This is a genomic window from Fibrella aquatilis, assembly GCF_017353255.1.
GTDB lineage: Bacteria > Bacteroidota > Bacteroidia > Cytophagales > Spirosomataceae > Fibrella > Fibrella aquatilis.
The window spans coordinates 57672-115342 of the sequence record NZ_JAFMYU010000018.1 but is presented as its reverse complement, the minus strand read 5'-3'; the positions used below and the strand labels follow the sequence as shown (position 1 = coordinate 115342).

Annotated in this window: 45 protein-coding genes, 1 tRNA gene and 1 pseudogene (2 of these 47 cut by a window edge); 22 read left to right on the top strand and 25 right to left on the bottom strand. The window is 57.5% G+C overall.

What is annotated here, in order from left to right:
* The 5 genes and pseudogenes from J2I48_RS19930 to J2I48_RS19910 form a co-directional block, all read right to left on the bottom strand.
* On the bottom strand, positions 1-598 hold the 5' portion of the coding sequence (locus J2I48_RS19930) for a phosphoadenosine phosphosulfate reductase family protein (protein WP_207337247.1). 521 nt of this gene lie to the left of the window's left edge; 598 of the gene's 1119 nt are visible here — the first part of the coding sequence; it begins with the start codon at positions 596-598; its stop codon lies beyond the left edge, outside the window.
* A complete protein-coding gene (locus J2I48_RS19925) occupies positions 595-3882 on the bottom strand; it encodes a hypothetical protein (protein WP_207337246.1) in 3288 nt (1095 codons plus the stop codon). The genes J2I48_RS19930 and J2I48_RS19925 overlap by 4 nt, the downstream gene beginning before the upstream one ends.
* Entirely contained in the window at positions 3872-4765 is an 894-nt protein-coding gene (locus J2I48_RS19920) for a DUF4007 family protein (protein ID WP_207337245.1), read from the bottom strand. The genes J2I48_RS19925 and J2I48_RS19920 overlap by 11 nt, the downstream gene beginning before the upstream one ends.
* 349 nt (positions 4766-5114) lie before the next feature.
* Positions 5115-5657: a transposase gene (locus tag J2I48_RS19915; RefSeq protein WP_207337244.1), complete on the bottom strand. Its 543-nt coding sequence runs from the start codon at positions 5655-5657 to the stop codon at positions 5115-5117.
* Positions 5658-5668: 11 nt separating this feature from the next.
* Positions 5669-6879 (bottom strand): annotated as a pseudogene (locus J2I48_RS19910) (alpha-L-fucosidase).
* A 64-nt stretch (positions 6880-6943) separates the two neighbouring features.
* Here J2I48_RS19910 and J2I48_RS19905 point away from each other — a divergent pair.
* On the top strand, positions 6944-10417 hold the full coding sequence (locus J2I48_RS19905) for a VCBS repeat-containing protein (RefSeq protein ID WP_207337242.1): 3474 nt from the start codon (positions 6944-6946) through the stop codon (positions 10415-10417).
* A gap of 79 nt (positions 10418-10496) precedes the next feature.
* On the opposite strand, the gene J2I48_RS19900 is transcribed toward J2I48_RS19905, so the two are convergent.
* Together J2I48_RS19900 and nadE are read right to left on the bottom strand one after the other, a co-directional pair.
* Positions 10497-11483 (bottom strand): glycoside hydrolase family 43 protein, encoded by a 987-nt coding sequence (locus J2I48_RS19900; protein ID WP_207337241.1) that lies wholly within the window; start codon positions 11481-11483, stop codon positions 10497-10499.
* A 93-nt stretch (positions 11484-11576) separates the two neighbouring features.
* Positions 11577-13625: an NAD(+) synthase gene (gene nadE / locus J2I48_RS19895; protein WP_207337240.1), complete on the bottom strand. Its 2049-nt coding sequence runs from the start codon at positions 13623-13625 to the stop codon at positions 11577-11579.
* Positions 13626-13862: 237 nt separating this feature from the next.
* Here nadE and J2I48_RS19890 point away from each other — a divergent pair, with 237 nt between their 5' ends.
* The gene (locus J2I48_RS19890; RefSeq protein ID WP_207337239.1) at positions 13863-14192 is read left to right on the top strand and encodes a hypothetical protein; all 330 of its coding nucleotides are present in this window, start codon (positions 13863-13865) and stop codon (positions 14190-14192) included.
* Positions 14193-14284: 92 nt separating this feature from the next.
* On the opposite strand, the gene J2I48_RS19885 is transcribed toward J2I48_RS19890, so the two are convergent.
* The gene (locus tag J2I48_RS19885; protein WP_207337238.1) at positions 14285-14989 is read right to left on the bottom strand and encodes an HAD family hydrolase; all 705 of its coding nucleotides are present in this window, start codon (positions 14987-14989) and stop codon (positions 14285-14287) included.
* Positions 14990-15266: 277 nt separating this feature from the next.
* Here J2I48_RS19885 and rpoN point away from each other — a divergent pair, with 277 nt between their 5' ends.
* The 12 genes from rpoN to J2I48_RS19825 all read left to right on the top strand — a co-directional run bounded on the left by rpoN (position 15267) and on the right by J2I48_RS19825 (position 28663).
* The gene (rpoN, locus tag J2I48_RS19880; protein ID WP_207337237.1) at positions 15267-16715 is read left to right on the top strand and encodes an RNA polymerase factor sigma-54; all 1449 of its coding nucleotides are present in this window, start codon (positions 15267-15269) and stop codon (positions 16713-16715) included.
* Between the two features lie 106 nt (positions 16716-16821).
* Positions 16822-17460, top strand: coding sequence for a phosphatase PAP2 family protein (locus J2I48_RS19875; RefSeq protein WP_229376551.1), 639 nt, complete (start codon positions 16822-16824; stop codon positions 17458-17460).
* 66 nt (positions 17461-17526) lie between these two features.
* Complete coding sequence (locus J2I48_RS19870; RefSeq protein ID WP_207337236.1) at positions 17527-18483, top strand: hypothetical protein; 957 nt, start codon at positions 17527-17529, stop codon at positions 18481-18483.
* 49 nt (positions 18484-18532) lie between these two features.
* The gene (locus tag J2I48_RS19865; protein WP_207337235.1) at positions 18533-19762 is read left to right on the top strand and encodes a helix-turn-helix domain-containing protein; all 1230 of its coding nucleotides are present in this window, start codon (positions 18533-18535) and stop codon (positions 19760-19762) included.
* Positions 19763-19826: 64 nt separating this feature from the next.
* Positions 19827-21038 carry an acyltransferase gene (locus J2I48_RS19860; protein ID WP_207337234.1) on the top strand — a complete coding sequence of 404 codons (1212 nt, stop codon included), beginning with the start codon at positions 19827-19829 and terminating at the stop codon, positions 21036-21038.
* Between the two features lie 193 nt (positions 21039-21231).
* Positions 21232-21747, top strand: coding sequence for a hypothetical protein (locus tag J2I48_RS19855; protein WP_207337233.1), 516 nt, complete (start codon positions 21232-21234; stop codon positions 21745-21747).
* A 51-nt stretch (positions 21748-21798) separates the two neighbouring features.
* The gene (locus tag J2I48_RS19850; RefSeq protein WP_207337232.1) at positions 21799-22836 is read left to right on the top strand and encodes a hypothetical protein; all 1038 of its coding nucleotides are present in this window, start codon (positions 21799-21801) and stop codon (positions 22834-22836) included.
* An 89-nt stretch (positions 22837-22925) separates the two neighbouring features.
* Positions 22926-23639 carry a hypothetical protein gene (locus J2I48_RS19845; RefSeq protein ID WP_207337231.1) on the top strand — a complete coding sequence of 238 codons (714 nt, stop codon included), beginning with the start codon at positions 22926-22928 and terminating at the stop codon, positions 23637-23639.
* Between the two features lie 9 nt (positions 23640-23648).
* Positions 23649-24779: a hypothetical protein gene (locus J2I48_RS19840; RefSeq protein ID WP_207337230.1), complete on the top strand. Its 1131-nt coding sequence runs from the start codon at positions 23649-23651 to the stop codon at positions 24777-24779.
* Between the two features lie 11 nt (positions 24780-24790).
* A complete protein-coding gene (locus J2I48_RS19835; protein WP_207337229.1) occupies positions 24791-27667 on the top strand; it encodes a tetratricopeptide repeat protein in 2877 nt (958 codons plus the stop codon).
* 70 nt (positions 27668-27737) lie between these two features.
* Complete coding sequence (locus J2I48_RS19830) at positions 27738-28532, top strand: enoyl-CoA hydratase/isomerase family protein (protein WP_207337228.1); 795 nt, start codon at positions 27738-27740, stop codon at positions 28530-28532.
* A gap of 57 nt (positions 28533-28589) precedes the next feature.
* Positions 28590-28663, top strand: a tRNA-Arg gene (locus tag J2I48_RS19825).
* Between the two features lie 147 nt (positions 28664-28810).
* Here J2I48_RS19825 and J2I48_RS19820 read toward each other — a convergent pair.
* The 9 genes from J2I48_RS19820 to J2I48_RS19785 form a co-directional block, all read right to left on the bottom strand.
* Positions 28811-29605 (bottom strand): hypothetical protein, encoded by a 795-nt coding sequence (locus J2I48_RS19820; RefSeq protein ID WP_207337227.1) that lies wholly within the window; start codon positions 29603-29605, stop codon positions 28811-28813.
* A 2-nt stretch (positions 29606-29607) separates the two neighbouring features.
* Complete coding sequence (locus tag J2I48_RS19815; protein WP_207337226.1) at positions 29608-29829, bottom strand: hypothetical protein; 222 nt, start codon at positions 29827-29829, stop codon at positions 29608-29610.
* A gap of 623 nt (positions 29830-30452) precedes the next feature.
* Entirely contained in the window at positions 30453-30587 is a 135-nt protein-coding gene (locus J2I48_RS28495) for a hypothetical protein (RefSeq protein WP_262899101.1), read from the bottom strand.
* 82 nt (positions 30588-30669) lie between these two features.
* On the bottom strand, positions 30670-31065 hold the full coding sequence (locus tag J2I48_RS19810) for a group III truncated hemoglobin (protein WP_229376549.1): 396 nt from the start codon (positions 31063-31065) through the stop codon (positions 30670-30672).
* Positions 31066-31163: 98 nt separating this feature from the next.
* Positions 31164-31724 carry a cupin domain-containing protein gene (locus J2I48_RS19805; RefSeq protein WP_229376547.1) on the bottom strand — a complete coding sequence of 187 codons (561 nt, stop codon included), beginning with the start codon at positions 31722-31724 and terminating at the stop codon, positions 31164-31166.
* A 99-nt stretch (positions 31725-31823) separates the two neighbouring features.
* Positions 31824-32933 carry an endo-1,4-beta-xylanase gene (locus J2I48_RS19800; protein ID WP_207337225.1) on the bottom strand — a complete coding sequence of 370 codons (1110 nt, stop codon included), beginning with the start codon at positions 32931-32933 and terminating at the stop codon, positions 31824-31826.
* A gap of 31 nt (positions 32934-32964) precedes the next feature.
* On the bottom strand, positions 32965-34080 hold the full coding sequence (locus tag J2I48_RS19795) for a bile acid:sodium symporter family protein (protein ID WP_207337224.1): 1116 nt from the start codon (positions 34078-34080) through the stop codon (positions 32965-32967).
* Between the two features lie 80 nt (positions 34081-34160).
* On the bottom strand, positions 34161-35084 hold the full coding sequence (locus tag J2I48_RS19790; protein ID WP_207337223.1) for a glycosyltransferase family 2 protein: 924 nt from the start codon (positions 35082-35084) through the stop codon (positions 34161-34163).
* Positions 35081-36256: a glycosyltransferase family 2 protein gene (locus J2I48_RS19785; protein WP_207337222.1), complete on the bottom strand. Its 1176-nt coding sequence runs from the start codon at positions 36254-36256 to the stop codon at positions 35081-35083. The genes J2I48_RS19790 and J2I48_RS19785 overlap by 4 nt, the downstream gene beginning before the upstream one ends.
* A gap of 219 nt (positions 36257-36475) precedes the next feature.
* Between J2I48_RS19785 and J2I48_RS19780 the strand changes: the two genes are divergently transcribed.
* From J2I48_RS19780 to J2I48_RS19750, 7 genes are all read left to right on the top strand, one after another.
* Positions 36476-43216, top strand: coding sequence for a polyketide synthase (locus J2I48_RS19780; RefSeq protein ID WP_207337221.1), 6741 nt, complete (start codon positions 36476-36478; stop codon positions 43214-43216).
* A gap of 149 nt (positions 43217-43365) precedes the next feature.
* Positions 43366-46095 (top strand): M6 family metalloprotease domain-containing protein, encoded by a 2730-nt coding sequence (locus tag J2I48_RS19775; protein ID WP_207337220.1) that lies wholly within the window; start codon positions 43366-43368, stop codon positions 46093-46095.
* Complete coding sequence (locus tag J2I48_RS19770) at positions 46092-47033, top strand: ATP-grasp domain-containing protein (RefSeq protein ID WP_207337219.1); 942 nt, start codon at positions 46092-46094, stop codon at positions 47031-47033. Before J2I48_RS19775 ends, J2I48_RS19770 begins: the two co-directional genes overlap by 4 nt.
* 4 nt (positions 47034-47037) lie before the next feature.
* Positions 47038-47331, top strand: a complete 294-nt coding sequence (locus J2I48_RS19765; protein WP_207337218.1) for a hypothetical protein — start codon at positions 47038-47040, stop codon at positions 47329-47331.
* Between the two features lie 85 nt (positions 47332-47416).
* The gene (creD, locus tag J2I48_RS19760) at positions 47417-48790 is read left to right on the top strand and encodes a cell envelope integrity protein CreD (RefSeq protein ID WP_207337217.1); all 1374 of its coding nucleotides are present in this window, start codon (positions 47417-47419) and stop codon (positions 48788-48790) included.
* A gap of 114 nt (positions 48791-48904) precedes the next feature.
* A complete protein-coding gene (locus tag J2I48_RS19755) occupies positions 48905-49399 on the top strand; it encodes a DUF2306 domain-containing protein (protein WP_207337216.1) in 495 nt (164 codons plus the stop codon).
* Positions 49400-49425: 26 nt separating this feature from the next.
* Entirely contained in the window at positions 49426-49857 is a 432-nt protein-coding gene (locus tag J2I48_RS19750; RefSeq protein WP_207337215.1) for an EamA family transporter, read from the top strand.
* Positions 49858-49863: 6 nt separating this feature from the next.
* Here the strand turns inward: J2I48_RS19750 and J2I48_RS19745 are convergent, their stop codons facing one another.
* The 8 genes from J2I48_RS19745 to pnuC form a co-directional block, all read right to left on the bottom strand.
* Entirely contained in the window at positions 49864-50277 is a 414-nt protein-coding gene (locus tag J2I48_RS19745; protein ID WP_229376544.1) for a hypothetical protein, read from the bottom strand.
* 88 nt (positions 50278-50365) lie between these two features.
* Entirely contained in the window at positions 50366-51136 is a 771-nt protein-coding gene (locus J2I48_RS19740; RefSeq protein ID WP_207337214.1) for a LytR/AlgR family response regulator transcription factor, read from the bottom strand.
* Positions 51133-52152, bottom strand: a complete 1020-nt coding sequence (locus J2I48_RS19735) for a sensor histidine kinase (RefSeq protein ID WP_207337213.1) — start codon at positions 52150-52152, stop codon at positions 51133-51135. Before J2I48_RS19735 ends, J2I48_RS19740 begins: the two co-directional genes overlap by 4 nt.
* Positions 52124-52819: an ABC transporter ATP-binding protein gene (locus J2I48_RS19730; protein ID WP_207337212.1), complete on the bottom strand. Its 696-nt coding sequence runs from the start codon at positions 52817-52819 to the stop codon at positions 52124-52126. Before J2I48_RS19730 ends, J2I48_RS19735 begins: the two co-directional genes overlap by 29 nt.
* Positions 52820-52855: 36 nt before the next feature.
* Positions 52856-54106, bottom strand: coding sequence for an ABC transporter permease (locus J2I48_RS19725; protein ID WP_207337211.1), 1251 nt, complete (start codon positions 54104-54106; stop codon positions 52856-52858).
* Positions 54107-54192: 86 nt separating this feature from the next.
* Positions 54193-55296, bottom strand: coding sequence for an efflux RND transporter periplasmic adaptor subunit (locus J2I48_RS19720; protein WP_374758166.1), 1104 nt, complete (start codon positions 55294-55296; stop codon positions 54193-54195).
* Positions 55293-56603 (bottom strand): TolC family protein, encoded by a 1311-nt coding sequence (locus J2I48_RS19715; RefSeq protein WP_207337210.1) that lies wholly within the window; start codon positions 56601-56603, stop codon positions 55293-55295. Before J2I48_RS19715 ends, J2I48_RS19720 begins: the two co-directional genes overlap by 4 nt.
* A 104-nt stretch (positions 56604-56707) precedes the next feature.
* The gene (gene pnuC, locus J2I48_RS19710; protein ID WP_207337209.1) at positions 56708-57376 is read right to left on the bottom strand and encodes a nicotinamide riboside transporter PnuC; all 669 of its coding nucleotides are present in this window, start codon (positions 57374-57376) and stop codon (positions 56708-56710) included.
* Positions 57377-57564: 188 nt separating this feature from the next.
* Here pnuC and J2I48_RS19705 point away from each other — a divergent pair, with 188 nt between their 5' ends.
* On the top strand, positions 57565-57671 hold the 5' end (the start) of the coding sequence (locus J2I48_RS19705; protein WP_207337208.1) for an SDR family NAD(P)-dependent oxidoreductase. 913 nt of this gene lie beyond the right edge of the window; the window shows 107 of its 1020 coding nt (coding positions 1-107); the start codon lies at positions 57565-57567; its stop codon lies beyond the right edge, outside the window.

The window sequence follows — 57671 nt, the reverse complement described above, 5'->3', positions numbered from 1 at the left end:
GCTTCTGCACCTGTGGGAAACTAAACGAGGTGGGCTTGCTCAGAATGTCGGCAAAGCGCGGGTTGCTCCCCGGCAGACCGGCAGCCGGGGCAAGTGCGGCGTGGAGGTCAGCAATCGCGGCGGCGTTGTTGTTATTCAACACCTTGCTCACCACGTCTTCGCTCCAGATATTCTTGCGGAAAGGGAAAATCGACTGAATGTTCGTCTTCTTCGAGATGTAGCCCTCGCGGTCTTCGTCGCCCCGGATACCCACATACGAGATCACCGGGTCGTTGCCTACAAACGCCTCAAAGGGGTCGAGTTTTAGTTTCTTCGTACACCACCGCGTCTGCGACGAGGGCAAATAGCCGCCGTAGAGCCGCAGGTAGTGGTCAAACGGCGTTTGTGTGCTGTTCTCGGCAGCCCGAAGCCGCTTAATCGGCTTCCCCAAATAGTTCTCCAGGTTGTCGATCAGTTGATACGTGTCTTCCAGCTCCCGGCCCGTGTCGCAGGTGTAATACTCGATATTAAGGTCAGGGTAAAGATCGCGCATGTAGATCGCCAATGCAGCACTGTCTTTGCCCCCTGAAATTCCCAGTACGTGTCTGACGTTTGTCATTTATTGAGCAGATCCTTGAGAATGTTTGTCAATGCAGCAATATTAACGACATTATCGTTGCTAAGCTGTTTGCGAAGGACTTTTTCGGCGGCTTCTACCTGCGGGCGTTTATTCCTCGGCATTCGGACCAATTGCTCGTGCAGCCCTTCCACCAACGTACCTATTTTTAGGCTAAATACCTCTTCCTGCTCCCCGTCAATGTCGGCGGGCGTTAGGTACGTTACGTTGTCAAGGTCGCGCATCATGCGCCGGAATCGGTCGTGTAACACGGCCTCGTCGGCATCGCGCAGGGTGCTCAGGGGCTTACCTACAAGGGCCTGCGAGAGCGAGTTGAGCCACGCGTTGCGGTCATCGAGTTGCGACCGCAACCGGCTCAGGAACGTGCGTTGTGGGGGTTGCAGCAGGTCGTCGGGTACGTTGGTAAACCGGTTCTGTAGGCGGGCCTGATACACAGCAAAGTCTGCCTTTTCGCCCAAAAATTCGGTCAGCAGAAACGCTTCAAACCGGCCAATCAGCCCGTCGTAGGCCGTTCGGATGTCTTGCACGGCATCTTGCAGGCCGGTAACGAAGGCCACAAAGCGGTCGGGTACGGTTTGCAGTTCGTCGGCGGTGTAGCCGAGGGCCGTTGGCAAGTCCTCAAAAAACGTCTTCTCCGGCTCCTGCGATTTCTCGATTGCCAACCGCACCGCCACGGCCTCGCGGCTCAGGCGTTTGGTGTGCTTGGCGTAGTCGGGCAAGTCGCGGTAGAACGTCAGCAAAGGCTTGATCGTCTCGATAAATGACTGATTGCTAAACCGTAGTTCGGCAGTTTGCTGAAACAAATGCCGGTATTCGTTCAACAGGTTCAACCGCAATCCATCTACCCCGAATGTCTTGATCGCATACCGTTTCGGGTCTTTCAGAATCAGCTCAAGCGTTTCCCACGACAGGTTGGGTACGTAGATACCATCTTCAAAGAAGGCATAATCGTCGCGCCGCAACAACAGGTACGTAGGCACCCAAAACTCAATTAGGCCTTGCTTTAGTTTCAGCGGGCGTTTGTTCAGCGTCTCCACAAATTCGGCCACCGACCGCCGCCCCTGCTTTGCCGAGTCGATAAAGTCACCCGATTTTTTCCACAGTGGCTCAAACGTAGAGCCGGGCGTCAGCGTCGGGGTAGTGGGTACGTAGTCGCCGGAGACGCGGTCAGTACGGAACGTGTCATACAGGCCGTTTTGGGCCAACAGCGTCAGGAAGATTGTCTTTTCGGGCGGGAACAGGTCTTTGCTAAAGCCCAAGTCCGGCTCTCCCCACTGTTCTACCATCGCTTTCAGGTAATTGCGTTTCGCCAACCCAATCGACGAAGCGTACTTGTGGCGATTCACTAGCTCGTTACGGAAGACAGGGGCTTCTTCATAAACGGCTTCGCAAACCTCCGAGAGCAGTTGATTCAGTTCGCGGGGACTTGCTACGGTTTTTGTTTCACCCTGAAATAACCACGTTACCTTTTTCGGCTCAAACAGGCCGTCCAAGATCAGGTGATTCAGCAGCTTGGTTTGGTGTTCCAAAATCTGCTCCAGTTCGCGCAGCGCCACCTTGTCTTCGTCGTGTCGCTCCATCACGAGCTTGGTCTTCTCCATCCCAAACAAGTGATCGCGGATCTCGACGGTGTGTTGATAATACACGTACAGGATTGCCTCCCGCTCACCCGCTACCTGCGCCCGGATGTCTTCGAGAGACAAGTATTCCGTGAAAATCAGGTTGATATATCCGTCAATTTCACCTTCCGGCACCTTGGCGAGGGGGCGTTCTGAAATCCAGTACTCAAACACGCGGGGCGTTCCGGTGCGGTAAGCGTCACGCTTTGCCATCACCGGCGGCAGTTGATAATACCGCTGCAAAAGCGTTGCCACGTCGCGTACCTGATCAACGTCGTTACCCGCCCGGCTCAACTCAACCTGCACGTCGAGGTCAGAGCCTTCATTCAATATGTAGCGGCCCCGGTAGTTGCGGTACTTGATGATGTTCCACGTTTCCAGTTCGCCAATGCGCTGCTCGGCATCCAGGATACCTAAACACCATTGGGCATACTGCACCAAAAACGCCTTGTCGAGCGTGGCTGAGTGGGGCATGAAAATCGCTAACAGCCCTACCGTCTTCACCAGCTTCTCATACGGCTCGGCAGCAGTACCAAACTGCCCTTCTACCTTCTCCAGCGTCATTCGAATACCCCGCCAGGCAATGTAGTCCGGGTTGGTATTGGTGCTCAGGTACGCGTAGAAGTTGAACGTCAGGTAATCAACTACGTTGGCGACGTTGTAAAATGGATTCTCCTCCGATAGTCGTATCCGGCTCAACCCTGTGTGATCGGTCGACTCCAGGAATGAAAATAACGACCGTTCGTTTTGTCCGTAGCGTTGCAGAGCCAAGGCTAATGTACTGGCACTCAGTGGATCAAGCGGCGACAGTTTAGCCGCAATGTCAGTGGCCTGTGATTTATCGAGCGACAGTGCTTTGCTACTCTGCGCCAGTTTCAGCACGGCCTTCACCTGTGCCTTTCCAGGTACCGCGCCGGCGGACCGGTTAGCGATCTCGGCGCGATTAGCGAGGTGTTCGCCCGCCAGGAATAACAACTGCTCGACCGGCTCGTTGAACGTGATTTCGCGCAGCCGACCCTTCACCTTTGTCCACTCTTTCCGTTGCGCCTCGCTCAGTTTTGAGGCGTAGGCGTCGGTATTTTGGTGGACCGTCGTAACCAAGCAGATATTGTGCTTGGTATCGTTGGCAAACTCGGCCAACCGCTGCACAAAATACAGTTCCTGTTCCGGTTCGTGCTTGACGGCATATTCCAGGAACTTACCAAACTCATCGACCACCAACATCAACAGCGGTTGCCGCGTCGGGTACTGCTTGCCGAGGTCATGGTAGCGGTCATAAATCGCTTGCAACACGTGATCCGTCTGCGTGTCTTCGGCCCCAAAGCGGTTGGCTATCGTTTCGATGATTGAGGCGTACTCACCCACCACGTTCACCACGTCAACGGCGGCGTCAGGTAGCAGGTTAACGTCGAAAAAGCGTTTGCGGTCCGGCTCGGTGGCAGCCCGCAGGCTTTGTTCCAACGCCCACAGCAACGACGATTTACCCGTGCCGTAGGCCCCAATGACGTTGAATGCCCGTTGCCCCTGCTTGAAATCATTGGCAATCTGACTCACCACCCGCATGGCGTTCGGCGTGGGGTAATAAACCAACGGGCGGTTGGCATCACGAATGATGTTGACCGACGGGGTGTACGTATTAGCGGGCATAGTAAGTAGCTAAAACGGTGGGAGGGTCGAGGCGTTTGGTAAATGACAGTTCGCGGATTCCCGCCTGATCGCTGAACACAGCGTGGTTATCGCGGTTTGCGGCAATGCGCTCCAGCTTAGCATACAACCCCGACGAATTCAGCGCAAAGACGGTCCCAACCTGAAAATCGTCTGACAGCAGCGTGTTGAAGTTGACAGACATCGAAAACGAGTCCATCTGCCTCAGCATACCGTACAGTAGCACTTCGTCGGGCAAATCAGGCCGGTCGTCGTTGATAATGCTGTAGTATTCTTCCTGCTTAGGCCGACGAAACGACTGCACAAGAGCAAGGTCGGTCAGTAGCCCTGATGAACTCTCATCACGATCTTTCTGCTGTGCCTCCGTGCGGGTGTACATCTTCGTGAAGACCTCAAAATCGGCCTTCACCGTGTTTTCGTTTGTCGATTCGCCCTGCGAGGCGGCCTGCCGGGTGGCGTAGGTGAAGAAATGCGTTTTAGTAAACTCAATCTTATCGCGCCGAAGCCCATTAAAAATCAGGTGGTAGGTAGAGGCGCGTTGGTAGCGAACGAGTTCGAAGTGCAACAGCCACAGTGAGGCTTTGTCTTCCAAGTACGGGTCCCACCCGTTAGTATCGTTGAGCAGTTTACGGGCAAGGTCGGTGGGGCGGTCGCCGTCTTTGGTCAAGCCAAAAGCCCGAAGCCAATACCGAATAGCGTTGACCATATTTTTGCCCACACCAAGCTTCATCACCGCCTCTTCGCTAGTAAACGAGTTGCCTGCCTCCAGAAAATCGAAGCCTTTCTTGAGCCATAATCCCCGGCATTGGAACGAGTCGTGGCCAGAAAAAGATAGTTTGGGCGGAGGAGGTGCTAGAAAAACCATAGGTGTTACGGGTAGATCAATTACCCAAATCTACGGCCTTTTCTGCCCCCGCGCTGGGGAATGTGCCGCCCCGTAGAGACGCAAAATCTTGCGTCTCTACACGTGCGTCAGCAATGCGCTGATTATCAAGATTTTTTCCCCTATGGGTGGTGCAAAAACCGTCCGGGTCCGTAGAGACGCAAGATTTTGCGTCTCTACACACGCGTCAGCAATACGCCTGAGTCAGCAATCAACGTGGATATTTGGACGGGTAAAATCATTTATCGGCGTACCATCCGGCGGCGTAACCATCCGGCGGACCGGTCTCTACAGGCGTCAGCCCACGCGCGTCAGCAATACAAGCACACACCTACATGAACAAACCATCCAGATTATTTTTGTCGCGCTTCCAGTTGGCGGGGTTCTGCACAATGTAGTGGCGGATGCGGGCTAATTCGTTGGCGTCGCGAACCACGCGGTCATGGAAGCGGGGTTGCCAGCCGAAATCAATGCCTTCATTAGTGGCATATTTAGTCACACCGATTTTATAACCCCGCAGGATCGAGGCGAGGTTTTTACTCTGTGGGCCAAAGGCATTTGGCTGCCAGTCGTCATAATCCGGCTTATCAATCCATAGCAGGCCATGTATATGGTTAGGCATGACCTGAAATTCGTCTAGAATGACAAACGGAAAATGATCCGGGATGGCCAGCCAACAATCAATCGCCTGCTGACCAAGGCACGTTGGGTTCAGGAAATGACCAGTTGGCCCTTCCTCAATATCGCCGAAAAAACAGGCCCGGTTACGCGTGCAGATCGTGACGAAATAGATACCATTTGACCCGTAATCATAGTCGATTAATCGCGCTGAATCGATTCGGTATATACCCCGGAAATGGGTCTCGTTGTCCATAGGGTCAACCGTTACTGAACGTCAATAGTTAGTTTTTGCAAAAACGGGGCGCGGGTGCGGAGGGTGATTACCGTCTGCTTTCCCTGTTGCGTAAATGGCACCGGCTGCTGCGCCTCGTTGCGAATGGCTTTGATGCGGAGGGTTTCCGTGGGCAGGGTGATGGTGCCGAGGGCGGGGTTGTAGACAAAAAGATGGATGGTTTTGCCCCGTTTTGTGCTCGTAAACGACCCCTCCTGTACAAAAGGGCCACCGTCGGTACCGTAGATGGCCGAGGCGTATTTTTTCACCCATTTGCCCGCCTCGCGCAGGGTCTTTTCGGCTTCGGGTTCAAAGCGGCCGTCGGGGCGGGGGCCAACGTTGATGAGGTAATTGCCGCCATCGCCAACGGTGCGGAGCAGGTCAACGACCAGTTCCTGAGCACTCATAAACGTAAACGCCGGTTTCCAGGACCATTGCGACCGGTCGAGGGTGACCCAGGCCTGCCAGGGGTAGGGCGACTTACCCAGCGCGTCGGGCTGAACAGCCTCGAAATTTGTCGTGATCCGCTCGCGCTCTTCAAAATCGCCGGCAAAGAGGTCGGCGCGCCAGGGGCCTTTGGTTTTGTGGGGCGGGGGCGGATAACGGCTTTTGTCGGTGCGGTTGTTGATGAGCAGGCTGTCGTTGAGCTTCCGCAGGTAGACATACATATGGCTCCCTACTTCGTGGGTCCAGGTGCTGTCCCAGTCGCCGTCGAACTGGATGATCTGCGTGTGGTAATCGTTGACCAACTCGCGCAACTGATTGCGGGCGTGTATCCAATAGCGGTTCAGGTTGGGGGTGTCGGCCTGCCGGGGAAACAGGTTGCCGGGGCCACCGTGCCCATAAGGCTGGTAGTCGGGATGATACCAGTCGAGGGTGGAGTTTTGGTGGTGAATACGACATACTTTACCCCAAAGTCGGTAAACAGCTTCGCCCACTCGTCGGCGTTATAACGCGTTGGGTTAAACGACTGATAATAAGCATCATAAACTGCCTTGGGCGTCTCCTTTCCGCGCGACCAGCTGATCTCGCGGCCACCAGTTACGTTTGGCCCCCAGTGGATGCTCACGCCCACCCGAGCCTGCTGAAACCGCGCCAACGCCGCCCGATTCGTGTAGATGCCGGGGTTAAGTTCACCACCGCCAATAGACTGAGCCGACACCGTCCGGGCCAGGCAGGCAAGCAACAATAAACGGTAATGCATACGATCTTTCACGTTTTACCGACGCAACATAACACCTGCGTCGACGTAGACTGTACTTTTAACCATGCGCTCTTTCGTTTTCCTGACCCTGCTCCTGACCGGTTGTCAACAGACCGCCCCAACCCTCTTCACGGCCCTCGACGCTGCCGACACCCACGTTACGTTTGCCAACACCGTTACCGAAACCGCCGACCAGAACATTCTGGCTTACGAGTACATGTATAACGGCGGCGGCGTAGCCACCGGCGATCTCAACAACGACGGCCTGGCCGACATCTATTTATCTGGCAACCAAGTCGATAACAAATTGTACCTGAATCGATCAGTCCCCAAACAGGGACCGGGCGAAACGGCGCTGGTGTTTGATGACGTGACCGAAACCGCGCACGCGGCCGGGCGGCGTGGGCACTGGAAAACGGGCGTAACCATGGCCGACGTGAATGCCGATGGCTGGCTGGATATCTACGTCTGCTATTCGGCGCTCAGCGACCCGGCAGCACGAGCTAACCAGCTGTTTATCAACAACTGCCGAAAGCCCGGCGATGTGCCCACCTTCACCGAACGCGCTGCCGAATACGGCCTCGACGCCCCCGGCACGTTTTCTACGCAGGCCAGCTTTTTCGACTACGACCGCGACGGTGATCTGGATATGTTTCTGGTCAACCACGGCAACATGTTCTATTCGCCGTTTTTCAACACCCACAAACTCCGCAACCAGCGTCATCCGTATTTTGGGAATCGGTTGTATAGGAACGAAGGGGGGCACTTCACTGACGTCTCCGACGAGGCGGGCATTCACGGGGGCGGTATCAACTTCGGGCTGGGAGTGGCGGTGAGCGACCTGACCGGCGACGGGTGGCCCGACCTGTATGTGGGCAACGACTACGAAGAGCAGGACTATTTCTACGTCAACGATGAGCACGGCCACTTCATCGAGGCCACGAAATCGGCCTTTGCGCACCTCTCGCGCAACACCATGGGCATCGACGTGGCCGACGTAAACAACGACGGCCTGCCCGATATCGTCACCACCGACATGCTCCCCGCCTCGTGGGAACGCCAGAAATTGCTGAAAGGCCCCGACGAATACGACCGCGTGCAACTCATGGTCGACAGCGGCTTCGGCTACCAGCACATGCGGAATATGTTGCAACTAAACAGGGGAGACAAGAGCAGAGAGCGTAGAGCAGAGAGCCAGGGGATAGCTAACTCCACGCTCTCTGCCCCTAGCTCTCAGCCCCACGCCCTTCGCTCTTCGCTCTCCGCGCCTTCTTTCTCCGAAACGGGGCAGCTATCGGGCATATCGAACACGGACTGGAGCTGGTCGGCGCTGCTGGCCGATTTTGATAACGACGGGCGGAAAGACCTGTACATCACCAACGGTATTCCGCGCGATTTCACGAGCCTCGATTTCCTGAAATACGATGTCGAAACGGCCAAAGAGCAGGCCATGGCGCAGGGGAAAGCAGTGGCTACCGACGCCGACAGGATGAAAAACCTGCCGACCGCCGACCTCATTGCCAAACTCCCCGCCACCCCCACCGACAACGTAGCTTTCCACAACCGCGACGGCCTTCATTTCGACGACGTTACCCAGCGTTGGGGCCTGGCCGAAGGGATGGTATCGACCGGGGCGGCCTACGCTGATCTGGACAACGACGGCGACCTGGACCTGGTGATCAACAACACCAACGCCCCAGCAGCTATCTACCAGAATAATGCTGCTCAACAGTTTGCTAATCAGCACCTTACCATCCGGCTGGCGGGCGAAGGCGGCAACCGTTTTGGGGTGGGCGCACTGGTCACGGTTACGCGGGGTAGTCTGCAACAAACTCAAGAACTCATACCCACGCGGGGCTTCCAGTCGGCCGTGGCACCGGTGCTGACGGTGGGGCTTGGCGCGGGTAAGGAACCTGTTCAGGTGAACGTGCGCTGGCCCGACGGACGGGTGAGCGTAATGCCAAACGTAGCACCCAATACGATCCTCACGGTACAACAGTCGGAGGCAATTTCGCCCGAAAAAACCTCATCGGTGGCCCAGAATAGCCTTTTTGGGCCACCAGACGATGCGGGCATTTCGTTTGTTCACCACGAAAACCCCTACGTCGATTTCAAGCAGGAGCCGCTCATTCCGTACCAGCTGTCGCGGCAGGGTCCCGCCCTGTCTAGCGCCGACGTGAACGGCGACGGCCTGACCGACCTGTTTGTGGGCGGGGCCACGGGGCAACCGTCGCAGCTGTTTTGGCAACAGGGCAACGGTCAGTTTTCGCCCGCACCGCCCAGCACATTACCCGCCGTAGAAACCGGTATGAACCCACCCGCCGACGCCGTGGCCGCCCTCTTTTTCGATGCCGACGGCGATCATGATGCCGACCTGTATGTGGTGCGCGGCGGCAACGAATATGCCCCCGGTTCACCGGCCTATCAGGACCAACTGTGGCTCAACAACGGCGGTCGGTTTACGTTGGCCCCTGCTGGCACGCTACCCGCCGAAACCAGCCCCGGCAGTTGCGTGGTGGCGGCAGATTATGATGCCGACGGCGACCTCGATCTGTTTGTGGGCGGGCGGGGCGTACCGGGGCAGTTTTCGGTGGCAGCCCCCTCCTACCTGCTCAAAAACGACGGACAGGCGGGCGGCAGGCCCCATTTTTCGATAGCGCAAACCCTTACGCCGGGCATGGTGACGGGCGCTACCTGGACCGACCTTGATCAGGACCGCCGCCCCGACCTGCTGCTGGTGGGCGACTGGATGCCGGTAAAGCTGTTTCGGAACAAAGCGGGCAAACTCACCGAAGCCGATGCCCAAACAGCGGGGCTGGCGCAGACCGGGGGCCTCTGGACGTGCATTGTGCCCCATGACCTCGACGGCGATGGCGACGTGGATTTTCTGCTTGGCAACCTCGGCGAAAACGTGCAGTGGAAAGCCCGCGGCGACACCACCCTCACGCTCTTGTCGGCCGACTTCAACCAGGATGGTCGCGTAGACCCCATCATGTGCCAGCGCATTGGCGGCACTCATATTCCCCTCGCCTCGCGCGACGAACTGCTCGATCAGATCAATGGCCTCCGCAAGCGGTACGTCCGCTATGCCGACTACGCCAAAGCCACCGCAGAGACCATGTTCGATGCCGACGCGCTGGCCAACGCGCGGGAACTGACCGTCAATACCCTCAGCAGTTGCCTATTAGAGAATCTAGGCAGCGGAAAATTTCGGCTGCGTGCCCTACCTGCCGAGGCGCAACTGTCTACTGTTCAGGGCTTTATAATACAGGATTTCACCCACGACGGTACCCCCGATATTCTGCTGGCAGGCAACTATTACCCCCTTCGCGCGCAGCAGGGCCGCTGCGATGCCGGACGGGGATTGCTACTTACGGGACGGGGCAAAGGTCAATTCGTACCCATGCCGGGCCAGCAAAGCGGCCTCTTCCTCACCGGCGATCTGCGGCGGCTATTGGCCCTACCCACCCGTGCAGGCACATTGGTGGTTGGCGCCTGCAACAACGGCCCGGTGGTGGGGCAGGTTAATGTACAATGAATAATGTACAATGGCTTGCACACGAGCATTACGCGTACGCAGACCATTGTACATTGTACATTATTCATTGTGCATTGCCCTACCTCCCAATCACCCGACTCGCCACACCTTCTTTGGTGATTTTGACGGGTTGAATCTGGCCCTTTTCATCGAAATACATCCGGTCGATGCAGGTTTCGCGATGATTGCCGTCGGTTTCGGTGAGGGGGCGGCGGTGGTAGACAATGTACCATTCATCGGTACCAGGAACGTTGATGACCGAGTGATGCCCCGCGCCGGTAGCCACGGTGGGGTCCTGCTGCAAAATTTTACCCACCCGGCGAAACGGCCCAAACGGCGAATCGGCTACGGCATAGGCTACTGAATAATTCGGGCCTGTCCAGCCTCCTTCCGACCACATGAAGTAATACTGCCCATTCCTGATGAACATAGTCGGCCCTTCTACGTAGTTCTGAGGGGTTATCTCGCGGAACGTGGTGCCGTTGCCGAAGGGAATGAACCCGGTATAGTCGGGTTTGAGCTGCGCGATGTTACAATGGCCCCAGCCGCCGTAGATGAGGTATTCTTTGCCGTCTTTGTCCCGAAAAACAAACTGGTCGATAGGCTGCGCTTTGTTATGAATCTGGCCGATGAGTGGCTTGCCCAACAAGTCTTTAAATGGCCCGGCGGGCGAGTTGGCTACGGCTACGCCAATGCCACCCACCTCACCTTCATGCACATCGTTGGCCCCGAAAAAGAGGTAGTACTTGCCCTTTTTCTCCACCACGGCAGGTGCCCACAAGGCCTTCTTCGCCCATTTGATACTCGTGGTATCCACAATGCGCGGGTGCTTCGTCCAGGTAATCAGATCATTCGACGAGAACGCGTCCATGAATGTCTGCTTCTCATACTTGTCCGAATAGGTGGGGTATATCCAGTAGGTCTTGCCAAAAATGATGGCCTCCGGGTCGGCATACCAACCGGGGAAAATCGGATTTCCAGACGTGTTTTGGGCCGTCTGAGCCGTGGCCACCGTGGTTACTAACAGGCAGAGAAGAATAACGTGGAGTCTGGCGCGGTTGGTCATAAGGCAGGTTATATTAATTACGTGGTGCTCTGGTTTCCACTTGTATTAAAAGAGGATGTTGCTCGCAGCTTCGTCGTTCAATACATCTACTGGCTAAAACCCAATCTTGCCTTTGCGGGTGCTGTTGCTGCTTTGCTCACCGGCCCAATCGCGCATTTGGGTGAGTTCTTTCTCGAAACCGCCAGAGAGGATCGGGAAGCGCATCCAGGTGCGGGGGTCCAGGCTGTGGTCGTCGAGGTGGAAGCTGGGGGCGTAACGTTCGCGCTTCCACTGGTTGCGGCTCCAGAGCTTGAAAAACCGCTCGATCCAGATCAGCAGCTTGTCGCGGTCGTGAGTACCGGTGAAGCGTACTTCCATCAGCTTCAGCACATCAAGAGGTGGCTTTTTGTCGCGGATGGCGGCGTTCTCGATCTCGTTGAGCACGTCGTAGGGCATCAGATCGTCCTCGTCGGTTTGGTTGCGTTCCAGGGGGCGGAGTTCGGCAGTGGGTTGCAGGTTGTTTACCCGGTGCAGGCCCGTAAGTTTGATTCGGTCCTCAGAACTAGGCGTGTTAACCACATTGAGGCCCTCGTTTTCCAGCCAGCGGAGCCACTGCCGCAAAAAGTGTTTGTCGATGCCCGTAATGGGCGAAATACTGCCCGCCGTGTCGCCGTCCATGGTGGCGTAGCCTACGGCGGCCTCCGAGCGGTTGGATGTACTCAGCAACAAGGCATTTTTCAGGTTGGCCAGCATCCAGATGCCCGGCGCCCGCACCCGCGCCTGAATGTTTTGCAGGGCCAGGTCGTCGGTATCCCACGACAGTTCGCGGCCCAGTTGCGCCTCGATCAGGCCCCGGTAGGTACCCACTAGTCCGTCGATGTCTATGTTCATAAACGTGGCCCCGATGCTCTCAGCAAGCTCTTTGGCCGAATTGAACGTGTCGTCCGACGAGTTTTGGGTGCCCTGATACATGGTGGTCAGCAGCTTACCCACCATGGCTTCGGCGCTATCGCAGTCCTGCACGGCGGTCAGGTAATGCAGCTTTTTCTTCACTCCGTCCAGCCCGATATTCTCCACCGCCATCCGCACCATAAGGTACACCGTGGCCGCAATTGCCGACGAATCGGCGCCACCTGACAGGCTTAGCACATACCCCTGCGACCGGCTTTTCCGCAGATAGTCGAACAGGCCGAGAGCCACGGCGCGGGCAAATTCTTCTTCTTTGATGAAGCCGAACCGCTCCCACGGCTCCAGTTCGGCAGTCTGATAAACGGGCGAAATCTCGGGCCAGTCGAAGCGGTCGGTCACGCGCAGGTTGGGCAGGGCAAAAGCCAGGTTCACCCGGTTTTGGGTCTGGTTGAGCCGTGTCTGCTCCACATCCACGGTGGCCGACACGATATGCATGTCTTCGTAGCTCAGGCGGGGACCCGATACCAGCAGTTCACCGTTGGAGGCCACCATGGCGTCGCCGTCGTAGATGGCTCGGCCTGCCTCGTTGCCCAACAGGTTTGAGTACACATAGCTGATACCGAACGACCGCGAGGCGTCGATCACGAATCGTTCGCGTACCACCGACTTACCAAAGGCGAAGTGGCTGGCCGTCGGGTTCAGAATAATGTCGATGCCCCGTTCATACAGCGCCCGCCCCGGTCGGCCCGCTACCCAGGCATCTTCGCAGATTTCAAACCCGATACGGATACCGCTCAGATCGAACACCAGATCGCCAATGGGGTAGCTGAATTCGCCGACTTTAATCTCATCGCGCACGCCGAGGGTCCAGGGCTGAAACCAGCGCGTTTCGTAGTGAATGCCGTTGTTGGCCAGGTACTGTTTTACCGGGAAGCCGATGATGCGTTTGTTGGCCATAAGGCAGGCCACGTCGTAGGTGCGGTTGTTATAGCGCAGCGGCAGGCCCACCGCCACCACGATGCCGGCGGTATGATCAACGATTTCCAGCAGCGACGCAACAGACTGATCTATTGTGTTTTGCGCGAAGAACATATCGTCGCAATTGTAGCCGGAGATGCAGAGTTCGGGCAAACAGAGGAGGCTGACGCCCTGTTCACGAGCCGCGTCGATGGCCGCAATAATATTCTGCCGGTTATGGTCCCAGGCCAAGGGGGTCTGGTTGAGCACACCAGCAGCTACTTTAATCAGTTTCATTCAGTGATAGAGTGATAGCGCGAACGAGTGAAAGAACAAAAGGTGAAGGAACACCCGATGCACTCATTTATGCCTGTTTACAGGGGTAACAACGATGGCGCTGGAAAGGATTTAGCCGAAATGCCTCTTCACTAGCCCCTTTCCAGTTTTCAGCTAAGCTGTTCACAAAAAAATAATAAACAAAACAGCCATACAGTCTATTTAGCCACTAGTCTTTAACTACAACAAACCACAGTCATGACTTCACAAGCATCAGACGCATCGGCCCTAACCGACCAAACCGTACAAGCCCTCAGCGGCAACCCAGCCAGCGTTTCACCCACCGACGGTGCCTCGCTGATCGACAGCTGGATTAGCAGCCTGGGTGACAGCCCAATAGCCAGCGATTTATCATCGCTGAAAAGCGCGTTGCAGAGCAGCAGCCCCGACAGCCAGGAGATCTCGTCACTGTTGATGAGCCTCTCGCAGCAAACGTCGGCGGCGGCTTCACAGGCGGGCGGTGGCGCTCAGGGTTCGCTGCAACAACTTGCATCGGCTCTCGAAAGCTTCGGCAAACAAATTCAATAGTACCCAGCCAGCGTACTGCTTTTCAGTATACCGTTGGCTATCTGAAGCCCCGCCCACCCGGCGGGGCTTCTTTTTTGCCCAAAAACGCAATATCAGAGCCGCAACAGCGCGGGCAGGTCGCGCACCACCAAGCCCGCGTGGGTCGATTCGGTGGTGCCCGTGACCAGCACCGTGGCCATGCCCAGGGCTTCGGCGCCCAGAATGTCGCGCTCCAGGCTGTCGCCCACAAACAGGGTGCGGGCGGGGTCTGCGCTTAATTCGCGGAGGCTTATCTCAAACAGTTTGGGCGACGGCTTAATAATGCTGTAGTCGGACGAAAACACGAGTGAATCAAAAAGGTGCAGGATGCCGTTAGCCCGAAAGGCCTCGACAAAGGGCGTTTTTTCTGACCATAGGTTGCTCACCAGACCAAGCCGGTGGGTAGTGGCCAGGGTGCGCAGGGCGCGGCAGTGGCCGTCGGGAATGCGGCCCATTTCGTGATAGGCAAATACGTCATGCAGGCAGTCAAGGTCGACCTGTGGCAGGTCTAGGTCAGTCAGGCTGTCGGCAATATAGACGGGGGCCGGGCGGAAACTTTCGTAATAGGCCGGGTCGCCGTAGTGGGTGTTCATGGTGTGGTAGGTATGCTCGATTACCCGCTGTACATCGTCGTCAAGGTGGTAAGTACCACCCAGTTGGCGGTACGTTTGGGCGTAATCCTGAGGGTCGGAAAAGCGGTTCCCACCAAACATGAGGGTATCCATCAGGTCTAGTAGAACCAGGTCATACTGATCAACCAATCGGCTTGGAGTGTGCATAGCTAAGCAACGGCAATGGGCGGTTAGATGTTGGTAAACGGGCAAAATAGTCAGGAATTTGACAAGAGCGATTGCTCTGAAAAGAATCACCTTGCAAACAGTACTTTTCTTGATTATCAACCAGTTAACTCATAAGCCGAAGGCATTTTACGAGATACCTTTTACTTTTTTATTGACAAGATCAACAAAACCTAGTTAAATTGGTCTGATAATTGAGGGGCCGCTACTACCAGCCACCCTATCCACGGTCTATTTGCCCTAACCCTACCACCTAGTTATGCAGAAACTTAGTCTTAGCCAGTCGCTACAACAGAAGTTGTCGCCGCAGCAGATCCAGTTCATCAAGCTTCTGCAGATTCCCACGGCCGAACTCGAAAATCGGATCGAAGAAGAGCTTGAAATCAATCCGGCGCTGGAAGAAGGCATGGACGAAGAGTTCGAGACAAAAGACGAGTACGACGATGATTTCGACGACAAAGACGATTTCAGCGAGCGTAACGACGACATCGACATCGACACCTACCTGGCCAATGATGAGTTTGCGGGCTACAAAATGCAGGGCGACGGCTTTGCCGAAGAAGACCGCGAAATGCCCCTGGCGATGGGGTCTAGCCTGATCGACTCGCTCATGCAGCAGTTTGGCTACCTCCGCCTTACCGACGAGCAGCGCATTATTGGCCTTCAGTTGCTAGGCAGCATTGAAAGCGACGGTTACATCCGCCGGTCGATGCAGGCCATCGTCAACGACCTGGCCTTCTCGCAGAACGTGTTTGTCGACGCCGACGAGATCGAGGCCGTATTGCACAAAATTCAAACCTTCGACCCGCCCGGCATTGCCGCCCGCGACTTGCAGGAGTGCCTGCTGCTGCAACTGCGGCGCAAAGATACCGCCGACGCCTGCGTACAACTGGCCATCCGAATCATCGAAGAGTTTTTTGACGAGTTTTCAAAAAAGCACTACGAAAAAATTCAGCGGCGGCTCAACGTGAGCGACGAATCGCTGAAAAAGGTGGTGCAGATCATTATCAAGCTCAACCCTAAGCCCGGCTCGGTGGAAGGCGATGACAACGCCGCCCCCTATCTGACGCCTGACTTCCTGCTCTCGAACGTGGGCGGTAAGCTGGAATTGACCCTCAACTCGCGCAATGCCCCCGAACTGCGCATCAGCCGGTCGTTTGCTGACATGCTCGATACCTACGACAAGAGCAACAAAACCAACCGGGCGTTGAAAGAAACGGTCAGTTTTGTGAAGCAAAAGCTCGACGCGGCCAAGTGGTTTATCGACGCCATCAAGCAGCGGCAGCAGACCCTGCTCCGCACCATGAACGCCATTGTCCAGTATCAGTACGACTTTTTCCTCACCGGCGACGAGACCAAGCTGCGGCCCATGATCCTGAAAGACATTGCCCAGATGATCGATATGGACGTCTCGACGATATCGCGGGTGGCTAACAGCAAGGCCGTACAGACCGAATTCGGCATTTATCCCCTCAAATATTTCTTCTCGGAAGGTATCGCCACCGACTCTGGCGAGGACGTCAGCAGCCGCGAGGTAAAGAACATCCTGAAAGAGATGATCGACGGGGAAACCAAAGTCAACCCCCTCTCCGACGACAAGCTGGAGAAGATGCTCAACGACAAAGGCTACAACATTGCCCGCCGCACCGTGGCCAAATACCGCGAGCAACTCAACATCCCCGTAGCCCGGCTGCGGAAGCAGTTGTAATTAAGAATTAAGAATCGGTCCGCCGATGCGGCAGAATTAAGAATGAACAATGGCTGACAGTGCCGGTTATTTTTACATTCTTAATTCTTAATTCTTAATTCCCCTTTTGCACCCCCGCCTCGCTCAATTCCTTTCCGTTGTCTGCCATCCGTTGCTGATGCCGACGTACTTGTTTGGCCTGCTGATGTACGTCACGCCGGTTCGGCTCAATGTCGATACGTATTCGGTGAAGGCGCAGGCAAGCATACTGCTGCTGCTGTTTATCGGCACGTTTATGGTACCCAGCATGGTCATCTACTACCTCTACCGCACCGGTCGCCTGGCCGACATGACCATGCCCGAGCGCACCGACCGCAAATGGCCGATGCTGCTCACGGGCCTGATTTATACCGTAGTTACGTACCTGTTTGCCTTTCGGATGAACCTCCTTTCCGACACTTCGCCTCAACTGGCCGTGGTGCTGGGGGCCATTACGCTGTCTATTCTGCTGGTGGCCATTATCAGCCTGTACTGGAAAATCAGTGCCCATACCGTGGGCATTGGCGGGGTGTTAGGCGTGGTGCTGGCCCTGATGGCCAAATACGGCGACACTGATCTGTTTGTGCCTCTTGTAGGCCTGCTGGCACTGAGCGGGCTGGTGGCCACGGCGCGGCTGCAACTCAACGCCCACACGCTGGGCCAGGTGCTGGCGGGCTGGGGCCTGGGCGTGTTGGTGAGCAGCCTGGCCGTGTTTGGGCTTATTTAAGTATATTTACGGAGAGCGCTAACCAGCATTGGGCTTTTCCCGGGCGAATCGGCAGTGCTTAATCCCATGCAAAAACCAAACCGCCCAACCAGCCTGGTAGACTGGTTGAGTGACCGGTACAACACCGTGTTTAGCGACAATGCCGTTGGCCGGGTAGAATTGTTTATTATCAATATGGCCCTAGTGGGCTTTGTGCTACACCTGCTGCTGATCTTTCTGGCAAAACACGCGCTGCTCGGTCCGTACTTTTCGCCACAGATTCCCTCCAGCTACCTCCAGACGATCTATACGCCGTTCAGTATTTTTCTGTTCTATGAAGTGCTGACACTGGTGCTTATTCTACCCAAAAGCATTGCCAGCTTCATAGGCAAGCAGTTTGAGATCATGACGCTGATCACGATTCGAAGTTTTTTTCACGATATCGCCGACTACGACCTCGACAAACCAGATCTCTATACCATCGAGTTCCTCGGCGACATTGGCCTTGATCTCTTCGGGTCGCTCCTCTTATTTTTTCTGACGATTGTTTACTACCGGCTCTTTGCCCGTACCAGGCGCGTCGCCACCACCGATGCTGCCGAAACACACGCCAAACGCAATCAATTTATTCAGGTAAAAAAAGCGGCGGCGTTCCTGCTCTGCCTGCTGCTACTGGTGCAATCAGTAATTAGTCTGGTGGGTTGGTCTGTTGAATTGTTTGGTGCTATCCAGGCGGGCGGACATCTACCCAACCCTAATGCTGTGTTTTACAAGGAATTTTTCAGCGTGATGATCTTCGTCGACGTATTTCTACTGATCTTTTCGTTCATCTACGCCAACTCCTACGATGTCCTGTTCCGAAACGCCGGGTTTGTTATCTCCACTATCCTGGTTCGCATTTCGCTGACGGCTCAGAAACCATTTACCGTTTATTTCGCCCTCACAGCAGTGCTTTTCGGCGTGCTGCTAATGGCCCTGTCTATTTTCTATAACCAGAAAACGGCCACCAAACCCACCGTTACCGTGGCTGATGAAGGCGTATAACGGCGTGAGCCTTTGGCCGGGTGTTGACCTATTTAGGTAAGTTTGTGGCATGCAACCGCTAGCCCTTCATCTCGACCTGTTTGGCCTCATTATGCTCCTGGGTGTAGCACAGGGCCTTTTTCTGGGTTTTTTCTTTCTATCGGGCGTACGGCGGCGGCATGTGGCTAATCGGAGTATTGGCTGGTTGATGCTGGCGCTGGCGGCCGTGTCGGCTGAGATTCTGCTGTGTTATACCAACTACATCAGCCGCCTGCCCCAACTCGTCGATTTTTCGGAGCCGCTTAATTTTGTGCTGGGGCCGCTCAGCTTCCTTTTCGTCTTTGCCCGGCTGCATGACCGATTACCCCGCCGCTGGGGCTGGCACCTGCTACCGGCGGGGCTGTGGGCCGTCAACGCGATTTCGTGGCTCTACCAACCCGCCGAATTCAAGTACAATAACTACCTCGAAGCCTACCATCCCGAACTACCCCAAGTTGCCGAACCAGCCCTGTATATGGCCGAAGATTTTTGCTTCGGCCTGCGCAACTACGTCAGTGAACTCACGCTGCTGAGTGCCCTGATCTATGCGCTGCTGGCACTGTACCAAATCAATAAATCGTACCAGCAGGCTGGGCAGTCGTTCTGGCAGTCGCCACCGGGACCCCTCAGGCAGCTGCGCAACCTGGGCCTGGCAAACCTATCCTTTCCGCTGCTGATTGCGCTCGTAAAGCCCCAGTTCAACGAAGACTTGGGCGACTATATCCTGGCCTGCTATATCACGCTGACCATCTACCTGATCAATTTCATGGCCATGCGGGGCGTGGCTTTCTTCAGCAGTACTCCCCCGGCAGCCATGCCAGCGCCTTCACCCATGCCCGACGAGCCAAAGAAGAAATACGAAAAATCGGCCCTGACCAACGAAGCCGAAGATGCCGTACTCACCCGCCTCGACCAATTGCTGCTCACCGACAAACCCCACCTCGACAGCACGCTCTCGCTGCCTAAACTGGCGGGGCAACTTCGCACCAGCCCCCACCACCTGTCGCAGTTGCTCAACGACCGCCTCGGCCAGACCTTCTTCGACTGGCTGGCTACCCACCGCGTGGCCGAAGCCCAACGCCTGCTCACCGAACCTGCCACGGCGGGCCTCAAAATAGACGACGTTGCCGAGCGCGTAGGGTATAATGCTACGTCGGCGTTTCACACCGCTTTCAAGCGCATCACGGGCCAAACCCCAGCGCAGTTTCGCGAGGCAAATCGGTTGGGGGCGGGTTCGTCCCGGTCGGCGCGAAGTTCGTAGTTATCGGCAACTAGTGCCCTGGCGGGGCTACAGAGCATTTTTGTGGTGTTAAACGCAACAGCACATGCAACCCACAACCCCGCCCCAAGCCCGGCCCGCTGGCCCGCTGCCCCAAGCTCCCGGCTCCATGCTCCCCACCCGCCGCTACGACCTCGATTGGTTGCGGATTATTGCCATCCTGACCCTGTTCTTCTACCATACCGGCATGATCTACGTCTCGTGGGGGTGGCACATCAAAAGCCCCGAACACAGCCAGTCTATGGAAGAAGTGATGCGATGGCTGCACCGCTGGCGCATGCCACTATTGTTTTTCATCTCCGGCGCAGGTACGTTTTTCGCCCTCAAAAAACGGAGCTACGGGGCCTATGCCGGTGAACGCGTCCGGCGGCTGTTTATCCCGCTCGTCTTCGGCATGTTTGTCATTGTACCCCCGCAGATCTACATCGAATGGCTGTTTCGGGGTAGGTTTTCGGGTAGCTATCTCGATTTCTACCCCAACGTGTTTGGGTTCCAGCCGTATCACGACGGCGGCAAGGGCGGCGCTTTTAGCTGGCATCACCTGTGGTTTATCTGCTACTTGTTCTTCTACTCACTCCTGAGCATACCGGTGTTCCGCTGGTTGACAAGCCCCGGCGGCCAACGCTTCACCGACCGCGTGGGCAGCCTGCTGGCGCGGCCCGGTGGCGCTATGTGGCTGATGATCAGCGTCATTTGCCTGAGTCAGTACGCTTTGCGACCGTTTTATCCGGAAGAAACCCACGGGCTAACCAACGACTGGGCCTATTTCGTGGAAAACCTCCTGCTGTTCTGGTTTGGGTACGTGTTCATCAGCCGCCGCGAGTTCTGGCAACTGCTGGCCGATGGACGGCGCCTGTTTGGGGTGGCAACACTGGTCTGTACGGTCATCCTCTACGGTATACGTATGCGATTTACCGACGATGAGATCGACCGCCTTTTCTGGGTCGATTTCACGTATGCTACCAACAGTATGTGTCTGATGGTGGCCTCGGTGCTGATGACCATCGGTTACGGCTATACGTATCTGAACAAAAACCACCGCTGGCTTACTCAGCTCAACGCCGCCGTATACCCCTTCTACATTCTCCACCAAACGGTTATTGTGGTGTTGGGCTACTACGTGCTCACCCGCACCCACCTCGGCGTGTACACCGGCTTTCTGGTCATCAGCTTCGCCACGCTGGCCATCTGCGCCGGCCTCTACTGGCTTCTGATCCGACGGGTTGGGCTTTTGCGTCTCGTATTTGGAGTAAAGTAACTACGGCGATGGTGCTGCTTGCACCGCACGAAACAGCAGGTCATTTTCTTACCGATAGTCCCTTCGTAAGAAGAAAACGCCCCCCGGCAAGAAATTTCCACCCCCCGGCAAGATCGGCATTGCGACAGACCCCGTTGCGAGGCATGTTTACCAGCGTACTGCGGTGCAGCCATCTATCTACATCTTAATTTTCATGAAACAACTCTTCCTAAAATCAGCCCTGGTGGGCTGTTTGCTGGCCTTTTGTGGCCAACTGATGGCGCAGAGTGCCCGGTCGATTATCAAGTACGCGCCGGTAAGCAACGTCGGCTACGAGCACGTGCTCAACGAGAAGCGGTCTATCTACGGTGGTCTCAGCTATTACTCGTTTGGTGGGGGCGACATTGGCGTGTCGGCGCTGGGCTTGAAAGCCGAATACCGATTCTATGGGCTGGCCAACAACGGCAAAGAGGCTCCTGAAGGCCTTTGGGTGGCTCCTACCCTGCTGTTCTGGAACATCAGCGCCAGCGATGGCTATGACAAGGGCAGCGTGTTTGTGACGCAGCTAGGGGGCATTGCGGGCTACCAGTGGCTGTTCAACCAGAAAATCTCGCTCGAACCTGCGCTGGGCGTGGCCTTCACCGCCGTGGGTTCGGGCGGGGGCGATTCCCTGCTGGAGGCGGGCGTCCTGCCCCTCTTCGCCCTGCGCGTTGGCTACGTTTTGAAGTAATTGCTGGCCGGGCCATAGCGGCCCGGCCAGGTCATTAACCACACCTACATTATGAAAACAACCCTATTGCTTTGGCTCACGCTACTGAGCGGGTTAGCCTACGCCCAACCGAAAAAATCAACCAAAACGGCCCCCAAAGCCCGCACATCGACAGTAGCCAAGCCTGTACCGATGATGCAATACAACGACGTCATCTACAAAACCGACCAGGCAACCATCAATGCCAAAGTAGATGAGATGACCGATGCCGACGTGCGCTACTTCGTGGCTACCATGCCCACCACCAAACAGGCCATCGCCCGCAGCGAGGTCTGGAAAATTGTCTTCGGCGACGGTAGCGTGGAAATCATCACAGCCCCGCCCGCCGTAGAAACGCCCGCCGTGACAACTGCCCCCGCCGCTGCAACAACCCCAGCCACTGCAACAACCCCGGCCACAGCCACCCCGTTGCGTTCAGAATCAACCGGTTATAAAGCCCCGGTGGCTACGGGGCGCTACCGTGCCCCCGCCAATTATGGCAAACTAAACGTAACGGTGGGGCCGGAGGCATCGCTCTACACGCTGATGAACCAGACCCGCTGGACCAACGAGTATTCGGGACTGGGTATGAACCAGAACATTGGCGGCAGCCTGCGGATCGACTACCGGCTGGTGAACTTCCTGGCGGTGTCGCTCACGGGGGGCTATTCGCGCTGGGACCTGGTGCGGAACTACCAGCTGGGGGGCGTAGAGAAATACGACGAGACCGTGCAGCTCAGCCGTATTCAGGCGCTGGTGGGCATCAAACTATACGCCGGTAGCCTCTACCTGCTGCCCGAAGGCGGTGTGAACCTGACCACCACCAAAACCAGTACCTCTGGTGCCCACCCCAAACCCACCAATGAGCAGGCCAGTTCGACGCCCATTACCTACGGGGCCAGCCTGGGCTACGAGTTCAGGATGGGCGGCTTCCTCATCGACCTCAGTGGGCGCTACCAGGTGCTGGACGTCAAGAGCCTGAGCTTCGGCGCCATTGCCCCCGCTCTGACCGAAAAAATCCAGTTTGCCAGCCTGCGGGTGGGCATCGGCTTCAACGCCTTTCGGAAATGAGTTATTGGTCATTGGTCGTATCCAGCCGACCCGTCGGACCGCACCAGTGACTAATGACCAATGACAACCTACTTCTCCATACCAATCCCATGAATACGAGCCAATTCCGAGGTGCACTGCCCCTGATGAGCGTGTGCCTGTTCCTGTTGCTGCTGAGCGGTTGCCAGCGCGAAGTGACCATTGACCTGGACAAAGGCTTTTCCAGCCAGATCCAGCAGATTGTGCCACAGCCCATTATCGATAGCCTGCGTAAAAAAGGAATGGTAATCAATGAAGGGCTTATACCGCCTCAATTGGCTGGCATCTACCTGGCGCAGAACTACAAACTACTGTCACCCTACGGCCCGGAAGATTCCTATAAACTGGGGAAAGTAATCAACCCCTATTACTACCGCTTCTACGGCCAAAACGCCGCCAATGACATTACCTACGATTTCACCAACAATGGCAGCGACAAAGGCAACGGCCAGGGCGCGTTCGTGTCGGGTAACGGAACCAAGTTCACCATTTTCTCGCAGGACGTCGGCGTGTCCAGCAGCATTCCCTATAAAACGCTGGCCGTGGTGTCGGGCGAGCTGACAACCAAGGGCATCAAAAATTTTCAGTACGCCTTTGTCATGAAAGAAAAAACGGGCGACAACAACAACAACACGCTCATTCCTGTGGGTAAAAGCCGCATCTGGATCGACGAAGACGGACTGGCCGAAACCACCACCTATTTCCCCCAGGCTATCAAGCCTAAACCGCAGTCGGCCCGGCTGTCAGCCGAAGGTGATGCCCCAACCATGTCTTCGGCAAACTAAGCGCTTTTTATGAAACAGCTATATAGCCTGTTGCTGGTCATGCTGGGCGGGGCGGCGCAGGCACAGGATGTGGTGTACCTTACCAATCAGGCGCGTTTGGAGGGTACGCTAACGGAACTTTCCGCCGAAAAAGTATCGGTGCGGGTGGCCAAAGGCGAGTCGTCGGTGAAGTTCACTTACGGGGCCGACAAAGTGGTGGTGGTGGTCAACGCGCGGGGCAAGTTTGTGTGCATGGATCAGTTGGCGGCCCTGCCCGCCGACCGACGTAACCGGTTTCTGGCCGGGTTTATGGACCCCCGCGACCTGCCCACCTACGACATGGTGATTCGCAACAATCCCGTTACGGTGAGCTACGGCAAGGTCTCGGCGGCAACGGGCGACGTGATCACGTTTACCCCCCACAACGGCACCACCATCCGGGTGCCCAAAGCCGACCTGATTGGCATTTTTTACCAGAATGGCACCCACCTGCTGGTGGCACCGCCCACGGTGCTCTGCGACAAAATAGACCTGCTGGGTGGTCCGCCACCCGCTGTGGCGGCCACGCCTACGCCGCCAGTTCCGGTGCAAAAACCTGCCCCCAAACCTGCACCCGCGCCCGACGAAAGCCGCTCCACCAGCCGCAACATTCTGAAAATGAGCGACGAAGAATACAGCGACTACCAGACGCAGGCCCTGGAACGGGTACAGGAATTTGGCGTCATGCTGGGTATCGTGGCCGACAAAACGGTGGAATCGGGCCAGAAAGACAAGGCCATTGCCGCCATTATGAAGTTGTTCAAGCCCGACGCCGTCATCCAGGTAAGCTCGGTGGTGCGGGGCGGGCAACCCAGCGCCTACCGCCTGAAAGACTACCTCATTCGGCTGAAGCTGCTACCCTACAAAAGCGTGACCCTGGAATGGACCGACGTGCAGTATGTACAGGACCTGACCCAGAAAGCCGACGGTAATTACTACGGCAAAATCAGGGGCGAACAGCGCTTTACGGGCCTGAGCCAAACCGACGAAACGCAGTATAGCGACGTGACCCAGAAAGACGTCGACGTGATGCTGACCCCCTACCGCAAACAGAAAGAAGGCGAAGCCCTGCCCAAATGGGCTATCCTGCTGGGCAACGTAGGCATTGTGGCCACGCGATAATCCCATTCGGCATGAGGTATTTTCTGCGCAGTACGTTTGTTATTCTGCTGACAATCAGCAGTTTATGGGGTTATACCCAGCCACTCACCACCCGCGACAACGAGGAGGTGAAGCTGCTGGCACGCCGCAAAGTGGAAACCGGCCTGAACGACCTGCTGAACGTGTTGAGCCTGACCGACCTGGGCGAAGCCGAACGCAATGCGCTCATAGGCGAAAGCTTTTCGGCGGGGGCCAACCAGTTGTTTGTCGACAAAGACGCGATCATCGAAGACGACATCAACCCCAACCGGGCCGCCACGGGCACCGTGCTCGACATGCCGGTTGAAAAATACCTGGCCAATTTCGACCTGCTCTACACCAAGTCGGCGCAGGGCACGGTGCGGTTTACCGACGTGAGTGTATCGAACCTGAAACGGGCCAACAGCCTGTACGTCAAAGTGTTGTTTACGTCTATTTTTGGTGGGCGGAATACCAAAATAGACAAGCCATATGGGCCGGTTCGGCGGGTGGCCGAAGTGCGAGCCGAGCAGGTAGGGGCCAAATGGACAGTGGCCATTGCCCGCATCGCCTTCGCCCTCCCCGCCGACTCGGCCAATGCGCCACTCAACAATGCACCCTTGGCTGAGGCACCCCGCCGCCTGCTGGCCTCAGCCGACTCTACGACCCAGCGCCCCGATTCTACCCAGACCGCCACCGTGGCCGCACCGCCCGCCGACCCCGAAAAAGAACGCGAAAAAGCCGCCCTCCTCGCCTACCAGAAACTACTGGCCGACGGCAAAACGGCGTTCGACAATAACGACCTCGAAACCGCGCAGCGGATTTACGAGCAGGCCGAAAGACAGCAGCCGTTTGAAGACCTCACACCCAAAGTGCGCCTGTTTCGTATTCAGCGGGTGTTGGAAGAACGCAGTCGCAACTCGCTGGCCGAACAGAAAAAACGGCTGGCACTGGCCCTCCGCAAGCGCCACTACGCCGACGCGCTGGCCCTGCTGCAACGCATTGCCGACCAACAGCCCGACTCAACGGGCCTGGACGAACAACGTAGAGACCTGATTACCAAGGCTCGTCGAAAAGCCGAACTTGACGAACGCTTCGCGTCGGGGCAGTACCGCGACCTGGTGAAAGAATACGGCAGGCTGATCGATGCCGAACGGAAACAGACCAAACAGACAGGCATACAGACCAACGCCTCGGACTGGTACCTGGGGCGGGGCAAAAGTCAGACCGAACTCGGCGAGTATAAGGATGCCCTGCGCGACCTGAACGAATCGCTGACCCTCGATTTCCAGAACCTCGACGCGCTCGAATCGCGGGCCGACCTGTATGCCCGCCTCGGCGATTTCCCCAAAGCCGCCGCCGACCTGTCTGTTTACCTCACCGTAGACCCCACCAACGCCGATTTGCTGGCCCGACGGGCGAGCTACCGCGTTCGTACCAACCGCACCGCCGAGGCCTTCGCCGACTATGATGAGGCGATACGGATCAGCAACCAAAATCCGCGTTTCTACCTCCTGCGGGGGCTGTTGCACCAGCAAACGGGGGCCTGCGACAAAGCCGAAGCCGATTTTTCGGAAGGCATCAACCGCAGCCGCCGCCAGCCCGAACTCTATTTTCGGCGGGGTGTGGCTCAGGTTTGCCTCAAAGACTACGCCGCCGCCGGGGCCGATTTTGGGCGGGCCATCGAGCTTGGCCTAGACCACCAGAACCGTGCCCGCGTCGACTCCATTGCCGCCCTGTTTTACGGACAAAGCGACCAGGACCTGCAAGCCCGCAAAACCCCCGAAGCGCTGAGCCAACTGGCCATTGCCCTGCAACTCAAGCCCGACTATGCCGACGCCTGGCTGGCCGCGGGCAGGCTCTATAACGCCCAAAACAACTACCCCCGGGCCGACAGCACCCTCACCAGGGCCATTCGCTATAACCCCACCAACGCGGCAGGCTATTACGAACGGGGCCTCAACTACCTGAACACCAACCGGTTCGATCCCGCCGCCACTGACTTTCGGCAGGCCGTTTCGCTCCAGCCTACCCTGCACAACGCCACCCTGGGCGAGGCACGTGCGCTGATGGGTCAGCGGCAGTATGACCAGGCACAAGCCGCGCTAAATGGCCTGCTCAACCAGCGTAAGCAGCTCGACAAGACCTACCCGCCCACGTTTTTTGCCGACGCCTTTTTTCTGGCCGGCCGCTGCGCCTATGCGCTACGGCATTACGACGGAGCCCTGGACCGGTTAGACGAAGCCTTGTCGCTGGCCAAAAGCTGGGCCACCGCTTACACCGAACGGGGCCGCACGTACGAGGCCATGGGTAAGCCCGACCGCGCCCGCGACGACTATGCCCACGCGGCCCAACTGGAACCTACCGTGGCCGCCCACCACCTCCCGCTGGCCCTGCTACTCTATAACCGCGACAAACCAGACGAGGCCCTGCGCGAATACAGCCGCTGCCAGGAACTGGACAACGACCACCGGCTGGCTTCGGTTACGGCGTTGGGCAAAGGACGCTGCTATGTGGCCACGGGCAAATACCTCGACGCGCTGAACGAGCTAAACCAGGTGGGCCAGTACGACGGCCTGCCCTGCACCGACGAGTGCCTTTACCTGCGCACCTACGCCCAAATACGCACCGGTCAGCTACCCACCAGCGCCCGGCTGGGTGGCACGCTCACCAAAACGGCCTCACCCGACTACGCCCCCAAGATGCGTTACCTGCTGGCCTGCGCGCACCTTCAGGCCAACGACGACGCGCAGGCACTGACGCAGTTGGAAAAGGCCCTGCAAATGGGCGTGGCCAAAGACTTTCTAAAAAAAGACCCCCTGCTCGATTTCGTGCGGAAAGATTTCCGAAAGACGTCCGCCTATAGTGAACTGGTTGGGCGATACCGGTAGCGGAAAGTGGTATGCATGCATACGGTTTTCTGCTACCTTAGCGGGAAGAACGAACTGCTTCCCGTCTGTCATGTACGAAAACCTCCTCTACAGCGTCGAAAACGGCATTTGCCGCCTCACACTCAACCGGCCGCAGGTCTACAACGCCCTCAGCCCCGGCCTCATCGCCGACGTCACCGCCGCCATTGGTGCCGCCGGAGACGATGCCGCCGTGCGGGTGGTGGTGCTCACCGGCGCGGGCGAGAAGGCCTTTTGCTCCGGTGCCGACCTGAAGGCGGGCTTCGCCAATGCCACCGCGGGGGCGGGTTTGCTGCTGGGGAAATCGCTGCGCGAAGGCTATAACCCCATGATCACGGCCATGCGTAACCTGCCCAAGCCCATCGTTGGGCGTGTCAACGGCGTGGCGGCAGGCGCGGGTTGTTCACTGGCCCTTGCCTGCGATGTGCTGGTGTGTGCCGACGAAGCTTATTTCAGCCAGATCTTCATCAACATCGGCCTCCTGCCCGACGCTGGCTCGACGTTTTTTCTACCCCGCCTGGTGGGGTCGTTGAAGGCCTTTGAACTGTGCAGCACCGGTCGGCGCGTGTATGGCCCGGAGGCGGCGCAGTTGGGGCTGGTCAACAAATCAGTAGCGGCGGCGGAGCTGGACGCGGCCGTGGCAGAACTAGCCAGTTATTACGCCACAGCCCCCACGGCGGCTATCGGTGCGATGAAAAAAGTGCTGAACGAATCGCTCTTTTCCGACCTGGCCCACATGCTGGAGCAAGAAGCTGACAATCAGGATCGTTTAGGCCAAACCGCCGACGCCGCCGAGGGTATTGGGTCGTTCCTGATGAAAAAACCCGCAAAATTTCAGGGCCGCTAGCTTGACAAACCCCGTTTTTGCCCTACTTTTGCAGTCCCAACACGGGAAAAACAGTATGCATTTGTAGCTCAATTGGATAGAGCACCTCACTACGGATGAGGAGGTTTGGGGTTCGAATCCCTACAAGTGCACGAAAGCCAGTCAGCAATGACTGGTTTTTTGTTTCCAGGAACTTAATCGGATAGAGCACCTCACTACAGATGAGGAAGTGGGTGAAGCCCGATTTCGAATTTATAGTTCCTTGCCCCTATGCTCACCGAGCCGGTGGCCTAGAATAGTTAAGGCAGGAATTTGGCTTCGACATACTGGATGTACCAATCGGGCACTTCCTCAACTGATACCATAAGTTCATTACCAACCTTGTGGGCTATTTCAATACTATCACCCCCATCAGTAGAGTTATCGAATAGGTACGCCTCATCGGCCAGGCGTAGGGCACCCGCCAGGTTGTTCAACGAGTCCCAGTAACGGCTACGTATTTTAGCTTCATCCACCGGGTGTCCACCATCGGCCACCCGGTAGCTGACGCGAGCTACGTTGATATCAGGGTCGCGGGTGGTGACGTAATAAAGACGTACCTGAAAACCTGCCTTTCTGGCCCGTCGCATGATGTCTAGTTTACCAGCGTGCGACATCACCGTCTCGAACGCGAATGACTGCTCGGTCCTTATTAGGTGATACCGGATGAAGTCGATAATGAGGGCAGCAACATACGAATCGACCTCCATGTAGTATGGATCAGTATCGGTAGCTTCCGTTTTGATGCCAATGCTGCCACGTACCAGTTTGATGCAGGTTAATACCTGATCTACGGTTAGTTGTTTGGTTTGGCAAATTTTATCGGTCAGGGTAGATTCCTTAACAAACCGATTCCATTCGGCCAATGGCAACGTGTGCAGTCCGTAGGGCCGCAAATCGCAGATAGGCCTTGACCGTAGCTGTTTCTCCAGGTCGTCGGCGTTCAGGTAGAACGTGCCGGGTGGATATGGGTAGGGATCGTCGGTGCGGACAAAATTGACAATGGTGCTCTTGCCAGACCCATTAGGTCCGGCAAATAGGGTCAGCGTCGGCACAGTTAAGCGATGATGAGCAGCCGCCGGGCAGGCTTTTGCAGCGGTGGCAGTTGCTTCAGCACGGTTCGGCTATTGTCTGGCCCCACCTCAATAAGTTGATCGCCTTCGGCAATAACAACGGGCAGGCGCGACTCACGAGCTTTTAGAAAAGCGGCGTGAACAGCCTTAGTGGCGACTTCCGACATATCAATGGCTACGTCGGTCTCGTCTGGGAGGTGAAGCATAAGGTGTGTGGTTGTCATGTAACAAAGGGCTAAAGCTAACCAATAACGTTGAGCAAGTCAATGACCGTATACTGGATAACTGGACCTGCAATGGTTTGATTTATAACTGATTGACCGGTTTAGCCTATAGCTCAATCCACCAACAAATTCTGTGCCTGGTCATTTTACAGGCCCTTGCCGCCATGCTCACCGAACCGATTATTGATTAGCATACCTGATCTATGCATGATCACATAGCATTCATTTTTTGTACTAGTTGCAGTGCTGTTACCAAAAAAAGGTCGATAAACGCAAGTTGGTCAGTGAGGGACTGCGCGTTAAAAGCTCTTTCTACAAATTTCTTTGCGGACAAGCCGATGGCGAGTTATATCGCCTGTTCCCTAACCTCGAGTTGATGGCCGATATGCATGGTAGTCAAGAATTCGCCGCTAGTTTTGACCGGTATATCAAGGCCGGGCATAGTCCAAATTTGTTCGATCAGGCAAGTTTTGGTAACGCGATTGCTTAAATCGGCATATAACCACCGAAGGATTATTGATCTGCCAGATTGAGTAGCTGTAATCTCCAGACAACAAAAAGCCGGTTCAATCGGGATGACTGAACCGGCTTTTTTGTGGCAATGTCTATTTCTTGCCTTTGGGCGCCACCTTGGCCTGTTGGGCGGCAGAGGCATCTTCGCGTTGTTCGTACTTGGGCACCTTATGCCCGGCGGCTCCTTTTTCGACTACTTTCTTCGCCTTCTTCGCATCGTTGCTCATGATAGCCGTTGGTTAATACGTACCCACTGAACACGCCAGGCCCGGAAACGCTTTTTATTCGGACAAATAGCTGGTTTAACGGCTAGTTTTCTACCAGCAAATCCATGCCTGCCAGTCGGCCCTGCATAACGGTGGCGATACCCTGGGCGCGGAGCAAGGCTTCGTTTGTACGTTCGCCCGCGAAGTGTTCGGTCAGCGTTTGCCGGAAAAGAGCCAGCCACTGGTCGAAGTGGGCGGGGCGGATGGGCGTTTTTCGGGCCAGGTTGAAATGAACGGGCATGGGGTTACCTGTATACGTGCCTGTATTCAGCAGCATCGTCGACCAGAACCGCTCAATATTGGGCAGGTGCGTCGGCCAGTCTACCTGCGCCACGGTATTGAAAATGGGTCCCAGATCGGGGTCCTGACGGATGCGTTCGTAGAAGCGAGCCACGAAAAGGGCCACATCAGCTTCAGTTGTTATATCGGGAAGAGTCATCAGTTCGCAAAGCTACGCATAGGTTTCGTGGCAGCTTAGGCGGCGGACTGATAGGCGTTAGCGCCGGGCATGGATTTCATCAACCAGTGCCCGTTTCGTCAGTCAGGGGTCATGGGTGGGCCAACTACCTTCATGTCGTTCTGGGCAAAGATGGCGGCCATTTCGGCGGCGGTCGGGGGAGCCTTCAGCGCCGCCATAGCCACAAAAAAATCTTCGAGCTTCCCGGCGGGCTGCATCGTCACCATCATCTTACCCCGTTCGCTGAGCTGAATCCACGAATGTGGCACCTGCCGGGGCAGAAAAATGGTCTCGCCGGTCTTGAGCCGGTACTTGTCGTCGCCAATCTGAAAGGCATACTCCCCGTCGATTACGGTGAAGACCTCGTCCTGGTAGGGATGCACGTGCATAGGCGTACCCCGGCCCGGCGAGAGGCTGGTTTGCTCGAAAATGGCCAGGTCGCCGTTGGTATCCTTTCCCGACACCTTCACCGCCAGAATGTTGGCATTGACGCCCTTCAACTGGATTGGACCGTGGTAACGCCCCTCACCGACGGTTACTTTGAAACCTTTCTTTTCCCGGTCAGCGAAGGCAAAAATGGGCTGGCTGGCCACCAGTGGTGCGGCCGCTAAGCTGTTGAGCATAAACGTTCTACGCTGCATAAGTCTGTGGCGCGTTGGCAGTTGCGCTACACCAAAGCTACGCAGCAGTTGCCCCGTTTGGCTTACCGTTAACTAATGCGGCCTCACCAACTGGCGCGTCTACTTGGTTAGCCCGTCGAGGATGCCGTCGTAGGCGGGTTTGCGGGCGTACTGTTTGTCGAAGGGCAGCGGAAAATCCTGGCAGCTACAGAAATTCGGAATCCAGCTGTCGCCATCGCCGATGTTCCAGGTGGTGATGCCATGTTGCTGGGCCTTGGGCACCAGCGTCTTGTAGGCCCGCACAATAGCCGCAAACTTCTGCCGCTGCGCCAGTTTGTCGGCATCGGTGAGCACATAATTGGCTTGTTTGGCCTGGTTCACGCGCACGTCCAGCTCCGAAATATGCACCAGCAGCCCCGTGGCGGCCACCTGCTGGATGGCGTTCTGGATAGCCGCATCAGACTGACCAATGTTGGTGTGCATCTGCAACCCCAGCCCGTCGATGGGGATGCCCCGTTTCTTGAAATCAGCCGCCAGGGCCACGGTAGCCGCCAGGCGTTTGGGGCTGTATTCGTGGCCATATTCGTTGTAGAACAGCTTCACGCCGGGGCTGGCCTCGCGGGCATACTGAAACGCCCGGGCCACGTAGTCGGGACCCAGGTGAGTGAGCCAGACGGATGGCCGCAGGGTGCCGTCGTCGCCGAAGGCCTCGTTGACCACGTCGAATGAGGCCAGCCGGTCTTTGTAGTGCGCTATTACGGTTTGAATATGGGTTTTGAAGAGGGCCTCCCAAGCCAGCGAATCACCTTTAAAATTGGTAACCCAGGCAGGCACGGCCTGGTGCCAAACCAGCGTGTGACCGTGCATACGCTGTTTATTCTGTTCGGCAAAGGCCACGAGCACGTCGCTGCCGGTCCAGTCGTAGCGGTCCTGGGCAGGGTGAACGTTCTCCATTTTCAGGTAATTTTCGGCCGTAATGCTGCTGTATTCCTGCTGCGCTACCTGCCGGTAGGCGTTGTTGCTGGTGAGCAGATTGGGGTTCAGCGCCGCGCCAAATGGAAACTGGGCAGCCGCCCGGAGGGTGACGGCAACGGGTTGCGGCATAACAGGCGTGGTGGTGGCTACAGGGGTCGAACTGCATCCTACCAGCAGCGAAATCAGGGCCGCAAACCCCTGATTAATCCATTTGTTGCCCCCTGCTGGCGGGCTGTTCATAATCACGTTTTTCATAGCGTTGGGGTAGCGTAGTAGGGATAATAGCTCACAGAGCGTTATTAGTGTTCAAGGCAGGTTCTGGCGTGGGCACGGGCATTTCCTGGGGCGGGCGGCGGTGCCACCACGAGGCCAGGATGGAGCCGGTCACGTTCATGAGTGGCCCAAAAACGGCCGGGGCCAGGCCCACGGTGGCTATTTTGCCCATTCCCTTGGCAATGCCCGACGCCAGGCCGCCGTTTTGCATGCCCACTTCAATGGCAATGGTCCGGCAGTCACGCTCACTCATGCCAAACAACCGTCCCGACCAGTAGCCCAAAAAATAGCCCGACAGGTTGTGCAGCAGCACCAGCCCAATCAGCGCTGGACCAATGGTGAGCAGGCTGTTATGGCCGGCGGCGGTGATGATGACAATGATAAAGCCTATGCCGAACATCGACACGTAGGGCATGGCCTCGTCGAGCCATTTGGCTTTGCCACTCAGGAATTTGTTGAACAGCAGCCCCGCGCCAATGGGCAGGATCACCATCCGGGCAATGTCCCAGGTCATGTCGAGCACGTTGATGTCGACGAGGGCACCAGCGTAGAGTTTCATGAGCATGGGCGTCACAAAAGGGGCCAGCATGGTAGAGAAGGCCGTAATCGTGATCGACAGGGCCAGGTTGGCTTTGGCCAGGTAAGAAATTACGTTGGAGGCCATGCCGTTGGGCGAACAGCCAATGAGGATGATACCGGCGGCAATTTCGGGCGGAAAACCGCTCACGCTGGCCAGGGTAAAGCCAATGAGCGGCATAATGATAAAGTGGCTCACCACGCCCAGAATCACACCTTTGGGCATTTTAACCACACCCACAAAGTCGCCGAAACTCATGGACGTGCCCATGCCAAACATGATGAGCTGGATCAGCGGCGTAATTAACTTACTGAATTTGAAGCCGTTTAGGTCAACGAAATAGGCCGGGTAATACAGCGCCGTGGTGACCGCCGCGAAGATCATGATGGTATAGGCAAACCCACGCAGGGCTTCACTACCCCGAAACGCCAGTGCCAGTGCAGCAAAAAAGAGGATGAAAAATGGCCCCGCCGAAGCCAGCTGCCCCATAAGGGCCATGCCAATGGCAACGGATAGACTGACGGCGGCAACGATCCAGGCGGCTTTGTACATGGTGAGTGGCAGAAAGAGACCAGACTACTTTTTGCGAAAAAGCAATTCGGGGCCATTACTACTTACCACCAGGATGCACGCTACACCGCCGATGCCGTTGAGGAGCGGAGGTTCCAGAGTAGCCCCCGCAAAAAAGCTCTGGCGTGGGGAACCTGGCCCGCCAGCAGGTACGAAGCTACGTGTTTGGGCAGTACTGCCACGCCAAAAAAAGCGAAAAAGCCCAGCCGCTGCGCCCACGACCCGTGCCGACGGATAAACAAAATACGGTTGCGGGTCATGTAGTACGTCCGCAATGTACTCTGCCGCCCTACCGAAACCGATTCTTTGTGCAAAATATTAGCAGTAGGCTGATAATGAATGACATAACCCGCGTCTTTGATCCGCTGCGACCAGTCAAGTTCCTCATAGTAAAGGAAAAAACGCTCGGCAAAACGGCCTACTTTGGCTACCACGGCGCGGCTTACCAACATGGCGCAGCCGTGGGCGAAGTGGGTAGGGCCGGGCCGGTTATACTGCACGCCGTCGGGCTGATTGAAGCCCACCAAATGCGCCGTGCCGGTGAGCATGTTCATGGGGCCGTAGCCTGCAAACTGCACCGTATTGGGCATGTCGAAAAACTTGATTTTGGGGCACACCACGCCAATCAGGGGGCTGAGTGCAAAGGGCTTCAGGAGTTCATCGAGCAGGCTGGCGGTGAGTTCGGTGTCGTTGTTGACGATGAAAAAATAGTCGCCCCCGGCCTGCGCCATACCCAGGTTGTTGCCCCCCGTGAAGCCCAGATTCACCTCGCTGCGTACCACCCGCACCCGCTCCCAGAACGCCCCGCCCTGCGCGGCTTCGGCGGGCAGGACAAAGGGAATGGTCGAGGCATTGTCGACCAGGATGATTTCGTAGTTGGGGTAAGTTAGCAGTTTTGCCGACTGGAGGAAATCATGCGTTACGTCGGCCTGATTGTAGTTGATCGTGATGATCGAAATAAGCGGCGTTTGGTGAGCGGGTGTCATGCGTTGTGGGGGGTATGCATGAACGATTTGAACGCCCGGCGCATGTTGAACGCGGCTTTTATGAAGCTGAACATAAGCGAAAAAACCACGCCCAGGTCACGGAAAGACAGTTTTTTCCAGAGGTATCCCGGAATAGACAGGAGTAAACTGGCCACAAACAGCACCAGCAAACCACCCAGCGCCAGGGTTGCGGGCGCGTAGCCCACCAGCAGGCTGACACCGAAAACCAAGCCCAGCAAGCCCAGCAGCAGCACCTTTGGCAGGGCCATTTCCTGCACCAGTTTCAGCCCGCTAAGCCACTGTCCGCGCAGGAGTTGCCCCATGCCGGGGCGGAAATAGTCGGCCACAAACTGCCATTGCGCGGCAATCCAGCGGGTGCGCTGCTGCTCGAAAACAGCCCGCTTCGCCACTTTTTCGTCATACACAAAGGCGTCTTCGAGGTAGCCGATTTTGTGCCCGCCGATAGCCAGTTTCATAGCCAGTTCCTTATCAAACCCACCTATGGTGGTCAGGCCCGACATCGCCGCTTTCATCAGCCGCAGATCAACCGCCATGCCCGACCCGATGATGGTGGCCGACAGCCCGGCAGCGCGGTAGCCTTTCCGCGTGATGTGGTTGTTAATCTCCTCACTCACCGCATCTAACAGGGCCACGCGGGTATCCAGATTCTTGGCCACGCGGTGCCCCTGAATGGCCCGCCACCCACCCGCAAACGCGGCGTTGACCCGGCTCAGGAAATCGGGGGCCAAGTGGTTGTCGGCATCGGCTACAATCACAAGGTCATAAGCATCCGGGGCCAGCGAATCAAGAGCGGCGCACAATGCTCTGGTTACGGTAGACACGGCAAACGACACCGGCAGCACCCGTACGGGCAGCTCGGCCAGGGCTGTAAGCGTATGCGGCTGAAACCCATCGGCGATGACGATGATGTCAAAGCGGTCACGGGGGTAGTCCTGCCCCAGGTTGGCCCGCACCGAGTCCAGAATGACGGTATCTTCTTTATAGGCCGGTACCAGCACGGCAATTTTCCGGACCACATCGCCTGTGGCTGAGGGCGTTACGTCGTCGGCCCGGCCTAGCCGCCCCAGCACGGCGTAGAAAAAATAGTGGAGCGTATTGAGGGCCAGAAAAATGCCGATGGGTAAGCAGATAAATAGGTACAGATAGACCATTATAAATCGAGTGACCTGATTACTGTTTAGGACGTCAAACATCAGGAAAGGCCACAGATTAACTGTAGTTTTAACCAAACCTATAAAGTCTTGGAGACCTTATAGGTTTAAAAAACCGCCCCACAGTACCCTCCGATACGACAGCCCCCTTTCGCAGGAGTACACTTTGTTGGGCATGGTTTTAGTCGCTATCAACGTTCTGGCGAAGAGTCACACCATATGCAAATACCACCGGTTGCCATCGGGGAAGGCGATCTTACTCCCCGTTATATTCAGGATTGGGTCGATCAGGCACTGCTTCGTTATGCCGACCAGATAGCCGTGGTTTTTGGCCATGAGCAATTGACTTACAGTCAGTTAGCGCAGCAGGTTGAGCGCGTGAGTCAGGCTATTCTGGGCGGGCAACCCCATGCCGACATTGTGGCGCTGAGTACGGCGCGGAGCCTAAACCTGGTGGGCAACCTGCTGGGTATTCTGAAAGCGGGCAAGGCCTACCTCCCCCTCGACCCGACCTACCCCGCCGCCCGCCTTACCCAGCTCATCACCGATTCGGGCGTGACAGCCTGCGTGTGTGACGAGGCTGAATGGGCGTTTTTTGCCGAATTGGGACTGAAACCGATTCAACTGGCTGACTTACAGGAAATAACCAATGCATCACCCAGCACCCGTTCCGACACTGCCTGTGTGCTCTATACGTCGGGGTCGACGGGGCGGCCGAAGGGGGTTTGCCTGACCCACGCCGGGCTGATTGAACTGCTGAACTGGCAACTGAAAACGTGGGGAAATACAAGCCTGAATACGCTCCAGTTTTGCCACCTCAGCTTCGACGCCTCGGTGCAGGAAATCCTGGTTCCCCTGCTCACAGGCGGCACCATCCACCTGGTCGATGAGACTATCCGGCTCGATGCGGGACGGCTCGTTTCATACCTTCAGGAGCGGGCTATTGGGCGAGTGTTTCTGCCGTATGTGGTGCTGAGTTACCTCGCCGACGCAGCCCACGCCATGCAGACCTACCCGGCCCAGTTGCGCGAGATCATCACGGGTGGTGAGCTGCTAAAAATTACCCCGGCCATTGCCCGTTTTTTTGCCAAAATCCCCGCCTGCTCGCTCCTGAACGTGTATGGCCCCACCGAGGCCAGCGTCTGGGTGACGGAACTGCGCTTAACCGGCGACCCGCTTCAATGGCCCGAAATACCCACCATTGGCAGTCCCATTGCCGGTCGGGGGGTGTGGCTGCTGGCTGAAACTGGCCTGCCCGTTGCCGATGGCGAGGTAGGCGAAATTTGCCTCACCGGGGCCTGTCTGGCGGCGGGTTACCTGAACCAGCCCTACCGCACCGCCGAGCAGTTCATCACCTGGGCCGCCCCCGACGGCACCGCCCACCGGATGTATACAACCGGCGATCTGGCCCTGCGCCAGCCCGACGGTACGCTGGTGTTTCAGGGACGGCGCGACGGACAAGTGAAGATCCGGGGAAACCGCGTGGAAGTAGGCGAGATTGAGACCGTACTGGCGAAGCAACCCGCTGTGCAACAGGCCGTTGTGATTGCCCGCGAAGACGTGCCCGGTCAGAAAACGCTGGTGGCCTACCTGGTGGCCGTCGAAGCGGTTGACCTCAACGCCATCCGCCGCGCCCTCGCCGATACCCTGCCCGATTTCATGCTGCCCGCTCATTTCGTGGTCCTGCCCGAACTACCCCGCACCACCAGCGGCAAGGTAGACCGGCTGGCCCTGCCCAGGCCCAGTAGCCAGCGCCCCGCGCTGTCAGTACTGTACCGCGCCCCGCAAACCACCACCGAAAAAACCGTTTCGGCACTGTGGATGAACCTGTTGCAACTGGCTCAGGTGGGCGTGGACGATACTTTTTTCGATCTCGGCGGTAACTCGCTTTTGGCGCAACAGACCGTGGCGCAACTGGCCCAGCAGCACGGCCTGACCCTGCCCGTCACCAAACTCTACCAGTTTCCCACGGTGGCGGGCATTGCCCGTTTTCTGGATAAATCCGATATTGATTTCAACACCGAAACGGCCATGAAACCCCGTCAGGCCCGTTTTTCGGGCGAAGACCGCGACGTGGCCGTGATTGGCATGGCGGGGCGTTTTCCGGGGGCCAGCACCATCGCCGAACTCTGGGATGTGCTGCGCGAAGGCCGCGAAACCACCCGCTTTTTCACCCCCGACGAGCTTGACCCGTCTATACCCGCCCATCTCCGAAACTCGCCCGATTACGTGGCGGCACGGGGCGTCATCGACGGAGCCGATGGGTTCGACGCGCCATTTTTTGGTCTGAACCCACGACTGGCCGAGGTGATGGACCCGCAGCAGCGCATCTTCCTCGAAATCGCTTACGAGGTGCTGGAAGAGACGGGCTACCGGACCGCTTCGGCCACCGATACCATTGGCGTGTGGGCGGGCTGCGGCAACAATACGTATTACCTGAACAACGTGCTCACCAACCCAAAACCGGTGGCGCAGGTGGGCGCGTTTCAGGCCATGACCGTCAACGAGAAAGATTACATCGCCTCGCGCACGGCCTACCAACTGAATCTGAAAGGCCCCGCCGTGAGCGTCTATTCAGCCTGCTCCACGTCATTACTCGCTATTTGTCAGGCGGTTGAGGCCCTTCGCGCCGGGCAATGCACCGTGGCGCTGGCGGGCGGGGCCAGCATTACGGCACCCATCAACAGCGGCCATATCTACGAAGAAGGGGCCATGTTCAGCCGCGACGGACATACGCGTTCGTTCAACGCCGGGTCGAGCGGCACGGTCTTCAGCGACGGGGCCGGGGTAGTGCTGCTGAAAACCCTGGCCGATGCCCGGCGCGATGGTGATACCGTTCTGGCGGTCATCAAAGGCGTGGGCGTGAACAACGATGGTGGCGGCAAAGGCAGTTTCACCGCGCCCAGCGCCGAAGGGCAGGCCGGGGCCATCCGGCAGGCGCTGCACGACGGGCAAATTGACCCCGCCACCATCAGCTACGTCGAAGCCCACGGCACGGCCACGCCTCTGGGCGATCCCATTGAAATAGAGGGACTTACAATGGCCTTTGGCCCGGACGTGCCGGTAAAAAATTGCGCGATTGGGTCCATCAAAAGCAACATGGGTCACCTGACCCAGGCGGCCGGCGTGGCGGGTTTGATTAAGACCGTGCTGGCCCTGAAACACCAGCAACTGCCCGCCTCGCTCGGCTACGACACGCCCAACCCGCACATCGACTTTGCCCACAGCCCATTTGTGGTTAATGTAGCCTTAACCAACTGGCAGTCAGACAGCTTACGCCGGGCGGGGGTTAGCTCGTTTGGCGTAGGAGGTACCAATGTGCATGTCGTTTTGGAAGAATACGTGGCCGAACCTGCGCCAAAGCCCACGCCGCAGCCCCGCCCCTATCAGCTGCTGACGTGGTCGGCGCGGAGCGAAACCAGCCGCGAGGCCTACGCCCAAAAGTTGGCCCGGCACCTCCAGAACAACCCCGATTCGCTGGCCGACTCGGCGTTTACGCTGCAAACCACCCGCCCCGATTTTGCTCAGCGCCGGTTTGTCGTGGCCGCCACTGCCGACGATGCCATGGCGCAATTAACGGCCCAAAATGTACCGTCGGGCACGGCGGGCGAGGTGCGGGTGGTGCCCGAAACGGTGGTGTTTATGTTCCCTGGTCAGGGGGCGCAATACCCCGGCATGGGCCGCGAATTGTACGAATCCGAACCCGTTTTCCGGCAGGCCGTCGACGACTGCGCGGCCCTGTTGCAACCCCACCTGGGCGGCGACATTCGGACGATTTTGTACCCCGAAACGGGCGATGGTAACAGCCGCGAACGGCTCAAAAACACCCGCTACGCGCAGCCAGGGCTGTTTATAACGAATTATGCGCTGGCCCGCCTCTGGCAAAGCTGGGGGATTGAACCCACCGTGATGTGCGGTCACAGCCTTGGCGAATTTGTGGCAGCACACCTGGCAGGTGTGTTCAGCCTGGCCGATGCGCTGCGGCTGGTAGCTACTCGCGGACAGCAGATTGGCAGCCTGCCCCGCGGCAGTATGCTCTCGGTGAAACTGGGGGAAGCCGCCCTGCTGCCCATCCTGCCCGACACGCTGTCGATTGCGGCCATCAACAGCCCCACAGTCTGCGTGGTGGCGGGACCAGACGAAGACGTAGCCCAGTTCGCACAGCGGCTCGACGCGCAGTCGGTGTCGAACCGGGTGCTGGAAACGAGTCACGCCTTCCATTCGGCCATGATGGATTCGGTGGTGGAACCCTTCGCCGAGGTGGTGCGCAGTATTCCACTGGGCATTCCGAAGCGACCCATTATTTCGACCGTGACGGGTACCTGGCTTACCGACGCGCAGGCTATCGACCCGGCGTACTGGGCTAAACACCTGCGCCAGACGGTGCGTTTTGCCGATGCCGTTGCCACGGTGCTCACCCTGCCCACACCGCTCGTTTTGGAAGTAGGCCCGGGCACTACGCTGACCACACTAACCCGCCAACAAGCTGGTTCACAACCGCTTACAACGATAGCCAGCCTGGCCGTTCGTCCCGACAAACAGCCTGAAACGGTCTCGGTCCTGACCGCGCTGGGGCAGCTTTGGCGCACTGGCTTAGCCCCCGACTGGGCGGCCATCTACGCCGACCGGCACCCCATGCGCATTAGCCTGCCTACCTACGCTTTTGACCGGAAGCGCTGCTGGCTCGACCCGCCCACGAGCGCCGTTCCGGTGATTACGACCGATGCAGTCGGCCAAAATAGCTTTTTCCAGGCCACAGAGGCCCTTTCTTCGGCATACAACCAGGATACTCCCGTAACAGCCGCACCCATTATGCGCAAAGACTATCTACTCACCACCGTTAAAAACCTGCTGGAAGACGCCTCTGGCATTGAACTCGCCAACGTCCGGCCCGACGCATCGTTTCTCGAAATTGGCCTCGATTCGTTGCTGTTAACGCAGGTGGCCCTGACGCTGAAAAAAGAGTTTGGCGTGCCCCTCACCTTCCGTCAGCTCAACGACGACTGCGGCACCCTCGACGGCCTGGTCCACTACCTCGACACCACCCTCCCCGCCCATCAGTTCCAGCCACCCGCAGCGACGACAGTGGCCCCGCAGCCGATCAGTTTCGCCCAAAACACGGCCATGCCGACGCTGGCAACGGGTGTACCCGGCGGCGAAACGGCTATGGAACTGATTGCCCAGCAACTGCAACTGCTGGCCCGGCAGGTGGCGCTTTTGCAAACCGGCAACGCCGCCCCGCCCGCCACCACGCAACCCGTTTCGGTGCCCACCGCAGCGCCCAAGATGGCCACGCCGGTTAGCCCCGCCAAACCGGCTCAACCGATCACTAGCCTGGCCGAACTGTCGCCGGAAGAGGCAGCGGAGATCAAAAAACCGTTTGGTGCCACGGCCCGGATCGAGCGGCAGGCCACAGAACTTACACCGGCGCAACAAGCTTTCTTACAGACACTTACAACTCGATATACCCAGAAAACGGCGGGTAGTAAAGCGTCTACGCAGCAGCACCGCCCCTACATGGCCGACCCCCGCGTGGTGTCGGGCTTCAAGCCGTTGACCAAAGAAATCGTGTATCCGCTGGTGGTGAACCGGTCGGCGGGGAGCCGGTTGTGGGACGTTGACGGCAACGAATACATCGACGTGCTGAATGGCTTTGGCTCTACCATGTTCGGCTACCAGCCTGATTTTATGAAGCAGGCCCTGCACGATCAGATCGAGCGCGGGTTCGAGATTGGGCCGCAGCACGAACTGGCAGGCGAGGTGAGCCGACTCGTTAGCGAGATGACCGGCAGCGAACGCGTGGCCCTCTGTAGTACCGGTTCCGAAGCCGTTCTGGGGGCTATGCGCATTGCCCGCACCGTTACGGGCCGGTCGCTGATTGTGGCGTTTACGGGGTCGTATCACGGCATTGTGGACGAAGTGCTGGTGCGCGGCACCAGGAATCTGAAGACCTTCCCGGCGGCGTCGGGCATTATGCCGGAGGCGGTGCAGAACATGCTCATCCTCGACTACGGCACCGACGAAAGCCTCCGTATCATCCGCGAACGGGCGCACGAGCTGGCCGCCGTACTGGTGGAACCCGTGCAAAGTCGCCGCCCGGAGTTCCGGCCTATCGCGTTTTTGCAGGACGTCCGCGCCATCACCGAAGCCGCCGGTACTGCCCTTATTTTCGACGAAGTGATTACCGGTTTTCGGATGCATCCGGGCGGGGCGCAGGCGCTGTTTGGCATCCGGGCCGACATTGCTTCTTACGGAAAAGTAGTGGGCGGCGGGCTGCCCATTGGTGTGATTGCAGGCAAAAAAGCCTTCATGGACGCGCTGGACGGGGGTACGTGGCAGTTTGGCGATGACTCCTTCCCCGAAGTGGGCGTGACCTATTTCGCCGGTACGTTCGTGCGGCATCCGCTGGCCCTGGCTGCGGCCAAAGCGTCGTTGTTGCACCTGAAGGAAACGGGGCCGGCCCTGCAACAGGGGCTTACGGCCAAGGCTAACTACCTCGCCAAAACCCTCAACGCCGACTTCGAGCGGCAGCAGCTGCCGTTTTTCATTGCCCAGTTTGGGTCGCTCTGGAAGATCAAATTTACCGAAGACGTCCCCTACAGCGAGCTGCTGTTTACGCTCATGCGCGAGGCGGGCATCCACATCTGGGACGGCTTCCCCTGCTTTATGACCGAGGCCCATACCGACGACGAGGTTGAGCAGATCATTGCCGTTTGCCGCCAAAGTGTAGCCGCCATGATCGAAGCGGGTTTCTTCAAAACCGCCCCCACAGCCCCGCAGGGCACTGTTCCAAACGGCAACGGCAATCACCAAACCGCGCAGCCCGTACTGGAAACCGCTACTGTTGGCCCCGACCAGCCGCCCATGCCCGGTGCCCGCCTGGGGCGTGACCGCGCCGGCAACCCCGCCTGGTTCATTGCCAACCCCGACAAGCCCGGTACGTATTTGCAGGTAGAGTAGTTTTCGCGGTATACCACTTACTCGTGTGCGTAGTTACCCCCGCCTGATGGCGGGTTTGCGCGGTTTACAACGGGTATGGATTGATCTAGGTTTGCATTGACTTCACTGGCCAGTCGAGTCTATTCACAACCATCAATTCCTCGTAAACCATGCAAAAGCACCTAAATCCGGTTCGGACCCACGGGTCGGAACTACCACTACTGCCTTCTGTTGACGAGCCTTGTCTGCTCGTACCGCCGTCGCCGGAGTTGAAAGAAAAACTCAACAAAGACCTCGAAAAACTCCGTAAACGTGACAGTGCGCTGTCGGCCAACCTCACCTTCCGTGAAGAGAAATCCGTTGGTCTCGACGATGGCCTGATCTACCCCGGCACCCTGTTTCCGCTGGGTACCACGGCGTCGGTAGCCAGCCGGGCTGCCGCAGACCGGGCACCCCTGCGTGGCACCGTGCGCGTGGCGGTGATCCTGGTCAATTTCAGCGATAGGGCCATGGCCCAGCCAGCCAGCCACTTCAACGACCTGTTCTTCTCTATCGGGGCCGTACCCACGGGCAGTGTCCGGGAGTATTACCGCGAAGTGACCAACAACCTGGTCGACATTCAGGGACAGGTGATTGGCCCCGTCACGCTGTCGCACACGATGGCCTACTATGCCCACGGGGCCAGCGGCACGGGCAATGCCGCGCCCAACGCCCGCAACATGGCGCAGGAAGCCGCCCAACTGGCCAACCCGCTCATCAACTTCGGTAATTACGACAACGACGGCGACGGGTTTGTCGACGCGTTTGTGGTGATTCACGCGGGCGGTGGGGCCGAACAGTCGGGGTCAGCGTCGGAGATCTGGTCGCACAAGTGGCAGTTGCCCAGCCCCTTTGCTGCCGACGGCAAAACAATCTACGCTTACCTCACCGTGCCCGAAAACTGCCGACTGGGGGTGTGCGCCCACGAACTGGGCCACCTGCTGTTTGGCTTTCCCGATCTCTACGACGGCGATTATTCGAGCGAAGGTATCGGCAACTGGTGCCTGATGTCGGGCGGTAGCTGGAACGGCAGTACCCCTGGCGACCGCCCCGCGCACCCCTCGGCCTGGTGCAAAGTGAAGCAGGGCTGGGTGACGGTAGTAAACCAGACCACCAACGCCGCCGTGAGCCTTCCCGACGTGAAAAGCAGCCGCCGGGTGCACCGGCTCTGGAAAAACGGCGCGGCCGGCACCGAGTATTTCCTGGTCGAGAACCGCCAGAAAACCGGCTTTGATGACCACCTGCCGCAGGGTGGGCTGCTGGTCTGGCACATCGACGATGCCGTGAATGGCAACACCAATGAAGCCCACTACCAGGTGGCGCTCATGCAGGCCGACGGACTCCGCAACCTGGAGCTGAACAACAACCGGGGCGATGCGGGCGACCCATTCCCCGGCAGCGCCAACAAACGCACGTTCAATGCCTCCAGCACCCCCAACTCCAACTCCTACGCAGGTTCGGGGACGTGCGTGGCCATCACCGACATCAGCGATGCCGCCGCCACCATGACGGCCCGATTCCAGGTGCGTTGCAAAGTGATTCTTAAGGAGTTTAAGGATAAGGATAAAGACAAGGAGATCATCAAAGACCACAAAGACATCATCAAAGACCACAAAGAGATCGTCAAAGAGCAGAAGGAGTTTGTGAAAGACTTCCACCCCGACAAGCCCATCAAAGAGAAGGACAAGGAGAAAGACATCTTCGAAAAGCCGGGCGATAAATTCGGTGACGGCAAATTCGGTGACGGCAAATTCGGCGATGGCAAGCTCGGCGATCAGGGCGGCGGCGGTTTTGGTGGTGGAGGCGGCGGCTTCGGAGCGGCGGCTCAGGCTGACCCCATGGCCCGGCTGGCGGCGGTAGAAGGGCGACTGAATGCGCTGGAACCGTTTATCAGTCAGGCACTTCGCCCCGATCTGACCACCGGAGCCTACCGGCAAGAAGATGACCAGACTACCGACGGTGAGCTGGATGCAGCCACAAAAAACAGCCTGGATACTAAGGTTCCCGACACGATCACGCTGAATAACAAGCACACACACCCCATGAAAAAACTACTCATTATCAGTCAGTTGCACGATGCCGTAGCCTTCGCGCTGGCCGATGTACTGCATCAGCAGGGGCAGCTACAGGTAGACTGCCTCACCGATGCCGACCTGCTGACGGCCCCCGACTGGCGGGTGTGGCTCACCACCGACACTACCCACTGGCAACTCACCCTGGCCGACGGCCGGGTGTTCACCAACGCCACTACCCAGGCCATCTACAGTCGGCTGACGCTGCTGCAACCCGCCCCCTTTGCTAACCCTGCCGACACCCATTACGCGCAGGCTGAGTGGTATGCGCTGCTGGCAGGCTGGCTGCAAAATCTGGGTACTACACGGCGGCTGGGTGCGTTGTCGCCCACTACTCTGGCAGCCAATACGGCCAACCCGCTGCTACGGCTGAGTCAGCTGGCGCAGGCCGGTCTGCCCGTGGCCGATATGACCGCTTCGACTCAGGCAACCACAATGGGTCAGCCCGCCCGACCCGATTCTACCCCTGGCGTTTGGCAGCAGGAACCACTACTCAACCAGTACCAATCGGTGCTGGCCCTGGGGCAAACGCTGACCGGTTCGTTGGCCAGTTTGTTTGGCGAGGGCGTTCAACAACTTCAGCAACAGCTTGATTGTGAACTACTTCAGGTCTATTTCACCCAAACCACCAGGGGCGACTGGAAAGCCACCAACTACCAGACCGTAGTACAACCCGATACCCCCGACGACCTGCTGGCTCTGGCCCACTACCTCACCCAGCAAACCCTTGCACCCACCCCCGCGCCCCACGCCCTTAGCCCCGTGCGCTTAACCCCCGCCCAGCCATGATCCTCGTTGCCGGTATTGCCACTGAAGAACCCCTGGCGCGGGTGATTGATAGCGCCGAAGCCCTGGGGGTAGACTGCGCCGTGTTTAACCAGCGCGACGCGGGCCACTACGACCTGCGCGTCTCCCTGAGCGACAACCACCTCCGCGCCGACCTGTGCCTGGCCGGGCAGTGGATCGACCTGACCACCGTGGATGGAATTTATGCTCGCCTGATGCCGCCCGACACCTTTCCCGATACCCACGTCAACGGCACCACCGTCCGCCTGCCCGCCGTGCAGCATCAGCGTCGACTGTTTATCAATACGCTCTTTGCGCAACTCATTGATATGCTGCCCGTTAGAATACTAAACCGACCGGAAGCGATGGGATCTAACTTCTCGAAACCCTACCAACTGGCGGCCATCCGGGCGGTGGGACTGGGCGTACCGGCCACACTGCTGACCAACCAACTCGCCGCAGTCGAGGCTTTTGAAGCCGAGCAGGGTCCGCTCATCTTCAAATCGATCAGCTCGACCCGGTCTATTGTGAAGGTACTGAATGATACCTACCGCCCCCGGCTGGCCCATATTGCGGCCTTGCCTACCCAGTTTCAGGCGTGTTTGCAGGGCCACAACATCCGCGTACACGTGGTGGGCGATGTTCTCTTCGCCGCCTACATCGACAGCACCAACGTTGATTATCGGTATGCGGGGTCAGATGGCGGCACCACCACCATGCAACCCATCGATCTACCTGAATACGTTGAGCAACAGTGCTTTACGTTATCGAAAAAGCTGAATCTGCCGCTCTGTGGTATCGACCTGTTTCAAACCATCGACGGTACGTATTGTTGCTTTGAAGTAAACCCGTCGCCGGGGTATTCGTATTTCCAGAACGAGGCGGGGCTACCCATCTCCGACGCTATTGTCCGCTACCTTGCCACCGGCTCGGCCCGGTAACGCCATGCAGCTCATTGAAAACCGTACGCAGCTCACCGGCCTGCTTCAGCACATCAAGCCCGACAGCGACATCGCCGGTTTCGGCGAAGTGACACTAATCGTCCACCACACGGCCCCCCTGCCCGGCATTACCGACCTGCTTTCGGCCCGTTCGCCAAAGACCGTGTGTATCTATGTACCTGATGCAGAGCTTACTAACCCTCTGCTAAAGCTCGACGAAACCGTAACACTGGTGGTGCGGCTGGCCTCCCGCGACCACTTTTTCGCGCAACCCGACACCCTGCGCTTAGCGGAGTGATGAATTTTTTCGGGAAAAGTGCTTGATTGTGAATACATTTCTGCGCTTACTTTGCAATTCAAAGTACTTTTTAATTTAGACACTCATGACCCCTCCTCCTTACCAGCCTGAGTCGTTCTTCGACCGGGTCAACGCGTGGCTCCGCACCTCGACCATGATCAAGCTAGCCGTCGTTGGCGTGTTGGTGCTGATTCTGCTTATTCCCACGTTCATGCTCGAAAACCTCATCCGCGAGCGCGAAGCCACCCGGACAGAGGCCATTCGGGAGGTGAGCGAGAAGTGGGGAGGTACCCAAACCGTGAGCGGCCCCATTCTGAGCGTGCCGTACCTGATTCACACCAAAGGAGTCGACGGCAAAGAAGAAACGAGCACGGCCTACGCCCACGTCCTGCCCGATAATTTGGCCATTACGGGTACACTTCAGCCCGAACAGCGCAACCGGGGTCTGTTTCAGGTTATGCTCTACAACACCCGCCTCACCATAAAAGGCAGCATTCCGCGCCCCTCGCCCGAACGCCTGGGTATTGCCCCCGCCGACATGCAGTGGGACAAAGCGTTTGTGTCGCTGGGCGTGACCGACATGAAGGGCATCAAAGATCAGGTCGATTTGCGGGTCGACGGGAAGGCGCTGGCTGTTGAGCCGGGCATCCCCACCACCGACGTCCTGGAGTCGGGCGTGAGCGCGCGCGTACCCATCGCCGATTCAATCACGTTCGATTGTGCCTTGAACATCAACGGCAGTTCAGACCTGTATTTCATGCCGTTTGGCAAGCAGACCACCGTATCGCTCACCTCGCCCTGGACCACGCCGAGCTTTGTGGGGGCGTCATTGCCCGACGGGCGTACGATGACCAACAAGGGGTTTACGGCCAACTGGAAGGTGCTGCAATACAACCGAAACTACCCGCAGCAGGGCGTAGGGGCCTTTTTGAGTCGCCAGATTGGTAACAACCCCGACAACCGCGAATCGGTAGCGGCCAACACATCCTTTGGCGTACGGCTGCTCCTGCCGGTGGACGAATACCAGAAAACGATGCGGTCGGCGAAATACGGAGTGATGTTTATCATCATCACGTTTACGGCGTTTTTCTTCGTCGAAATCCTGAACAAGCAGCGCATTCACCCCATCCAGTACCTGCTGGTGGGCTTTGCCGTCTGCCTGTTTTACCTGTTGCTGCTAGCCATTTCGGAACACATCACGTTCAATATCGCCTATGGCATCAGTGCCGCCGTGACCCTGGCCATGATCTCTTCTTATGTGCGCTACGTGTTCAAAAACGGCCGACTGACCATCCTCTTCAGCAGCGTATTGGCCTTGCTCTACGGCTTCTTTTTCTCCCTGCTGCAACTCGAAGATTACGCCCTACTGCTGGGCAGCCTCGGCCTGGCCCTGATCCTGGGCATCATCATGTACCTCACCCGCAACGTAAACTGGTACCGGGCGTATGAGGGGGCGTGAGTCTGGAAAGTCGACTATCGACTTTCCAGACTCACGATGCCTCTATCTGATTGAGTGGACCAACTTGAATGGTGTTTGGGTGGTTGTATAAGTAGTATGAGACTATATCACTTTATGATCGGGCTCACTACCACCCCCATCAGCTTGATTCATCTTAGTTTTGCCGGTCTGGCCCTATTTACGGGCACCTGGGTGGTACTGAACCCCAAGGGCACCCGCCGCCACCGTTGGTTGGGTTACAGCTATGTGGTCAGTATGGTGGTAGTGCTGACTACCGCCTTTGGTATCTACCACTTGTTTGGCCGGTTCGGCATTGTGCACTGGGGCGCCGTGGGTTGTTGTTTGGCCCTGTTGGGTGGCCTCTGGCCGGTCTGGTTACGGCGTCGCGTGTCGTCGTGGCTGTTTTGGCACCAATTAGGCATGGGCGTGTCGGTGTCGGGCTTGTACGCTACGTTTGTGGTCGAGTCGACGTACCGGCTTTTTCCAGCCCGGTATTTCTGGCTAACCACCGTTGGCACGTCCATGCTGGTGCTACTGGCGGCGGCCCTGCTGCTCTACAGGCAGCTGACACCACAACTACTGACGCGCCGTTCGGTAGCGAAACAGTAGCAATCAAAGCGATATTAACGACTCCTATGTGGCTCTTCTACGCACTTCTTTCTGCTGTTTTTGCTTCACTGACGGCTATTCTGGCCAAAGTCGGGATTAAAAACGTAGATAGTAATCTGGCCACGGCGGTGCGCACGGTGGTGGTGATGTTGCTGGCCTGGGGCATCGTTTTGTTCCGAAAATCGGCGTCAGGGCTGGGGTTTTCGGCACAGCTGTCAGCCCTGTCAGGCACGAACTGGACATTTCTGGTGCTGTCGGGGGTGGCTACGGGCTTGTCGTGGCTCTGCTATTTCAAAGCCCTGCAACTGGGTAACGTCTCGCAGGTGGCCCCCGTCGATAAGCTTAGCCTGGCCCTGACCATCCTACTGTCGGTGGTGTTTCTCGGCGAGGTGCTCACCTGGAAAATCGCCCTCGGCGCTGTCCTGATCGTGGGCGGCACGCTGGTGTTGATCTGGTGAAGGTGGCTATTGCCGCTCGAAGTTGTAGTAACCCAACGAACCTGCTCCAGGGCTAATACTCAGCCGTTTACTATCGACAGACACCAGATCGAACGTCTGCCCCGCCAACGACGACATACAGACGGCCCGAATCCGAATCTGTTTGTTGGTAAGCTCATAGTTGCCACCGCCGCAACCTAGGAAAGCATATTCAGCGGGAAGGGTGTTTGAATACGTTTCGTTAAAGGTGCCATCGTTTGCGAAAGTAACCAGCACGGTTTTGCCGGAAGGAACACTGACCGGCGCGCTGCTGATTGAGGGGTTTCTGACGTACCCCACCAATCGCCAGTTGCCCACCAGTTCATTGGCGGGCGTAGGGTCTGTTTTGGTGCAGGCGGTGACGAGTATCAGGATGGCGAACGTGAGTAAGTGCTTAACCATGTGACTATCATGTGAATTAGTTATCACAAGACCCAAGCGACACCGAAAGCGTTGGCATCGTATAATACAATGACATATTGCCCCCTCGTCATTTTCCCTCGAACCACTGCCGGAAGGAGCTGGCTTTTTCTTTACTGATGGCTAGTTCCAGTCGGCTATTGGGGGCTTTCAGCCGGAGAAGTAATTTGCCTGTGTAATGCAGTTCGTAGCCGCTAATAGCCTCTAAGCCAATCAGATACTGCCGGTTAGCCCGAAAAAACAGCGTCGGGTCGGCCAGCTCTTCTACTTCGTCCAGCGTTCGGTAGTCGGTAACGAGTTGCTGGCCGTCGGTGGTGTGGAGAAAGATGAGTTCGTCGCGGCAAAAACAGGCCACCTGCTCCTGAGGAATGGGGACAATCTGCCGGAGGTGGTGAGCCATAAACCGGCGTTTGTAGACCGGTGCGGTCAAGCTCCCCGACAGCTGACTCAGAAAAGTCCGAAACTGATCGGCAAAGTCGGCACCGGAGGGTTGCCAGCGGTGGAATTTGGCCAAGGCGGCTCGCAGTTCGTCGGGATCGATGGGCTTGAGCAGGTAATCGATGCTGTTGAGCTTGAACGCCCGGATGGCGTATTCGTCGTAGGCGGTGGTGAAGATGACCGGCGTGTTCAGCCCCGCCTGCCGGAACGCTTCGAAGCTCACGCCGTCGGCCAGCTGGATGTCGGCAATGACCAGGTCGGGACGGTGGCGGGCAAGGTACTCAACCACCTGCTGCACGCTCGTTAGCGGACCGGCCAGGGTAGCCGTTGGCTCCAGTTGGCCCACCAGTTTATGGAGTTGTTTGCCCACCAGTGGCTCATCTTCAATCAGCAGAATTGTCATGACAGCAGGGGAATGCGTACCCGAAAAACGTGCCCATCGTTTGCAATGTCAACGGGTTGTTCACTCATAAATGCGTAGAGTTGCTGAAGGTGTTGCAGGCCTTGCCCGTTGGAAGTGGTCACCAGTTTTTTGCGCTGAACCGCATTCGTCACGCTCAGGTAGTCGCTATCGGCAACCAGTTCCACCACCAGCGGCTGGGCCTCACTGATAACGTTATGTTTAATGGCGTTTTCGATCAGAATCTGGAGCGTTACGGGGGCAATGAGCCGGTCACGGGCCTCGTCGCTAATATGGCAATGTACCTGAAACTCGCCGTTGAACCGCGTCTGCAACAGCGACACATACTGATTAATGAACACCAGTTCGGTGCTCAGCGGCACCAGGTCACGACTTTTGTGCTGTAATACATAGCGAAATACCTTCGACAGTTGTTGCAAAAACTGCCGGGCCAGGGCGGGGTCGTCGTCAATAAGGCTATCGAGTGAAGAGAGGCTGTTGAACAGGAAATGCGGGTTAAGCTGGTTGCGGAGGTTATCATACTGCACCTGCGCCTTTTCCTGCTCCAGCCTCGCCGTACGGGTCAGGTTCTCCTGCCACCGCACAAACAGGTGGTGCGCAATGAAGCCCAATCCTACTACGATGTTGGCCATAAACGCCCCCCAACTGATGGTCAGGAGCATCAATCGGTTTATCAGGTGACTGAGGGTGGGCACGATGTAGTGCAGAATAAGCAGGCTGCAAAAAAACAGCACCGTTTTCACGATGGCCCAGCCACCCAGCAACTGAATGGCCAGGCGTTTTCGCACGTTTTTTTCAAGCGGAAACCGCCCGTTCAGCCATTGGTTGAAGCCATAGTGAAACGCCCACACGCCGTTGAGCATGGCCAGGGTCATCACAAACAGGATGGCTTGCTGCTGCCAGCTGATGTCGGGCAGCACCCATTTGCGCCCCGCAATGCCCAGCAGCGACATGCCCAGAAACAAAGCCTCAACCCGCCTGTCGAATTTGATTTTCATGGCCGCTGATGATTTGGCCGTCGCTCATTTCAATGATGCGGTCGGTGCCCGCCGCAAAATCGGGGTCGTGCGTGACGGTGATGATGGTCTGCCCTTTGGCGGCCAGGTCTTTAAAGATATGAAATACATTCTCCGAATTGGCCCGGTCGAGGTTGCCCGTTGGTTCGTCGCCCATGATGATCGTCGGGTCGTTGATGAGGGCGCGGGCAATGGCCACGCGCTGCTGCTGCCCACCCGATAATTTGCTGGCGGGCTTGCGGGCGTAGTCGGCCATGCCAATGAGGCGGAGCTTTTCCATGGCCCGTTCTTCCAGTTCGTGGGCGGGGTATTTGCCTAACTTCTGCCCCGGCAACATCACATTTTGCAGGGCCGAAAACTCCGGCAGCAGGAAGTGAAACTGAAACACGAAGCCCAGGTGCTCGTTGCGAAAATGGGCCAGAAAATCCTGGCTGCGGCCCGTGAGGCTTGTACCCGCCATCTCGATCTGCCCGTCGTAGCTGGTGTCCATAGTCGAGAGCAGGTAGAGCAGTGTACTTTTCCCACAGCCCGACTTGCCCACGATAGCCATAAACTCGCCCTGTTGCACATCAAACGTGATATCGCGCAACACCTGAAATTGATCAGGGTCGTAAAAGTATTTGTTCAGATGCCGGGCCGAAAGAACCATAATACTAGTGATGAGTGGTAAGTGGTGAGTGGTAAGTCACCCTCTCAGGATGGCTACGGGGTCTACTTTCGAGGCTTTGCGGGAGGGAAAATACCCCGCCAGCAGGGTGGTGATAACGCCGAAGAGCAGGCCCATGACATAGTACTTGGGGGCGAAAATGACGGGGAAGGTCTTGAGACTGATCATATTGCCCGTGTCGAAGGGTGTAATGGAGAGCAGGTAGCTCAGTCCAAACCCGATGCCCAGGCCCAGCAGCCCACCCGATATGCCAATGAAGACCGCCTGAAGCAGGAAAATCGCCACGATGTCGCGGCTATCGAAGCCGGTTGCTTTCAGAATGGCGATGTCTTTGATCTTGTTGACCACGGTCATGTTCATGATGTTATAGATGCCAAACCCGGCCACCACCAGCAGCGTAAACGACACCACGAAGGTCATGACGTTGCGAATTTTTTCGCCCGCCAAAATTGCCGTGTTAGCTGTGGCCCAGTCTTCGGTATGGTAGCCAAACATGGCCTGAAGCTGCTTACCGAGCGGAATAGCCCGCATGGGGTCGGTCATTTTCACGTGGATGTCGGTGATGTAGCTGGGGTCCTTCTGCAAAATCTCCTGCACCGTCGACAGGTTGGCGTAGCTGCGGGTGTTGTCGACGGTGCTGATGCCGAAGCCAAACGTACCCGCTACGCGCAACACCCGTGTGCCGCCGGTGGGCGTGGTCACGGTCACTTTGTCGCCCACGCGCACGTTCAGGTCGCGGGCCAGGCCGGTGCCCATAATTAGGGCGTCGGGGTTGGTTTTCAGGGCGTTCAGGTTGCCCGACTGAAGGCGCGTGGTGAGGTGGTACAGCGCATTTTCGCGGTCGATGTCCACGCCCGCAATAATCCCCGACAGCTGGATGGGGCCGTTGTTATAGAATACCTGTGTGCTCAGCTGCGGCGACACGCCCAGCACGCCGGGTTGCCGCCCGATGCGGTTGGCGATGATGAGACCATTCTTCAGCCGTGCCGATTCGGCCCTGGGTTTTTGGTGATACACCACGTTGAACCCACCCGGATGCGCTTCGTCAATCAGGCTTGCCCGTTGGGTGTTGACTTTGTTGAAGACCCGGATGTGCGGGCTGGCGTCGAGGGCCGAATCTTCCAGAAACTGGTTGACGCCCTGCATAAACGAGATCATGGTGATGAACATGGCAATGCCAAACGTAACGCCAAGCATGGCCACCAGGGTCTGCCGCTTCTTGGCCAGCAGATGCGTCCGGGCAATTTGGGAGGCAATGGTCAGGTTCATGAGGAAGTGATGAGTGATGAACGGTGAGTGGTGAGTGGTGAGTTTGCTTCCGCAAGAGTATTCGCTGGCGGAAGCAAACTCACCACTCACCGTTCATCACTCACCACTAATTTAGTTTGTTCGGTGAGGCCGCTTTTAACCTCCACTAGGTCAAAGTTTTCGGTGCCTTTCTGGAAGCGGATTTTTTGTTTCTGGCCGTCCTGCTCCACCCAGACGCTATCCGTGCCGACGACGTAGGCTTTCGGGATGGTGAGCACGCGGGGCCGCTGCCGGATAATAATATTGGCCTCGACAGTCAGGCCGTAATAGGCATCGGGGTTAGCGCCGGCAAACTCCGCGTCGACCCGAAACGACTGATCGGTGCGGTTCAGTTTCGGGTAGGTCTTCGTGATCCGGGCGTTGAACACCTTGTCGGGGTAGGCGTCGGCTTTGAGCGTGACGGGCTGCCCCACCCGCACCCGGCCAAAATCGCTTTCATCTACGGCAAGCTGGGCGTAGAGGCGCCGCCCGCTGCCCACCAGCGCCAGCGCATCGCCAGGGCGCACCAGTTCGCCGGGGTCTTTGTACACCTCATACACCTTGCCCGCCACGATGCTGCGGACACGGGTATTCTGCCCCGCCACCTCCGAGGTCACCAGCTGGCTGCGGTTGTTGGCTATCTCTACCTGAAGCTGATTGCGGCTGCGCTGTAGGGTGTTTTGCTGTGCCCGGAGTGTGTTGCGTGCCAGTGTGTAGGCCAGTTCGGCGCGTTCGAGTTCGGCGCGGGAGGTAGCATTCTGGGCGTACAGCTCCCGAAACCGGGCGTAGTTGATCGAGTCGTTGCTCAGGCGGGTGCGGGCGTTGCGTACCTGCGCGTCGAGTTCGGCCAGCACGGGCGAGTTGGCACCCAGGTTGGCCTGCGACTGCCGTAGCGCGGTTGCCGCCGCCTGCTGCCGGGCCGTTTCGGTGGTGCTTTCCAACATAAACAGCAGGGCACCCGGCCGTACCGAGTCGCCCTCGTTCACCAGCCGCTGCCGAATCAGGCCCGTAGCCTCGGCGGTGACCGTATACTCCTGACGCGGATACACGTTGCCCGACGCATAGACCGCCTCCGTCAGCTCGCGGTAGGCAGGCGACAGGCCTTCGGGTGCTTTTTTGCAGGCAGCCAGCGTGAGCAGCACAAATAAGTAGAGATAAGGCATGGCTTTCATAGGCCGCTACGGATTTGGAGGAGCGTCTGGTTAATAAATACCGACGACCGGGTGTTGAGAAAGCGATTTTGCGCCGTCAGGGCTTCGTTAAACACGTTCAGGTACTGATCGTAGGCAAACAGCCCCGACCGGTATTTGACCAGCGCGATCTGCACGTTCTGGTTGCTGAGTTCGTACTGCTGCCGGTTCAGGTCGAGCGACCGAACGGCTTGGTTATAGGCTTGTTGCAGGTCGTCGGTGTCGGTTTGCTGGCGATTTTGTTCGTAGGCCAACTGCGCTTGGGCCAGTTTTAGCTGCCCTTGCGCGCGGGCAATACTGCCGGTGCGCAAGCCACCACCATAGAGCGGGAAATTAAACTGCAAGCCCGCCACGCCGATGGTAAACCAGCGCTCGCTGGGGTTCAGAAAGTTAAATTCGTTGCGCTGCGCCTGTTGGCTATAGCGCCCATAGGCCGAGAGCGTGGGCCACCGCAAAAGCCGCTCCCGGTCTAGTTGCAGCCGGGCCAGTTCCACCTGCGTTTCGCGCAGCGTGATCTGCGGGCGCGGCACTGCGCCCGGCTCAACGGCCCTGGCCGTGGGGGGCGCGTCGAGGGTTTCGGTCAACGAAAGGCTGTCGGTGGGGGCTAAACCCAGGAGCAGCTTAAGCTGATTCTGATTTCTGGACAGCTGTAACTCGTTCTGCGCCAGCGCGTCGGCGGAGGTCAGCTGCACGGTTTTGATGCGATTGTATTCGAGCGGTTCAATCAGCCCTTTGTCCAGCCGTTGGCGGGCAATCTGCACCAGCGTATCGGCGGCCAGCAAGTTGCGGCGGGTAATGTCGATGGCCGCGCGGGTGAGTAGCACGGCATGGTACACACGGACCGTTTGGGTCGAGATGTCGTCCTGCAACACCAGCGCCTGCTCATCAATGATCTGTAGGTTTTGTTTGGCAATGCCCAGGTCGGCACGGGCGGGGCGGTTCAGGATAGGTACGGTGGCTTCTACCCCCGCCGTCAGAAACAACGGCAGCCCAAACCGAAACTCACGCACTTCGCCGGGCCGACCGCCGGGCAGGAATTCAGCGGGTACCAGCGAAACGGGCAGAGCATAGTTGTAATCGAAATTGGTGTAGAACCGCGCCGTGGGCAGCCAACCGGCCCGAGCAATGGTGCGCTGCTGCTCCTGCGCCGTTCGGTTCAGGCGGGCGTTAACCAGTTCCGGGTTGCTGCGCCGGGCCAGCGCCAGAGCTTCCTGCACCGACGACACAACGGTCTGCGCCGGGGCAGCAAACGAGGCAAACAGCATAAAAAGTAGGGTAAACCGGTTCATGAGCGTTGTGAAGGGACACCCAAAACAAGCGGGCCGCTCCTCCTTGACCGCACGTTTGCCGACGAACCGGGCGGAATGCCCCACGAAGCCGACGTTTTTTGGTATTAAACAGAAACGTTGCCGTAGCTCCGGTACTCTTTCGTCCAGAGATAGGCCCCCTGCGCGGCGATGAAGCAGAAAATGAAGTACTCTGCCGACACCAGCTTCACGCCCTTCACATAGTAGACGTACGTCAAGATCAGGTCCACACCAAGCCAGACGTACCAGCACTCTACCCGTTTCTGGATCATCAGAAACGTGGCCACAACGCTCATGACCGTCGTAAACGAGTCGAGGTACGGAAACGCCGAGGGCTGGCTGAACAACAGCGGCAAGAGCGTGTGCAGGTGTTGCGCAAACGTACCCAGCCCGGCGGTGGCCACCGTGCCTAACACCAGCCAGAGCAGCAGTTGCCGAGGGGGCATCTGACTGATTTTCAGTTCAGCATTCGCATTCTCTTCGCCCGATTTAGGGTGGGTCCAGCGCCACCAGCCTTGCAGGTTTGTCACGAAAAAGAACACCTGTAAACCCATGTCGGGGTAGAGTTGAATCTGGTAGAAGAGAAAGAAAAACAGCACCACGCTCACCGCCCCAATAGGCCAGCTCCAGATGTTAGCCCGGGCACTTAACCAAACGGCCACGGCTCCGCTCACCACCCCGGCAAACTCGAGGTAGCTCATGGAATAGCCCCAGAGCGTGAAAAATACAGATTTGATGTCGAGGATGTAGGGCATGAAGGAACATTCAAGGTGTAAGGTCCAAAGCTAGCCACTAGATGCCGTGCGTAGTAACTAACATCTTATTCCAAAGGCATAGGGATAGGCTTGCGACGGCTTTTTCACTCAATCACCATTTGCTCGATAATCCTAACCCCCGCCCGGCGGCTGCCGTTGACGGAGTATAGCTTATCTGAACAAACAACATGGCAAGGAACATTGGCCTTTGGGCATTGCTGGGCGTGGGTGCCGTGGTGGCCCTGCGCAGCACACAACGTCGCAACCGGCGCATCAGCTTTCAGGATAAAACGGT

What these genes read in the sequence shown, in the direction of transcription:
- J2I48_RS28495 (WP_262899101.1), bottom strand. Translation starts at nt 30,587, where the DNA reads ATGAGCAACGATGCGAAGAAGGCGAAGAAAGTAGTCGAAAAAGGAGCC.
- J2I48_RS19905 (WP_207337242.1), top strand. Translation starts at nt 6,944, where the DNA reads ATGCGCTCTTTCGTTTTCCTGACCCTGCTCCTGACCGGTTGTCAACAG.
- J2I48_RS19920 (WP_207337245.1), bottom strand. Translation starts at nt 4,765, where the DNA reads ATGGTTTTTCTAGCACCTCCTCCGCCCAAACTATCTTTTTCTGGCCAC.
- J2I48_RS19915 (WP_207337244.1), bottom strand. Translation starts at nt 5,657, where the DNA reads ATGGACAACGAGACCCATTTCCGGGGTATATACCGAATCGATTCAGCG.
- J2I48_RS19835 (WP_207337229.1), top strand. Translation starts at nt 24,791, where the DNA reads ATGAGGTATTTTCTGCGCAGTACGTTTGTTATTCTGCTGACAATCAGC.
- J2I48_RS19770 (WP_207337219.1), top strand. Translation starts at nt 46,092, where the DNA reads ATGATCCTCGTTGCCGGTATTGCCACTGAAGAACCCCTGGCGCGGGTG.
- J2I48_RS19815 (WP_207337226.1), bottom strand. Translation starts at nt 29,829, where the DNA reads ATGCTTCACCTCCCAGACGAGACCGACGTAGCCATTGATATGTCGGAA.
- J2I48_RS19795 (WP_207337224.1), bottom strand. Translation starts at nt 34,080, where the DNA reads ATGTACAAAGCCGCCTGGATCGTTGCCGCCGTCAGTCTATCCGTTGCC.
- J2I48_RS19775 (WP_207337220.1), top strand. Translation starts at nt 43,366, where the DNA reads ATGCAAAAGCACCTAAATCCGGTTCGGACCCACGGGTCGGAACTACCA.
- rpoN (WP_207337237.1), top strand. Translation starts at nt 15,267, where the DNA reads ATGCAGAAACTTAGTCTTAGCCAGTCGCTACAACAGAAGTTGTCGCCG.
- J2I48_RS19715 (WP_207337210.1), bottom strand. Translation starts at nt 56,603, where the DNA reads ATGAACCGGTTTACCCTACTTTTTATGCTGTTTGCCTCGTTTGCTGCC.
- J2I48_RS19740 (WP_207337214.1), bottom strand. Translation starts at nt 51,136, where the DNA reads ATGACAATTCTGCTGATTGAAGATGAGCCACTGGTGGGCAAACAACTC.
- J2I48_RS19785 (WP_207337222.1), bottom strand. Translation starts at nt 36,256, where the DNA reads ATGGTCTATCTGTACCTATTTATCTGCTTACCCATCGGCATTTTTCTG.
- pnuC (WP_207337209.1), bottom strand. Translation starts at nt 57,376, where the DNA reads ATGCCCTACATCCTCGACATCAAATCTGTATTTTTCACGCTCTGGGGC.
- J2I48_RS19850 (WP_207337232.1), top strand. Translation starts at nt 21,799, where the DNA reads ATGAAAACAACCCTATTGCTTTGGCTCACGCTACTGAGCGGGTTAGCC.
- J2I48_RS19735 (WP_207337213.1), bottom strand. Translation starts at nt 52,152, where the DNA reads ATGAAAATCAAATTCGACAGGCGGGTTGAGGCTTTGTTTCTGGGCATG.
- J2I48_RS19750 (WP_207337215.1), top strand. Translation starts at nt 49,426, where the DNA reads ATGTGGCTCTTCTACGCACTTCTTTCTGCTGTTTTTGCTTCACTGACG.
- J2I48_RS19805 (WP_229376547.1), bottom strand. Translation starts at nt 31,724, where the DNA reads ATGCAGCGTAGAACGTTTATGCTCAACAGCTTAGCGGCCGCACCACTG.
- J2I48_RS19730 (WP_207337212.1), bottom strand. Translation starts at nt 52,819, where the DNA reads ATGGTTCTTTCGGCCCGGCATCTGAACAAATACTTTTACGACCCTGAT.
- J2I48_RS19745 (WP_229376544.1), bottom strand. Translation starts at nt 50,277, where the DNA reads ATGGTTAAGCACTTACTCACGTTCGCCATCCTGATACTCGTCACCGCC.
- J2I48_RS19720 (WP_374758166.1), bottom strand. Translation starts at nt 55,296, where the DNA reads ATGAAAGCCATGCCTTATCTCTACTTATTTGTGCTGCTCACGCTGGCT.
- J2I48_RS19890 (WP_207337239.1), top strand. Translation starts at nt 13,863, where the DNA reads ATGACTTCACAAGCATCAGACGCATCGGCCCTAACCGACCAAACCGTA.
- J2I48_RS19780 (WP_207337221.1), top strand. Translation starts at nt 36,476, where the DNA reads ATGCAAATACCACCGGTTGCCATCGGGGAAGGCGATCTTACTCCCCGT.
- J2I48_RS19840 (WP_207337230.1), top strand. Translation starts at nt 23,649, where the DNA reads ATGAAACAGCTATATAGCCTGTTGCTGGTCATGCTGGGCGGGGCGGCG.
- J2I48_RS19885 (WP_207337238.1), bottom strand. Translation starts at nt 14,989, where the DNA reads ATGCACACTCCAAGCCGATTGGTTGATCAGTATGACCTGGTTCTACTA.
- J2I48_RS19855 (WP_207337233.1), top strand. Translation starts at nt 21,232, where the DNA reads ATGAAACAACTCTTCCTAAAATCAGCCCTGGTGGGCTGTTTGCTGGCC.
- J2I48_RS19900 (WP_207337241.1), bottom strand. Translation starts at nt 11,483, where the DNA reads ATGACCAACCGCGCCAGACTCCACGTTATTCTTCTCTGCCTGTTAGTA.
- J2I48_RS19860 (WP_207337234.1), top strand. Translation starts at nt 19,827, where the DNA reads ATGCAACCCACAACCCCGCCCCAAGCCCGGCCCGCTGGCCCGCTGCCC.
- J2I48_RS19865 (WP_207337235.1), top strand. Translation starts at nt 18,533, where the DNA reads ATGCAACCGCTAGCCCTTCATCTCGACCTGTTTGGCCTCATTATGCTC.
- J2I48_RS19870 (WP_207337236.1), top strand. Translation starts at nt 17,527, where the DNA reads ATGCAAAAACCAAACCGCCCAACCAGCCTGGTAGACTGGTTGAGTGAC.
- J2I48_RS19790 (WP_207337223.1), bottom strand. Translation starts at nt 35,084, where the DNA reads ATGACACCCGCTCACCAAACGCCGCTTATTTCGATCATCACGATCAAC.
- J2I48_RS19725 (WP_207337211.1), bottom strand. Translation starts at nt 54,106, where the DNA reads ATGAACCTGACCATTGCCTCCCAAATTGCCCGGACGCATCTGCTGGCC.
- J2I48_RS19830 (WP_207337228.1), top strand. Translation starts at nt 27,738, where the DNA reads ATGTACGAAAACCTCCTCTACAGCGTCGAAAACGGCATTTGCCGCCTC.
- J2I48_RS19755 (WP_207337216.1), top strand. Translation starts at nt 48,905, where the DNA reads ATGATCGGGCTCACTACCACCCCCATCAGCTTGATTCATCTTAGTTTT.
- creD (WP_207337217.1), top strand. Translation starts at nt 47,417, where the DNA reads ATGACCCCTCCTCCTTACCAGCCTGAGTCGTTCTTCGACCGGGTCAAC.
- J2I48_RS19800 (WP_207337225.1), bottom strand. Translation starts at nt 32,933, where the DNA reads ATGAAAAACGTGATTATGAACAGCCCGCCAGCAGGGGGCAACAAATGG.
- J2I48_RS19925 (WP_207337246.1), bottom strand. Translation starts at nt 3,882, where the DNA reads ATGCCCGCTAATACGTACACCCCGTCGGTCAACATCATTCGTGATGCC.
- nadE (WP_207337240.1), bottom strand. Translation starts at nt 13,625, where the DNA reads ATGAAACTGATTAAAGTAGCTGCTGGTGTGCTCAACCAGACCCCCTTG.
- J2I48_RS19845 (WP_207337231.1), top strand. Translation starts at nt 22,926, where the DNA reads ATGAATACGAGCCAATTCCGAGGTGCACTGCCCCTGATGAGCGTGTGC.
- J2I48_RS19765 (WP_207337218.1), top strand. Translation starts at nt 47,038, where the DNA reads ATGCAGCTCATTGAAAACCGTACGCAGCTCACCGGCCTGCTTCAGCAC.
- J2I48_RS19810 (WP_229376549.1), bottom strand. Translation starts at nt 31,065, where the DNA reads ATGACTCTTCCCGATATAACAACTGAAGCTGATGTGGCCCTTTTCGTG.